The organism is Actinacidiphila epipremni, assembly GCF_012034175.1.
Lineage (GTDB): Bacteria > Actinomycetota > Actinomycetes > Streptomycetales > Streptomycetaceae > Actinacidiphila > Actinacidiphila epipremni.
This window is the reverse complement of sequence record NZ_JAATEJ010000015.1, coordinates 1-57,671: the sequence shown is the minus strand read 5'-3', so window position 1 is coordinate 57,671 and position 57,671 is coordinate 1. Positions and strand designations below refer to the sequence as shown.

Annotated in this window: 42 protein-coding genes (1 of these 42 running past the window's edge); 26 read left to right on the top strand and 16 right to left on the bottom strand. The window is 73.7% G+C overall.

What is annotated here, in order from left to right:
• The 4 genes from HCN08_RS18815 to HCN08_RS18800 all read right to left on the bottom strand — a co-directional run.
• On the bottom strand, window positions 1-551 hold the 5' portion of the coding sequence (locus tag HCN08_RS18815) for a SagB family peptide dehydrogenase (RefSeq protein ID WP_167984299.1). It extends 1,033 nt beyond the left edge of the window; only the first 551 of its 1,584 coding nucleotides appear in the window; its start codon is at window positions 549-551; its stop codon lies off the left edge, out of view.
• Between the two features lie 102 nt (window positions 552-653).
• Complete coding sequence (locus tag HCN08_RS18810; protein WP_167984298.1) at window positions 654-2,699, bottom strand: TOMM precursor leader peptide-binding protein; 2,046 nt, start codon at window positions 2,697-2,699, stop codon at window positions 654-656.
• Entirely contained in the window at window positions 2,696-4,954 is a 2,259-nt protein-coding gene (locus tag HCN08_RS18805; protein ID WP_167984410.1) for a TOMM precursor leader peptide-binding protein, read from the bottom strand. Before HCN08_RS18805 ends, HCN08_RS18810 begins: the two co-directional genes overlap by 4 nt.
• Window position 4,955: 1 nt before the next feature.
• Window positions 4,956-6,071 (bottom strand): AfsR/SARP family transcriptional regulator, encoded by a 1,116-nt coding sequence (locus tag HCN08_RS18800; protein WP_167984297.1) that lies wholly within the window; start codon window positions 6,069-6,071, stop codon window positions 4,956-4,958.
• A gap of 624 nt (window positions 6,072-6,695) precedes the next feature.
• On the opposite strand from HCN08_RS18800, the gene HCN08_RS18795 reads away from it, so the two are divergent.
• Complete coding sequence (locus HCN08_RS18795; protein ID WP_240970220.1) at window positions 6,696-7,496, top strand: hypothetical protein; 801 nt, start codon at window positions 6,696-6,698, stop codon at window positions 7,494-7,496.
• Here the strand turns inward: HCN08_RS18795 and HCN08_RS18790 are convergent.
• Both HCN08_RS18790 and HCN08_RS18785 read right to left on the bottom strand, forming a co-directional pair.
• Window positions 7,402-9,099 carry an AMP-binding protein gene (locus HCN08_RS18790; RefSeq protein WP_167984296.1) on the bottom strand — a complete coding sequence of 566 codons (1,698 nt, stop codon included), beginning with the start codon at window positions 9,097-9,099 and terminating at the stop codon, window positions 7,402-7,404. The two genes, HCN08_RS18795 and HCN08_RS18790, sit on opposite strands and share 95 nt — an antisense overlap.
• Entirely contained in the window at window positions 9,096-10,769 is a 1,674-nt protein-coding gene (locus HCN08_RS18785; RefSeq protein ID WP_167984295.1) for an AMP-binding protein, read from the bottom strand. The genes HCN08_RS18790 and HCN08_RS18785 overlap by 4 nt, the downstream gene beginning before the upstream one ends.
• A gap of 140 nt (window positions 10,770-10,909) precedes the next feature.
• Here HCN08_RS18785 and HCN08_RS18780 point away from each other — a divergent pair, with 140 nt between their 5' ends.
• The 4 genes from HCN08_RS18780 (at window position 10,910) to HCN08_RS18765 (ending at window position 14,733) form a co-directional block, all read left to right on the top strand.
• Complete coding sequence (locus HCN08_RS18780) at window positions 10,910-11,704, top strand: helix-turn-helix transcriptional regulator (RefSeq protein WP_167984409.1); 795 nt, start codon at window positions 10,910-10,912, stop codon at window positions 11,702-11,704.
• A gap of 148 nt (window positions 11,705-11,852) precedes the next feature.
• Entirely contained in the window at window positions 11,853-12,476 is a 624-nt protein-coding gene (locus tag HCN08_RS18775; RefSeq protein WP_167984408.1) for a LysE family translocator, read from the top strand.
• 204 nt (window positions 12,477-12,680) lie between these two features.
• A complete protein-coding gene (locus HCN08_RS18770; protein WP_167984294.1) occupies window positions 12,681-14,204 on the top strand; it encodes an MFS transporter in 1,524 nt (507 codons plus the stop codon).
• A gap of 235 nt (window positions 14,205-14,439) precedes the next feature.
• Window positions 14,440-14,733, top strand: a complete 294-nt coding sequence (locus tag HCN08_RS18765; protein WP_167984293.1) for an SAV_915 family protein — start codon at window positions 14,440-14,442, stop codon at window positions 14,731-14,733.
• Window positions 14,734-14,739: 6 nt separating this feature from the next.
• On the opposite strand, the gene HCN08_RS18760 is transcribed toward HCN08_RS18765, so the two are convergent.
• Window positions 14,740-15,588, bottom strand: coding sequence for a GntR family transcriptional regulator (locus HCN08_RS18760; protein ID WP_167984292.1), 849 nt, complete (start codon window positions 15,586-15,588; stop codon window positions 14,740-14,742).
• A 251-nt stretch (window positions 15,589-15,839) separates the two neighbouring features.
• On the opposite strand from HCN08_RS18760, the gene HCN08_RS18755 reads away from it, so the two are divergent.
• The 6 genes from HCN08_RS18755 to HCN08_RS18730 all read left to right on the top strand — a co-directional run bounded on the left by HCN08_RS18755 (window position 15,840) and on the right by HCN08_RS18730 (window position 24,717).
• Window positions 15,840-17,129, top strand: coding sequence for an extracellular solute-binding protein (locus HCN08_RS18755; RefSeq protein WP_322974541.1), 1,290 nt, complete (start codon window positions 15,840-15,842; stop codon window positions 17,127-17,129).
• Between the two features lie 53 nt (window positions 17,130-17,182).
• Complete coding sequence (locus HCN08_RS18750; protein ID WP_407648839.1) at window positions 17,183-18,151, top strand: carbohydrate ABC transporter permease; 969 nt, start codon at window positions 17,183-17,185, stop codon at window positions 18,149-18,151.
• A complete protein-coding gene (locus tag HCN08_RS18745; RefSeq protein ID WP_407648838.1) occupies window positions 18,148-19,029 on the top strand; it encodes a carbohydrate ABC transporter permease in 882 nt (293 codons plus the stop codon). The genes HCN08_RS18750 and HCN08_RS18745 overlap by 4 nt, the downstream gene beginning before the upstream one ends.
• Window positions 19,030-19,252: 223 nt before the next feature.
• Entirely contained in the window at window positions 19,253-20,764 is a 1,512-nt protein-coding gene (locus HCN08_RS18740; protein ID WP_167984290.1) for a beta-N-acetylhexosaminidase, read from the top strand.
• Window positions 20,765-21,066: 302 nt separating this feature from the next.
• Entirely contained in the window at window positions 21,067-22,482 is a 1,416-nt protein-coding gene (locus HCN08_RS18735; protein WP_167984405.1) for a cellulose binding domain-containing protein, read from the top strand.
• A gap of 186 nt (window positions 22,483-22,668) precedes the next feature.
• On the top strand, window positions 22,669-24,717 hold the full coding sequence (locus tag HCN08_RS18730) for a sigma-70 family RNA polymerase sigma factor (RefSeq protein WP_167984289.1): 2,049 nt from the start codon (window positions 22,669-22,671) through the stop codon (window positions 24,715-24,717).
• Window positions 24,718-24,730: 13 nt separating this feature from the next.
• Here HCN08_RS18730 and HCN08_RS18725 read toward each other — a convergent pair whose 3' ends face one another.
• Complete coding sequence (locus tag HCN08_RS18725; RefSeq protein ID WP_167984288.1) at window positions 24,731-25,969, bottom strand: winged helix DNA-binding domain-containing protein; 1,239 nt, start codon at window positions 25,967-25,969, stop codon at window positions 24,731-24,733.
• Window positions 25,970-26,577: 608 nt separating this feature from the next.
• On the opposite strand from HCN08_RS18725, the gene HCN08_RS18720 reads away from it, so the two are divergent.
• Together HCN08_RS18720 and HCN08_RS18715 are read left to right on the top strand one after the other, a co-directional pair.
• Complete coding sequence (locus HCN08_RS18720; protein WP_167984287.1) at window positions 26,578-28,539, top strand: PucR family transcriptional regulator; 1,962 nt, start codon at window positions 26,578-26,580, stop codon at window positions 28,537-28,539.
• Between the two features lie 286 nt (window positions 28,540-28,825).
• Complete coding sequence (locus tag HCN08_RS18715; protein WP_167984286.1) at window positions 28,826-29,572, top strand: hypothetical protein; 747 nt, start codon at window positions 28,826-28,828, stop codon at window positions 29,570-29,572.
• Between the two features lie 63 nt (window positions 29,573-29,635).
• On the opposite strand, the gene HCN08_RS18710 is transcribed toward HCN08_RS18715, so the two are convergent.
• On the bottom strand, window positions 29,636-30,307 hold the full coding sequence (locus HCN08_RS18710; protein WP_322974540.1) for a GntR family transcriptional regulator: 672 nt from the start codon (window positions 30,305-30,307) through the stop codon (window positions 29,636-29,638).
• A gap of 211 nt (window positions 30,308-30,518) precedes the next feature.
• Here HCN08_RS18710 and HCN08_RS18705 point away from each other — a divergent pair, with 211 nt between their 5' ends.
• Both HCN08_RS18705 and HCN08_RS18700 read left to right on the top strand, forming a co-directional pair.
• Window positions 30,519-31,364: a (2Fe-2S)-binding protein gene (locus HCN08_RS18705; protein WP_167984284.1), complete on the top strand. Its 846-nt coding sequence runs from the start codon at window positions 30,519-30,521 to the stop codon at window positions 31,362-31,364.
• Between the two features lie 178 nt (window positions 31,365-31,542).
• The gene (locus HCN08_RS18700; RefSeq protein ID WP_167984283.1) at window positions 31,543-32,616 is read left to right on the top strand and encodes a DUF2637 domain-containing protein; all 1,074 of its coding nucleotides are present in this window, start codon (window positions 31,543-31,545) and stop codon (window positions 32,614-32,616) included.
• 132 nt (window positions 32,617-32,748) lie between these two features.
• On the opposite strand, the gene HCN08_RS18695 is transcribed toward HCN08_RS18700, so the two are convergent.
• Window positions 32,749-33,144 carry an ATP-binding protein gene (locus HCN08_RS18695; RefSeq protein ID WP_240970219.1) on the bottom strand — a complete coding sequence of 132 codons (396 nt, stop codon included), beginning with the start codon at window positions 33,142-33,144 and terminating at the stop codon, window positions 32,749-32,751.
• A 372-nt stretch (window positions 33,145-33,516) separates the two neighbouring features.
• On the opposite strand from HCN08_RS18695, the gene HCN08_RS18690 reads away from it, so the two are divergent.
• Window positions 33,517-36,330 carry a fascin domain-containing protein gene (locus HCN08_RS18690; RefSeq protein WP_167984282.1) on the top strand — a complete coding sequence of 938 codons (2,814 nt, stop codon included), beginning with the start codon at window positions 33,517-33,519 and terminating at the stop codon, window positions 36,328-36,330.
• A gap of 41 nt (window positions 36,331-36,371) precedes the next feature.
• Here the strand turns inward: HCN08_RS18690 and HCN08_RS18685 are convergent, their stop codons facing one another.
• Window positions 36,372-38,114 carry a pyruvate dehydrogenase gene (locus HCN08_RS18685; protein ID WP_167984281.1) on the bottom strand — a complete coding sequence of 581 codons (1,743 nt, stop codon included), beginning with the start codon at window positions 38,112-38,114 and terminating at the stop codon, window positions 36,372-36,374.
• Between the two features lie 61 nt (window positions 38,115-38,175).
• A complete protein-coding gene (locus HCN08_RS18680) occupies window positions 38,176-40,071 on the bottom strand; it encodes a protein phosphatase 2C domain-containing protein (protein WP_167984280.1) in 1,896 nt (631 codons plus the stop codon).
• A gap of 134 nt (window positions 40,072-40,205) precedes the next feature.
• Here HCN08_RS18680 and HCN08_RS18675 point away from each other — a divergent pair, with 134 nt between their 5' ends.
• From HCN08_RS18675 to HCN08_RS36235, 4 genes are all read left to right on the top strand, one after another.
• Window positions 40,206-40,691: a DUF456 domain-containing protein gene (locus HCN08_RS18675; RefSeq protein ID WP_167984279.1), complete on the top strand. Its 486-nt coding sequence runs from the start codon at window positions 40,206-40,208 to the stop codon at window positions 40,689-40,691.
• Window positions 40,692-41,211: 520 nt separating this feature from the next.
• On the top strand, window positions 41,212-41,595 hold the full coding sequence (locus HCN08_RS18670; RefSeq protein ID WP_167984278.1) for a PPOX class F420-dependent oxidoreductase: 384 nt from the start codon (window positions 41,212-41,214) through the stop codon (window positions 41,593-41,595).
• Between the two features lie 166 nt (window positions 41,596-41,761).
• Window positions 41,762-42,805, top strand: coding sequence for a LacI family DNA-binding transcriptional regulator (locus HCN08_RS18665; RefSeq protein WP_167984277.1), 1,044 nt, complete (start codon window positions 41,762-41,764; stop codon window positions 42,803-42,805).
• Between the two features lie 164 nt (window positions 42,806-42,969).
• Window positions 42,970-43,101 (top strand): hypothetical protein, encoded by a 132-nt coding sequence (locus HCN08_RS36235; RefSeq protein ID WP_265738237.1) that lies wholly within the window; start codon window positions 42,970-42,972, stop codon window positions 43,099-43,101.
• A gap of 47 nt (window positions 43,102-43,148) precedes the next feature.
• Here the strand turns inward: HCN08_RS36235 and rsgA are convergent, their stop codons facing one another.
• Window positions 43,149-44,258, bottom strand: a complete 1,110-nt coding sequence (gene rsgA / locus HCN08_RS18660) for a ribosome small subunit-dependent GTPase A (RefSeq protein ID WP_206318948.1) — start codon at window positions 44,256-44,258, stop codon at window positions 43,149-43,151.
• 301 nt (window positions 44,259-44,559) lie between these two features.
• Between rsgA and HCN08_RS36230 the strand changes: the two genes are divergently transcribed.
• Both HCN08_RS36230 and HCN08_RS18655 read left to right on the top strand, forming a co-directional pair.
• Entirely contained in the window at window positions 44,560-44,691 is a 132-nt protein-coding gene (locus HCN08_RS36230) for a hypothetical protein (RefSeq protein WP_265738236.1), read from the top strand.
• Entirely contained in the window at window positions 44,688-45,290 is a 603-nt protein-coding gene (locus HCN08_RS18655; protein ID WP_167984276.1) for a 3'-5' exonuclease, read from the top strand. Before HCN08_RS36230 ends, HCN08_RS18655 begins: the two co-directional genes overlap by 4 nt.
• Before the next feature lie 109 nt (window positions 45,291-45,399).
• Here the strand turns inward: HCN08_RS18655 and HCN08_RS18650 are convergent, their stop codons facing one another.
• The 3 genes from HCN08_RS18650 to HCN08_RS18640 form a co-directional block, all read right to left on the bottom strand.
• The gene (locus HCN08_RS18650; RefSeq protein WP_167984275.1) at window positions 45,400-46,290 is read right to left on the bottom strand and encodes a hypothetical protein; all 891 of its coding nucleotides are present in this window, start codon (window positions 46,288-46,290) and stop codon (window positions 45,400-45,402) included.
• A 103-nt stretch (window positions 46,291-46,393) separates the two neighbouring features.
• Complete coding sequence (locus tag HCN08_RS18645) at window positions 46,394-46,840, bottom strand: VOC family protein (protein WP_167984274.1); 447 nt, start codon at window positions 46,838-46,840, stop codon at window positions 46,394-46,396.
• 204 nt (window positions 46,841-47,044) lie between these two features.
• Entirely contained in the window at window positions 47,045-50,401 is a 3,357-nt protein-coding gene (locus HCN08_RS18640) for a GH92 family glycosyl hydrolase (protein WP_322974538.1), read from the bottom strand.
• Between the two features lie 337 nt (window positions 50,402-50,738).
• On the opposite strand from HCN08_RS18640, the gene HCN08_RS36625 reads away from it, so the two are divergent.
• The 4 genes from HCN08_RS36625 (at window position 50,739) to HCN08_RS18620 (ending at window position 57,335) form a co-directional block, all read left to right on the top strand.
• Entirely contained in the window at window positions 50,739-54,221 is a 3,483-nt protein-coding gene (locus tag HCN08_RS36625; protein ID WP_167984272.1) for a discoidin domain-containing protein, read from the top strand.
• A 266-nt stretch (window positions 54,222-54,487) separates the two neighbouring features.
• Window positions 54,488-55,333, top strand: a complete 846-nt coding sequence (modA, locus tag HCN08_RS18630; RefSeq protein ID WP_322974536.1) for a molybdate ABC transporter substrate-binding protein — start codon at window positions 54,488-54,490, stop codon at window positions 55,331-55,333.
• Window positions 55,330-56,238, top strand: a complete 909-nt coding sequence (locus tag HCN08_RS18625; RefSeq protein ID WP_407648836.1) for an ABC transporter permease — start codon at window positions 55,330-55,332, stop codon at window positions 56,236-56,238. The genes modA and HCN08_RS18625 overlap by 4 nt, the downstream gene beginning before the upstream one ends.
• Entirely contained in the window at window positions 56,235-57,335 is a 1,101-nt protein-coding gene (locus HCN08_RS18620) for an ABC transporter ATP-binding protein (RefSeq protein WP_322974535.1), read from the top strand. Before HCN08_RS18625 ends, HCN08_RS18620 begins: the two co-directional genes overlap by 4 nt.
• Window positions 57,336-57,671: the final 336 nt, after the last annotated feature.

Here is a 57,671-nt window from a genome sequence, read left to right as displayed (position 1 = left end):
TGCCAAAAGCGCACCCCGAGGACCAGGAACTGGTCGCAGGTCCCCCACTCCCCCGCGCCGAGGGCCGCCCGCACCTCGTGCGTGGCGTCGCCGGCGAGCAGGCGGCGCAGGGCGTGGTGCGGGGTGTCGTAGTAGTAGACGCCGGGTGTCAGCGGGCCGGAGGGGCCGGCGATCCAGTGCACGCCGACCGGGTAGAGGCCGCCGCCGGAGGCCGTGCCGCGCGACCAGTTGGCCTGCGTGTACATCGGCAGCGTGCCGAGGTCGGAGTTGGCCTGGACGGCGAGCCTGCGGCCGACCAGGCCGTAGGACTCCTGGAGCATCCCGGCGAGCAGCGGCAGCGTGAAGGCGCCCGCCTGCTCGGGCCCGAACAGGCCGCGCTGGACGGTCGCCCCGGGCGCGGGCACGGCCGGGGGCAGCGGGAAGGCCGCGGCGCCGGGGAAGTGCTTGCCCTTGCGCGGCCGGTCGGCCCAGTCCGGGACGAAGTCGGCGGGCTCCATGGGGTATCGGCCCCGCCGGACGATGGCGGTCGCGTACTCATGGGCGAATCCCACGGTGGGTCCTCTCTGCGCGGTACGGGGCGGGGCGGGGCAGTGCGGCCGGTGTCAACGGCGGGCGGCGGTACGGGAGTCGGGCGGGCGAGGCTTCGGAGTGCGTCAAGGGAACGGGTGCGGCGCGGGGTTGAGGTCGGCGGCGGTCAGGTCCCGCTCGTGCAGGCCGGCTTCGCGCAGCGCGGTGCGGGTGCGGGGCAGGTGGCGGGCGCGCTGCCGGCGCCAGCCGAAGTCGATGGGCAGCAGTCCCGGCACGATCACGCCCGCGGTGTGGAAGCCGAGTTGCCGCTGCTCGGGCATGGTCTGGTCGACGGTGATGACGTCGAAGCCGGCCTTCGCGACCGCCGCGACGCACGCCGCCACGTCCTCGCGCAGGTCCTCGGCGGGCGGCAGAGCGCCGGGGCCGGTGGCGGCGATGTCCGCGAGGGCGACGCGCGGCCGGCCGGCGCCGCCGCGCAGCAGGAAGTCGGCGTGGTGGGCCATCTCGGGCAGGCCGTAGAGCAGCGGGTGGTCGTGCAGCACCTGCACGCGGTCGAAGTCGGCGGCCAGCGCCCGCAGTCGGGGCTCGTCGCGGGCGGTCCTGCGGCGCAGGTTGACCGCGTCGGTGGCGATCTCGCACAGCCCGGCGGCGAGTGCCGCCTCCGGGTCCAGCCCGGCGCCGGCGCCGAAGCACAGCCGGCCCAGGCCCCCGTCGACGCGTTCGGCGACGGCGGTGACGACGGGGATCGGGAAGGTGACGCGGGTGTCGAAGAAGCGCGCGCGGTAGCCGTACATCGCGAGCCGGTCGATCATCGCGCGGGTCTCGGGGCGGCGGGAGGCGGACGCGTCGATCTCGGGCAGCGGCGCGCGGCCGTACCAGGCGAGCAGGAACGCGTCGCGCTCCACGACCTCCATCAGGCCGTGGTAGACGGCCTCGGCCAACGACCCGCCGGAGGCGCAGCCGTTGGAGCTCTCCTGCACGAAGCGGTGCTCCAGGCCGCCCGGCGCGTGGTAGTAGGCGATGATCTCCGGTACGAGCAGGGGCCGCGCGTCGCGCAGCGACCAGCCCCACACCCACGGGATGGGGCGGGCGGGGTCGAAGGGCCGCACGCCGGGTTCGGCGTCGTGGAACTCCGGCGCGTACAGGCCGCATGCGCGCGGGTCCAACACGGCCCCGTCGGCGGCGAGTTCGTCGTACGCGGCGACGACGGCGGTGCGCTTGCCGCGCGGGCGCATGCCGGCGAAGCGCTCCAGCCCTTCGAGCAGGCCGACGCGTTCGCTGGAGCGGTAGGACGGGGTGTGGCCGCCCCAGAAGCACTCGCGCAGGTAGTCGCCCGAGCGCAGCAGGAACGAGCCGACGGTGGAGGACGTCGAGGCGGAGATCAGGTCCGGCACGACGGACGGGCCGAGCATGCCGGCCGCGGGGTTGACGAACGCGGTGAACGGCACGTCGTAGTCGTCGGCGGAGCGGGCCCGGAAGACGTCCGGCGCGGGCTTGGGCGCGGGCGCCGGCTCGATCCTGGCGCCCTCGGCGGTGTCGGCAGGCCGCACCCCGCAGCGCGGGCACTCGGCGTCCGGCACGAAGCGGAAGCGCGTCACCCGCAGCGTCTCGGTGTCCACGAGGAAGGCGTACGGGTGCCGGTCGGCGCCGCTGCCGGGCCGCTCGTGGTGCGCGGCGACGAGCGCGGCGACGGTGTCCACGCCGAAGGCCGTGCCGGCCGGCCCGCCGCCGGCCGCCCTGGTCTCCCGCCCGGTCTCCAGCGCCTCGCGCAGCGCCCGGGCCCGCACTCCCTGCCAGCGCCGGGCCAGGCAGCGCGGGCAGCCGGCTCCCCCGCCGGGCGCGAACGGCCCGACGACGGCGAGGTGCCCGTAGCGCAGCACGTGCACGGCCGCGGGCGGCGCGGGGTCCTCGGCGCCGGCCGCCAGCTCGTCGCGCACGCCGAGCGCCCCGACGGCCACCTCGGGCCCGTGCCCGCCGGTGAGGGCGGCCAGGCCCGCGGTGAGGCGGGCGGCGAGGGCGGCGCAGAAGTCGCCGAGCGGGCCGCCGGTCGTGGTGCGGGACGGCAGGTCGGTGCCACTGCCGCCCCGCACGTCGCGGGGTCCCGCGGGTGCCGGGCGCACGCCGGGTTCCGGCTCCCGCAGGGGCGGGGCGCAGGAGTCGGCGCGGGTCATGCGCGGGGCTCGGGGGTGGTGAGCAGGACGCGGGCGGTGCGGATGCGGGCGGAGGCCAGGTCGGGGGTGTCGGTGGGGGTCGTCAGGGCGTCGCGGCCGGCCGCGCGCAGGGCGGCGGCGACCTCGGGCCAGGTGGTGCCGCGGTCGGGGCCTGCCGTACCGGTGGCGGTCAGGGCGGCGGGGTCGAGGTCGGCCAGCAGCGGGTCGCCGAGGTCGGGCGCGCCGCCGGTCTGGACGGCGCCGAGGACGTCGGCCATGGCGGCGAGCAGCGCGTCCCGGCGGCGCAGGTCCGCCGCAACGGCCCAGCGGGGCACGCCGGTTGCCGGGTCGGCGGTACGGGCGAGCACCACCGGGAGGAGCCGGTCGCCGCCGCCGAGGTCGAGGAGCTCCAGCTCGACGCCGAGGCCGGCGGCGGAGCGCAGCAGGAAGGTGATCTCGGCGTCGTCCGCGGCGAGGCCGCCGGGCGCGATCCGGGCGGCGCCGAGGGTGCCGCGCAGCGCCCGGCGCAGGGCGTCGTGCGCGAGGGCGGTGCGCAGGGCGCGGGCCGCGGCGCCGGCGGGCGTCGGGCCCGCGCCGGTGCCGGCGGCGGTCGGCTCGACGAGGCGGGCCCGGTTGTCGGGGCCGAAGGGCCGCAGCGCGGCGGCGGGCACGAGCAGGGTCTCGCCGGTGAGCATGGAGGTGACCGGGCACCAGCGCGCGACCGGCTCCGCGGGCGCGCCGAGCCCGGAGGCGATGGCCAGCCGCTCGGCCGCGACCGTCCGCCACTTGCCGCGGGCGGCCTCGAACTCGGCGCCGGCCAGCACCTGTTGTGCGGGCACGACATGCTCGCCGTACACCTCCGCCGCCCGCATCAGGGCCCGCAGCCGCGCACCGGCGACGTGGTGGACGTCGTAGGCGGTGATCTCCCGCCGGACGCGGTGCCCGAGTCCCAGCGTCACGGCGCTGACCTTGAGCGGGGTCTGCGTGCGGTCCTCGTCGGCGTAGGCGGTGAAGACGCCGGCGAGCGGCTGGACGAGCGCGGCCCGGCCGGAGATCTCGGCGAGCGCGGCCTGCGCGGCGTCCTCCTCCTCGGCGCCGCTCCCGACCGGCCCGCCGAGCGGCGAGACGGCCCCGGAGGGCAAAGGGCCCTGCTCGTCCGGCAGTTCGGCCAGCAGCAGCGGGGCCCCGGCCGGCTCCTGCGCCAGGGGCGCGCAGTGCGGGCAGGCCGGATGGGGCAGCAGCGGCTCCGCGGCGGTGTCGAGGGAGTCGGTGTGCTGGATGAGGAGTTGGTTCTCGGTCTCGGCGGGCAGCACGCCCGTGGTGCGGCGGAAGACCTCGTAGGCCAGCAGGTTGCCGACCATCGCCGCGAGCGGTCCGGTGAGCCCGGGGTCGTACGGGGCGGCGGTGGCGACCGCGCTCCACAGGTCGGCCGCGGCGCCGGGCTCGCCGCCGGCGCCCAGGCGCAGGGCCGCGCAGGTCCAGCAGCCGGTGCCGGCGTGGGACATGAAGGGGCCGATGACGACGCGGTCGCCGTAGGGCCAGGCGGGCAGCAGGGTGCGGCCGGCGGGGATGCCCGCGTCGAGGAGGGCGGAGAGCCGGCGGGGGCCGTGCGGTCCGGTGACCAGGACGGTGTCGTAGCCGTCGAGGTCGTCCCAGCCGTATCCGGCCGGGTCCGGGCCCGGCGCCGGTTCCAGCAGCGCGACCTGCGCGGCGCAGCCCTCCTCGCGCAGGGCGGCGGCTTCGGCCAGGACCTCGGCGAGGCCGCTGCCGGGGCGGTCGAGCCCGGCGGGGACGGCGAGGGCGGCGCAGCCGTTGCGGACGAGGCCGAGTGCGGCCCAGCGGGCGACCTGGTCGTCGCCGAGGACGGCGACCCGTGTCCCGCGGAAGCGCGCGAAGCGCTCGGCGGCGCCGTCCACGTAGTGGTCGACGTAGTCGACCTGGGCGGCGAACCGCTCGGCGACGGCGGGCCCGAGGGTGTCGGCGGCGTCCTCGGCGGGCGCGGCGTCCCGGGCGAAGCCACGCGCGTAGAGCGTGCCGACGAGCTGGACCACCATGTCGCGCTGCTTGTCGCCGAGGCCGTTGCACAGCGCGGCCACGGTGTGGTCGCCGGTCAGGTGCGGGACCATGACGCCGGCGAAGCGGTAGGCGGAGGGCATGACGACGCTGAATCCGCCGCGGGCGTTGTGGAAGTGCACGCCGGTCGGCGTCTGCGTGTAGAGGACGTCCCGGCGGATGCGCGGCCGGGTGCCGGCGAGCTCGTCGTAGGTGGACACCATGTCAGTCACGCCTCCGTGGGGTGCAGTCCTGCGGCGTCCGGCCGCTGCGGTTGTGGGGTGGGGTGGGGTGTCCGTTGCGGACGGCCGGCGGGCCGGGCGGCGCGGGTGCCGCGCCCTCGGCGGAGCCGGGCGCGGGGGCGGGCGGTTCGGGGCCGGGGGCGTGGGCGGTGCCGGCGGCGGCGCGGGCGAAGACCCGCAGCAGTTCGTGGACGCGGTACTGCCCGCGCGGGCCTTCTTCGAGCAGGCCCGCGCCGACCAGTCCCTCCAGCACCCTTTCGCCGTCGACGGGTTCGCCGGCCGGCGCCGGTCCGGTGAGTGCCGGTCCGGCGAGTCCCGGTCCTGGCGTGCCGGCCGAATGCGCCGGCGGGAGCGCCGGACGGCGGGCGGGGCCGGCGTCCTCGGCACTCTCCCCGCGTAGAATGGCCAGTTCGCGCCGTTGCAGGCCCGCCCCGGGATCGACGCCGAGCGCATGCGCGAGATGCGACTTGAGCCGCCGGTATTCGGCAAGTGCCTCCGCCCGGCGGCCCGCCCGGTCCAGTGCGACCATCAACTGCTCGGTGAAGCGCTCGTGCAGCGGATGCGCCCGGGCGGCGCTGCGGATCTCCGCAAGGGCCTCCCGGTGCCTGCCGCACTCCAGTTCGAGGTCGAAGACCCGCTCGATGGCCCGCAGCCATTCCTCTTGGAGCCGCGGCAGCTCGTCGCGGTGCAGCAGGTCGGACGGGACGTTGCCGAGCAGCGGCTGCTGCCACAGCGCCACCGCGGCCCGCAGCAGCCGCAGTTCATCCTCGGGCCCGGCGGCGTGGTAGGCGGCGCCGAGCAGTTCGCGGAAGCGCACGAGGTCGAGCGTCTCGGCGTCCGCGGTGAGCCGGTAACCGCCGGGGACGGCCTCGATCATCGTCGCCGCGATGCCGTATTTGGCGAACAGCCGGCGCAGCCGCAGAACGCAGGAGTGCAGTGCCGACTTGCCCTGGGCGGGGGTTTCCCCGCCCCAGATGACGCGTTGCAGGAATTCCACGGAGACCACTGAATTCGCATTCAGCAGCAATGCCGCGAGGAGTGCCGCAGGCCGGGACGGCTGAAGCACCACGGATTCACTGCCGTCGGTGACCGCCAGCATTCCGAGAACCGTGAAACGCGTGTGGTCAGCCGCCCGCTGCGGCTCTCCCGCATTTCCCGGTGGTATTTCTGCACTGTTTTCCAGAGCGTTGGACCAGACCACCACACCACCATCCCCGTAGCCCCGTGCGACCACGGCCGCCGCCTCCGTCGGTGTACCCGGAAGCGGGGCGGAACGACCCGGCCGATCAGACCGGATCGCGGTCAACGAGGACAGTACGGCAGAGTTCTTTACCTTGTCCAGTAATTCCGGCCAATGCGCTGCCACGAATCTGCGGCACCCCGTACAGCCGACCGCAAAGCCGAATCGGGGCGCACAACCGGGACACACCGGACTGCTTCGGTCCGGTACGGAAGCGAGCAATCGGACATATCCTGCGGAAATTACGGCAATGTAATTCGGAGGTGAACTAGGATCCTTCATGCCCGGGCTTTACCTTCGACATCCGCGGGTCGGCAGCAATTCAGGAGAAGTACCGTTCGCGGTCGTTTGCTAGCACCTGTGTGCGGGCACCGGCGGACCTGCGGATTCCGGTCGTCCCGGTCACGGACCGTCCGCCGGCGGTGACCGCGGGCGGGGCCGTCCTGCACTATGGGGTCACGACACCGACCGGGAGTGGTGACCATGGCTGAGAGCATGCCGGTGCGCTGTCCGGCCTGCCGCCGTGACCATACGTACACCGCGCCGACCTACCCGTGCGCGTGCGGGGCGCCGTTGTGCCTGCCGGTGCTGCGCGGCGGGCACCCGGTGGAGGTCAGGCACCGCTCGTGGGAGGACTCCTGGGTCCGGCTGCGGTGCGCCGGCTGCGGGCGCACCGACCAGTGGCCGCGGCCCGAACTGGGCTGCCCGTGCGGCGCGTTGATCCGGCTGCCGGTGGACGACGAGGCCGCCGGCATCCCCGGCCCGCTGCCGTATCCGGGCGGCGCCGCGCCCGCGCCGACCGGGGACGTGCCGCCGCCGACCACGGCCAGGCCGCCCTTCCGGCCGGTGACGATCCGCACCGGGCGGGACGCGCTGACGGCGGCGGCGCAGTATCTGAAGTGGCTCGGCTTCGCCGACGTACGGCTGGCCGGCGACCGCACGGCCAACGGCATCGACCTGCGCGGGCGCGGCCTGGTCGCCCAGGTCGACCCCAGCACGCAGCCCACCGCCGTACGCGAGGTCGAGTGCCTGTGGCTCAACTGCGCGAACGAGGACGCGGTCGGCGCGTTCTTCTCACTGGCCGGCTACGGGCACGAAGCGCGGCTGCGGGCCGACCGGTTGGGCGTGCCGCTGTTCGTGATGGACCTCACGGGAACCCCGCAGCCGGTGAACCCGGCCGCCGAGGAGCTCATCGCCTCGGGCCCGCCCCCGACCCCGCCGCAGGCTCGGCCGCAGGACCCGCCGCCGCGGGACCCGCCGCAGGACCCGCCGCCCGCCGGGTGAACTCCGCGCGCAGCTCCACCTTGCGGACCTTCCCGCTCACCGTCATCGGGAAGGCGTCCATCACCCGCAGATGCCGCGGCACCTTGAAGTGCGCGAGCCGGCCGCGGCAGTGCTCGGCGATCTCCTCCAGCGTCGGCGGGTCGGCCGGGTCGCGCGGGATGACGCAGGCCAGCACCTCCTCGCCGTACGTCGGGTCGGGCACCCCGACCACCTGCACGTCGGAGACCTTGGGGTGGCCGTACAGGAACTCCTCGACCTCGCGCGGGTAGACGTTCTCGCCGCCCCTGATGATCATGTCCTTGATGCGGCCGACGACCGCGACATAGCCGTCCTCGCGCATCACCGCGAGGTCCCCGGTGTGCATCCAGCGCGCCGTGTCGACCGCCTCGGCGGTGCGGTCCGGCTCGTCCCAGTAGCCGAGCATCACCGAGTAGCCGCGGGTGCACAGTTCACCGGGCGTGCCGCGCGGCACCGTCACGCCCGTGGCCGGGTCCACCACCTTGACCTCCACGTGCGGCAGCGCCCGGCCGACGGTGCCGGTGCGGTGCTCGACGGGGTCGTCGCGCCGGGTCTGGGTGGAGACCGGCGAGGTCTCCGTCATGCCGTAGCAGATGGACACCTCCGGCATGTGCATCTCGGTCATCACGCGCTTCATCACCTCGACCGGGCACGGCGATCCGGCCATGATCCCGGTGCGCAGCGAACTCAGGTCGTACGAGGCGAAGTCCGGCAGCGCCAGCTCGGCTATGAACATCGTGGGGACGCCGTAGAGCGCGGTGCAGCGCTCCTGCTGCACCGCGCGCAGCGTCGCGGCCGGGTCGAAGGACGCGGCGGGGATGACGATGCAGGCGCCGTGCGAGGTGGCGCCGAGGTTTCCCATCACCATCCCGAAGCAGTGGTAGAACGGGACCGGCAGGCAGATCCGGTCCTGCTCGCTGTAGCCCACCGTGTCGCCCACGAAGAAGCCGTTGTTGAGGATGTTGTGGTGCGAGAGCGTGGCGCCCTTGGGGAAGCCGGTCGTGCCCGAGGTGTACTGGATGTTGACCGGCTCGTCGCAGCTCAACGTCGCCTCGACGGCGGCCGGATGGCCCGCGTCCACATCTTCGCCCGCGGCCAGCAGCGCGTCCCACGACGGGTCGCCGATGTGCACCGTCTCGCGCAGGTCCGGGCAGTCGGCGCGCACCCGCGCGGCCATCTCCCGGTAGTCGCTGCCGCGGTGCTCGGCGCTGGCGATGAGCAGGCCGACCCCCGACTGCCGCAGCGCGAAGGCCAGTTCGTGCAGCCGGTAGGCCGGGTTGACGTTCACCATGATCGCGCCGAGCCGCGCGGTCGCGTACTGCACCAGCACCCACTCGGGGCAGTTGACCGCCCAGATGCCGACCCGGTCGCCCTTGCGCACCCCGCGCCCGGCGAGCCCCCGGGCCACCTCGTCGACCGCGCGGCCGAACTGCGCGTACGTCCAGCGGCGTCCGCTCGGCACGTCCACCAGCGCCTCGCGGTCGCCGAAGGCGGCGACCGCCCGGTCCAGGTTGCGGCCGACGGTGTCGCCGAGCAGCGGGGTGCCGCCGGTGCCGTGCGCGTACGACGGCTCGGCGGCGCTCACCGGTGGTCCTCCTCGCGGAATTCGGCGCTGCCGTCGTGCATCGTGGCCTCCCGCAGCTCGATGCGGCGGATCTTGCCCGAGACGGTCTTCGGCAGCGGCGCGAACTCCAGCCGCCGCACGCGTTTGTACGGTGCGAGCACCGACCGCGAGTGGGCGAAGATCGCGGCGGCCGTCTCGCCGTCCGGCTTCCAGCCCTCGGCGAGCACGACGTACGCCTTGGGGATCGCCAGCCGCAGCTCGTCGGGCGCGGGCACCACGGCGGCCTCGGCGACCGCCTCGTGCTCCAGCAGCGCGCTCTCCAGCTCGAACGGGCTGATCTTGTAGTCGCTGGACTTGAAGACGTCGTCGGACCGCCCGATGTACGTGATGTAACCGTCCGCGTCCCGGCGGCCGATGTCGCCGGTGCGGTAGTAACCGCCGCCCATGGCCTCCTCGGTGCGCTCGGGGTCGCCCGCGTAGCCGGTCATCAGGCCGACCGGGCGCTCGGTGAGGTCCAGGCAGATCTCGCCCTCGTCGCCCGGCTCGCCGGTGACCGGGTCGACCAGCGCGACGGTGTAGCCGGGCGTCGGGCGGCCCATGGAGCCGGCCTTGACCAACTGGCCCGGGGTGTTGGCGACTTGCACGGCGGTCTCGGTCTGCCCGAAGCCGTCCCGGATCAGCACGCCCCACAACCGCCGTACGTGCTCGATCACTTCGGGGTTGAGCGGTTCACCGGCCGCGACCGCCTCGCGCGGCGGGGTGGCGAGCGCGCCGAGGTCGGCCTGGATGAGCATCCGCCACACGGTGGGCGGCGCGCAGAAGCTCGTCACCCCGCAGCGGTCCATCTCGGCCATCAGCCGCGCCGCGTCGAAGCGCGTGTAGTTGTGCACGAAGACCGTCGCCTCGGCGTTCCACGGCGCGAACAGGCTGGACCAGGCGTGCTTGGCCCAGCCCGGCGAGGAGATGTTCAGGTGCACATCGCCCGGGCGCAGCCCGATCCAGTACATCGTGGCGAGGTGGCCGGCCGGATACGAGACGTGGGTGTGCTCGACGAGCTTGGGCCGGGCGGTGGTTCCGGAGGTGAAGTACAGCAGCAGCGGGTCGGAGCCGGCCGTCGGCCCGTCGGGCTCGAAGCCGGGCGGGACGGCGTACGCCTCCTCGTAGGCGAGCCACGGCGAGGTCGCGCCGCCGACCGCGATCCGGGTGTAGTCGCCGGGGACGTCGTCGAACTTCGGGGTGTCCGCGGCCCGTACGACCGCGTGCCGGGCGCCGCCGCGGCCGATCCGGTCGCGCAGGTCGGCGGGGCCGAGCAGCGGTGTGCAGGGGATCATCACCGCGCGCAGCTTCATCAGCGCCAGCGCGCACTCCCACTGCTCGACCTGGTTGCCGAGCATCAGCAGCACCCGGTCGCCGGCGCGCACCCCGCGGGCGCGCAGCCAGGTCGCGACGCGGTCGGAGCGGTCGGACATCTCCCGGAAGGAGATCATCGCCTCGCCGCCGTCCTCCTCCACGATCCACAGGGCGGGGCGGTCGTTGCCCGCGGCGATCACGTCGAACCAGTCCAACGCCCAGTTGAACCGCGGCAGTTCGGGCCAGCGGAAGGCGTCCCGGGCCGCCTGGTAGTCCTCGCGGTGCCGCAGCAGCACGTCCCGGGCGGCCCGGAATGCCCCGGTCGCCTCCGATACCGCCATGTGTCCTCCTCGTGCAGGTGCTCTCGATAGCATCGTCGGGTAGTGACGTGGGTCTCACTACCCCCGGACGGGGGTGAGGAGGTGGCGCGGTGGACGGCAGTGCCGCAGACGCCGTGGAGGTACGGGCCGCTCTGCTGCGGATGCGCAGGTCCGGGCTGCTCCCGGTGGCCTTCGGCGGGCTGCTGCCGGCGGCCGGCGCGCCGCAGTTCCGGATCACCGAGCTCGCCGGCACCGGCACGGACTCGCTGCGGGGCCTGGCCGTACGCACCGGCAACGGGCTCGGCGGCAAGACGCTGGCGCTGCGCCGCCCGTACGCGGTCACCGACTACGGCACGTCCCGCGCGATCAGCCACGAGTACGACGCCGCCGTCGCCGGCGAGGGGCTGCGGTCGGTGCTGGCGGTGCCGATCGTGGTGCACCGGCAGGTGCGGGGGGTGCTCTACGGAGCGCTGCGGCAGCCGTACGCCATCGGCGACCGGCCGCTGGCCGCGGCGATGGACGCGGCGCGCGACCTGGAGCAGGCGCTGGCCGTACGGGACGAGGCGCGGCGGCTGCTGGCCTGCGTGCAGGCGCCGGCCGCGGCGGACCCGCGGGCGTGGGAGGAGGTGCGCGCCGCGCACTGCGACCTGCGGGCGCTGGCGGTACGCATCGCCGACGCGCAGTTGCGCCGCGAGGTCATGGCGGCGTGCGCGCGGCTGGCCGCCGCGGCGGTGCCCTCCGGGGCCGGGCGGGCCCCCCTGGCGGCGCTCACGCCGCGCGAGCTGGACGTCCTCGCGGCGGTCGCCTGCGGCGCGACCAACGCGGTGGCCGCGGGGCGGCTGCGGTTGCGGCCGGAGACCGTCAAGTCGTATCTGCGCTCGGCCATGCGCAAGCTCGGCGCCCACACCCGCCTCGAAGCGGTGACCTCCGCCCGCCGGGCGGGCCTCCTGCCGTAGCCGTGTGCCGCCCGGGCTACCACCACCGGCGGGAGGTCAGGGAACGGACAGGACGGGGCAGGACCGGCGGAAAAAGGGGGCGCGCCCCCGGCGGGGGCGGCGGTAGCGTGCGACGGTGAGCCTTGAGCGGATAGGCGGCTTCGCCGCCATGTCGGTGGTCCTCGTGCTGATCCCCGGCCCGAGCGTGCTGTTCGTGCTCGGCAGAGCCCTCGCCCACGGGCGCCGCACGGCGCTCGGCAGCGTCGTCGGCAACGCGGCGGGCGCCTACGTGCTCAGCGCGGCCGTCGCGGTCGGCCTGGGCGAGATCGTCTCGCGCTCCGTCGCGCTGTTCTCCGCGCTGAAGCTGATCGGCGCGGTCTACCTGGTCTACCTGGGCCTCAAGGCGTGGCGCCGGCGCGGTGTGCTGGCCGAGGCCGTGCGCGGGGACGCGGCGGAGGGGGTACCGGCGGCGCCGCGCAGCGATGTGCGTACGCTGTGGGAAGGCTTTGTCGTCGGCGTCACCAACCCCAAGACGATGGTCTTCTTCGCCGCCGTGCTCCCGCAGTTCGTGGATCGCGGCGCGGGCCGTGTGCACGAGCAGATGCTGCTGCTCGGCCTGGTGTTCACGGTCATCGCGCTGCTCTTCGACAGCATGTGGGCACTGACCGCGTCGGCCGCGCGCACATGGTTCGCGCGCTCGCCGCGGCGCATGGCGGCGGTGGGCGGGACGGGTGGCCTGGCGATGATCGGCCTGGGCGTCGCGGTCGCCGTCACGGGCCGCGCCGACTCCTAGGTTCCAGGTCGCGGGGGGTGTGACCAGGCGCACACGCCCGGCACGATCGAAACGTTTGCGTTTCGATATGGCACGACGTACCGTCATTCGAGTACGAAACCGTTTCGTTCCTTCGTTCTTTCGTGCGTCGTCCACACGGCGTTCGTACGTCTTTCGTCCTCTCCGCGGTACAGCCCTACCGTCCCACTTCAGGAGCATCGCCTGATGTCTTCCCAGTCCGCGGCCGACGTCCCCGTCGACCGGCTCACGAAGTCCGTACCGGACGCCCCCGGCGGGGACCCCGCCGAGCGGGCGAACCACCGCTGGTGGGTGCTGGCGGTGATCGCCATCGCCCAGCTGATGGTGGTCCTGGACGCCACCGTGGTGACCATCGCCCTGCCCTCCGCGCAGGCCGACCTCGGCTTCTCCGACGGCAACCGCCAGTGGATCGTCACCGCCTACTCCCTGTCCTTCGGCTCGCTGCTGCTGGTCGGCGGCCGGCTGGCGGACCTCATCGGCCGCAGAATCGTCTTCCTCGTCGGCGTCCTCGGCTTCGCCGGCGCCTCCGCGCTGGCCGGCGCGGCGCAGAACTTCGAGGTGCTGGTCACCGGCCGCGCCCTCCAGGGCCTGTTCGGCGCGCTGCTGGCGCCCGCCGCGCTGTCGCTGCTCAACACCACCTTCACCGACCTCAAGGAACGCGCGAAGGCGTTCGGCATCTACGGCGCCATCGCCGGCGCCGGCGGCGGTGTCGGCCTGCTGCTCGGCGGTGTGCTGACCAAGAACCTCGACTGGCGCTGGACGCTGTACGTCAACCTGGTCTTCGCCGTGGTCGCCTTCGTCGGCGGACTGGTGCTGCTGCGCAAGGGCGCGCCCGCCGACCGCCAGCGGCTGGACGTGCCCGGCACCCTGCTGGTCACCGCGGGCCTGTTCGGCATCGTCTACGGCTTCTCCAACGCCGAGTCGCACGACTGGGGCTCCCCGCTGACCTGGGGCTTCCTCGGCGGCGGTGTGCTGCTGGTGGCGATCTTCAGCTGGTGGCAGACCCGGGTGCACCACCCGCTGCTGCCGATGCGCGTGCTGCTGGACCGCAACCGCGGCGCGTCGTTCACCGCGCTGGCGATCTCCGGCGCCGGCATGTTCGGCGTGTTCCTCTTCCTGACCTACTACCTCCAGCAGTCGCTGCACTACGACGCGGTCAAGACCGGTCTGGCCTTCCTGCCGATGATCGGCGCCCTGATGGTGGCGGCCCAGCTGACCACCAACAACCTGCTGCCCAAGCTCGGCCCGCGCTGGATCGTCACCGGCGGCATGGCGCTGTCGGCGGTCGGCATGGCGTGGCTGACCGTGCTGGACCTCAACAGCACCTACGCGGCCAATGTGCTGCCGCCGCTGCTGGTGACCGGCTTCGGTGTCGGCCTGGTGATGCCCGCCGCGATGAGCGTGGCCACCGAGCGGGTCGGCGAGCAGGACGCGGGCGTGGCCTCGGCCGCGGTCAACACCATGCAGCAGGTGGGCGGTTCGATCGGCACCGCGCTGCTGAACACCCTCGCGGCGAGCGCGGGCAGCGCCTACCTCGCCCACCACACCGGCAAGCTGGTCCAGGCCCAGGCGGCGCTGCACAGCTACTCGACCGCCTACTGGTGGTCGGCCGGGTTCTTCGCGGTCGGCGCGCTGCTCGCCGCGTTCATGTACCGGGGCGGCCGTCCCGCGCCGGCCGGCCCGAACGCGCCCGCGGCGATCCACATGTAGCCGCAGGGCCCCCGAGCACCCGGTGCCGACTGAGCGGACGGCACCGGGCCCGGGGGCCGGTCGCCGGGTCATCGTGGGGACGGGACACCCGGCCGCACCGGCCCCCCAACACACACCGCCCCGCCGGTCCCGCGTCCCCCGTGCGCACCGGCGGGGCGGTCCCGCGTCCGGGCCCGGGCGGGGCCCGCGCCACCGGTCCGGTTGCCGTCCGTGGCGGCGCGGTTACGGTGGACGTATGGACGTCACGACACGGCCGGACCCGGTGACCGCCGGGCTCCGGCCGCTGTACGTACCGGTACGCAGCGGGCCCGCCGGGCTCGTGATCCGCCTGTGGCGCACGCCGTCCGGGGCGCGTACGGCGGTCGCCTTCACCACCGACCAGCGGCTTCGCGCGGCGCTGGGGCCCTGCCAGCCGTGGATCCGGCTGTCGCCGACCGCGCTGCGCCGGCTCGCCGAGCCGCTGGGCGCGACCGGGCTCACCGTCGACCCGCTGCTCTTCTCCCGCCCCACGGGCGCCGGGGTGCCCTGAGGGGCCTCACGTCCCCGGCTGGACGTCCCCGGTGGTCGTCGCCGGGACCCCGCGGCGGGCGGCCAGGTCGCCCGGCGGGATGCCGGGGTGGTGCTGGGAGGCGGACAGCGGCGGGCCGGGGGCGGCCGGGGTGTCGCCGAGGGCGAGCCGGGAGACGATACGGTAGCGGTCGCCGCGGTAGACCGAGTGCACGTACTCCACCGGGCGGCCGGTGTCGTCCTTGGTCAGCCGCTCGAAGAGCAGCGCGGGCGACAGCACCGGCACCCCGATCAGCCGGGCCTCCTCCTCGTTGGTGACGGTCGGCTCGATGGACTGCACCGCCTCGTGCACCCGCACCCCGTGCCGCTCGCGCAGGAAGTCGTAGAAGTCCCCCGACTCCATGTCCTGCGGGCTCAGGCCCGGCACGATCGCGGCCGGCACGTGCAGGTACTCGATCGCCATCGGCTCGTCGTCGACCAGCCGCAGCCGGGCGATGTACGTGATCTCGGCGGCCGGCGAGATGTGCAGCCGGCGGCCGACCCGGGCGCCGGCCTGCACGGTGGTGAACTCCAGGACCCGGCTCGCCCAGGTGCCGGACGCCTGCGGCAGGCGGTACGCGTCGCGTGCCGGGGCCAGTTCCTGGGTGATCTTGGCGCGGGCGACGAACATGCCGCGGCCGTGCTCGCGCACCAGCAGCCCGGTGGTGACCAGTTCGTCCACCGCCGAGCGCAACGTCGGCCGGGAGACGCCCAGTTGCTCGCACAGCGTGCGCTCGGACGGGATCGGGTCGCCGGGGGCGCAGGACTCGACGAGTTCCATCAGGTAGTCGCGGACCCGTTCGCGTTTCACCGCGGATCGCGACGGCTCGCTGACCATGTGGGTGTCCTTTCGTGTCCCGGTACCACCGGTGGCTTGTCCAGCAGGTTATCCAGATGTTGACCAGCGCGCCAGCAGGCCGCGCGCGGCAGGCGGGCGGTCGCACCGCAGGACACGACGGTATACGACCGGATTCCGGGTTCCGCGCAGAGCCTTGACGTGACCAGTGGTCTATGCCACCTTCGGCGCACAGCACCAGACCAGTTGAACAAGTGGTCAATTCCGCCCCGCGCTTCCGAGGTGACATCACCGTGAGATCCAGACTCGTCCCCGCCGCCGCCGCGTTCGCCCTGGCGGCCACCCTCGGCCTGACCGCCTGCGGCGGCTCGTCCTCCGACGACGACTCGAAGGGCTCCGGCGGCGGGGGCACCCCCGCGCCGGCGAAGCTCACCGTGTGGATCATGCAGGACAGCATGTCCGACGGCGTCATCAGCCGCTTCAAGACGAGCTTCGAGGCCGCGCACAAGGGCACCACCCTGGACATCCAGATCCAGCAGTGGGACGGCATCGGCCAGAAGATCACCAGCGCGCTGGCCAGCAAGGACGCCCCGGACGTCATCGAGGTCGGCAACACCCAGGTCGCGCAGTACGCCGCCAGCGGCGGTGTGGTGGACCTGACCGACAAGGTCGCCGACCTCCAGGGCTCGGACTGGATCCCGGGCCTGGGCGACCCCGGCAAGATCGACGGCAAGCAGTACGGCGTCCCGTGGTACGCGGCCAACCGCGTGGTGATCTACAACAAGGACCTGTTCGCGAAGGCCGGCATCACCACCCCGCCCAAGACCCGCGACGAGTGGATCGCCGACACCACCAAGCTCAACTCCGGCGGCAACGACGGCATCTACCTGCCGGGCCAGACCTGGTACGCGCTCGCGGGCTTCGTGTGGGACGAGGGCGGCGACCTCGCGGTCAAGGACGGCGACCGCTGGAAGGGCGCCCTGGACACCCCGCAGGCGCAGGCCGGCATGGCCTTCTACAAGCAGCTCCAGGCGCTCGGCAAGGGCCCCAAGGACTCCGACGAGGCCAAGCCGCTGCAGGCCGACGTCTTCGCCAAGGGCAAGACCGCGCAGATCATCTCGGTGCCCGGCGGCGCCTCGGTCATCACCAAGGCCAACCCGGCGATGCAGGACAAGATCGGCTTCTTCCCGATCCCCGGCAAGACCGCCGACAAGCCCGGCGCGGTCTTCACCGGCGGCTCCGACCTGGTGATCCCGGAGGCCTCGCAGCACAAGGAACTGGCCTACCAGGTGGTCAAGGCGCTGGCCGGCACGGCCTTCCAGACCGACATGGCCAAGGAGATGAGCTACGTGCCCAACCGCACCTCGCTCGCCTCGGTCCTGGACGGCAACCCCGGTGCCTCGGTGATGGCGGTCGGTGCGGCCAACGGCCACGCGACGCCCAACTCGCCCAACTGGGCGGCGGTCGAGGCCAACAACCCGATCAAGCAGTACATGACGCAGGTGCTGACCGGCGCGGACCCGGCAGCCGCCGCGAAGACCGCCTCGGACGCGATCACCAAGGCCCTCAACACCGCGTCCTGACACCGCGGTTGCGCCCCTACGCCCGTCACCGCCGACCCCCGAGGGAGAACCCCGTGCTCACCGCCCGCTCCGCCGCGCCCCCGCCGGCCGTCACGGACCCGCCGCCGGCTCCGCCGCGGGCGCGGCGGCGGGTGCGGGTCGGTGCGCTGTGGCCGTATCTGCTGGTCGCCCCCACCGTGGTGGGCGCCGCGTTCCTGCTGGTGTACCCGCTGGTCAGGAACACGATGATGTCCTTCCAGCACTTCGGCCTCGGCGAGCTCATCCGCGGCGGGGCGACCTGGGTCGGCTTCGCCAACTACCGCACGGTGCTGGACGATCCGGAGTTCTGGACGGTCGTGCGGCGCACCCTGTGGTGGACCGCGCTGAACGTCGCGCTGATCATGGTGCTGGGCACGCTGGTGGCGCTCATGCTGGTCCGGCTCGGCAAAAGGATGCGGCTGGCGGTGATGAGCGGGCTGGTCCTGACCTGGGCGACCCCGGTCATCGCCGCCACCACCATCTTCCAGTGGCTGTTCCAGTCCCGTTTCGGAGTGGTCAACTGGGCACTGGTCAAGCTGGGCTTCGACTCCTACCGCGACTACTCGTGGTTCGCGCACGGCGGCTCGACCTTCGCGATCCTGGTGGCGCTGGTGGTGTGGCAGTCCGTGCCGTTCGCCGCGCTGACCCTCTACGGGGGCCTGACCACGATCCCCGCCGAGCTGTACGAGTCGGCCAGGATCGACGGCGCCGGCGCCTGGCAGTCCTTCCGGCTGGTGACCTTCCCCATGCTGCGCCCGCTGTTCGCGCTGATCACCTCGCTCGAAGTGATCTGGTGCTTCAAGGCGTTCACCCAGATCTGGGTCATCAGCGAGGGCGGCCCGAACGGCGCGACGACGACGCTGCCGATCTACGCCTTCCAGATCGCCCAGAGCCTGCACAAGTACGACCTGGGCGCGGCCGTCTCCACGTTGACCGTGCTGATCCTGCTCGTCGCGCTGGTGTTCAACCTGCGCCGGATGTTCCGCCAGGAGGGCGCGCTGTGACCGCATGGACCACTGGTAAGGCCGCGGGTCCCGCGCTGCGGCGCCCACACCGGCTGCGCGCGGGCCGGCTGCCGCTGAACCTGGCGGCGCTGCTGACGCTCGCGGTGTCGGTCTTCCCCGTCTACTGGATGGTGGTGACCGCGTTCAAGCCCGCCGCCGACATCCAGTCCGACACCCCGTCCTTCCTGCCGCTGCACCCCACGCTCGCGCACTTCGGCACCGCCGTGCACTCCCCCGGCTTCGGCACGTTCTGGCGCAACAGCCTCACCGTGACGCTCGGCGCAGTGCTGCTGTCGCTGGTCGTGGCGCTGCTCGCGGCCTTCGCGGTCGGGCGGATGCGCTGGCGCGGGCGGCGGGCGTTCCTGCTCATGGTGTTCGTCGCGCAGATGGCGCCGTGGGAGGCGCTGCTGATCCCGATGTACGTCATCGCGCGCGACACCGACATGCTGGACCGGCTGTCGATGCTGACGCTGGTCTACTTCATGACGACGCTGCCCTTCACCATCGTCACGCTGCGCGGCTTCCTCGCCGCGATCCCGGTGGAGCTGGAGGAGGCCGCGCAGGTCGACGGCTGCACGCGGCCGGCCGCCTTCCGCCGGGTGACCTTCCCGCTGCTGGCGCCGGGGCTGCTGTCGACGTCGCTGTTCGGCTTCATCACGGCGTGGAACGAATTCGCCTTCGCCAACACGCTGATCATCAAGAACCAGGACGCCCGGACGCTGCCGGTGTGGCTGTCGTCGTTCAGCAACGTCTTCGGTACGGACTGGGGCGCGACGATGGCCGCCTCGTCGCTGTTCATGCTGCCGGTGCTCGTGGTCTTCCTGCTGCTGCAGAACCGGGTGACCTCGGGCATGACCGCGGGAGCCGTCAAGGGCTGACCGCACCCCGCCCGGCACGTCCACCCGGCACGTCCACCCGGCACGTCCACGACGCCCGGCGCCCGCACCCCGAACCCGCGTCCGTACCGCCCGTACCGCGCCCCTCCGCCGGGCGCGTGCCCCGCCCTGCCCTGCCGCCCCCACCGACGCCCCGCCGCCCTGCCCTGCCGCCGCCCGCCGCTGCCGCCCGACGGTGGCCGGGGAGACCTGGAGAGCCGCTGCCGTGATCATTCCGCACCCCACCCAGTTCGCCCGTATCCCGGGCCACTTCACCTTCGACGAGACCACCGCCGTCCGCGCCGCCGGCGAGGCGGCCGGCGCGGCCCGGCTGCTGCGCACGCTGCTCGCGCCCGCCACCGGGCTGCCGCTGCGGTCCTCCGCCGCCGGCACCGTCGTGCTCGTCGTCGACGACATGCTCGGCGGGCTCGGCGAGGAGGGCTACGGCCTCACCGTCGGCCCGGACGCGGTGCTGCTGCGCGCGGCCCGCCCGGCCGGGCTGCTGCGCGGAGTGCAGACGCTGCGCCAACTGCTGCCGCCCGAGGCGCTGTCGGCGCAGCCCGTGACCGGGGTGCCGTGGCGGGTCCCGGGCGTGCAGATCACCGACGTACCGCGCTACCCGTGGCGGGGCGCGATGCTGGACGTCGCCCGGCACTTCCTGCCGGTGTCGTTCCTGCGCCGCTTCACCGACCTGCTGGCCTTCCACAAGCTCAACGTGCTGCACCTGCACCTGACCGACGACCAGGGCTGGCGCATGCCGGTCGCCGCCTTCCCGCGGCTCACCGAGGTCGGCGGGCGCCGCGGCGGCGCCCGGCCGCACCAGGGCGCCTACACCGCCGCGGAGCTGCGCGCCCTGGTCGCGTACGCCGCCGAGCGCGGGGTCACGGTGGTGCCGGAGATCGAGATGCCCGGCCACACCCGCGCGGCGCTCGCGGCGTATCCGCACCTGGGCAATGTGCCGGGCCGGCCGCTGGAGGTGTGGACCGAGTGGGGCGTGTGCGACACCGTCCTCGGCGTCCACGACGAGGTGCTGGACTTCTGCCGCACGGTGCTCGGCGAGGTGCTGGACGTCTTCCCGTCGCGGTACGTGCACGTCGGCGGCGACGAGTGCCCCGTCACCGAGTGGGAGACCAGCCCGGCGGCGCGGGCCCGGGCGGCGGCGCTCGGACTGGAGTCGCCCAAGGCGCTGCACGGCTGGTTCCTCGGCCAGGTCGGCGACTTCCTGCTCGCGCAGGGGCGGCTGCCGGTGTGCTGGGCGGAGGACTCCGGGGCGCCGCCCGCGGACTTCACCGTCATGCCGTGGCGGGACGGCGCGCACGGGCTCGCCGCCGCCCGCCGCGGCCACGACGTCGTCATGACGCCGTACCGCTCGACGTACCTGGACTACCCGCAGTCCGCGGGCCCCGACGAGCCGCCGGGACAGGCCGGCGGCGTCGTCGACCTGCGGGCGGTGCACGCCGCCGAGGCCGCGCCCGCCGACTGGGAGCCGGCCGCCGCCGCGCGGGTGCTGGGCACGCAGGCGCAGCTGTGGACGGAGTACGTCAGCACCGCCGCGCACGCCGAATACCTCGCCTTCCCGCGGCTGGCCGCACTCGCCGACCGGGCCTGGAACCCGGCGAGCGACTGGGCGGCCGACTTCCGCCCGGCGCTGCGCCGGCACGGGGCCCGGCTGGACGCGCTGCGGGTCCACCACCGCCGCGAGCCGGACGGTACGCCCACGGCCTCGTCCCCACACTGACCCGCGCGGCAACGGGCGGTCCCTCGCCCGCCGCCGCGCCCCCGACTCCCGGCGGACCGCGCCGGGCGCACCACCACTCCTCCCTGCACAGGCACAACCCCCCACCCCACTGGAAAGGGATCACCGTGTCAGGTAAGACCGCACGAAAGTTGGCCCGCACCCTCGCACGCAGCGGCGCGGCGCGCGACGCCGCACGTACCGGGGCGTCACGCGAGACGGCGGACGCCCTGCCCGCCACCGCCACCACCGCAGCCGCCGAAGCCGTCCGGCCGCGGCGGCTGTCGGTCCGTACCCGGGCCGCGATGGCGCTGTGCGCGGTGGCCGGCCTCGGCTGCGCCGCGCTCACCGCGCTGCCCGCCTCCGCCGCGCAGGACTCGCTCACCGTGCAGTACCGCACGAGCGCGACCGGCGCGACGGCCGACCAGTCCGAGCCGTGGCTGGAGGTCACCAACACCGGCAGCACCGCGGTGCCGCTCAGCCGGGTCACCCTGCGCTACTACTTCACGTCCGACGGCCCCTCGGTGAGTTACCGCTTCGCCTGCTCATGGGCGGTGAAGGGCTGCGGCAACATCACCGGCACCTTCGGCACCCTCGCCAACCCCACGGCCACCGCCGACCGCTACCTGGAGATCGGCTTCACCGCCGGCGCCGGCTCGCTCGCGCCGGGCCAGAACACCGGTGACATGCAGCTGCGTTTCTACCGCGCCGACTGGCAGACGCTGCGGCAGTCCGACGACTACTCCTTCAACGGCGCGCAGACGGCGTACGCGAACTGGCCGAAGATCACCCTGCAGGACGGCGGCAGCGTCGTCTACGGCACCGCGCCGGCCGGCAACGACCCGACGTCGCCGCCCACCACGCCCCCGACCACCCCGCCGACCTCCCCCGGCGGCGGCGGTGACGACGGCAACGCGCCCGCGCTCTTCGACGACTTCTCCTACACCTCCAGCTCCGACACCGCCCTCCAGCAGCACGGCTGGACGGTCAAGTCCGGCCAGGGCGGCCCCGGTGTGGCCGGCGCGACCTGGGCGCCGCAGGACGTGACCTTCGTCGCCGACGGCTCCAACAAGGTCATGAACCTCAAACTCACCACGGACGGCACCGCGTCCGGCACGCACGAGACCGAACTCCAGACCACGGCACGGAAGTTCAAGAACGGCACCTACGCCGCCCGGGTCCGCTTCGACGACACCCCGACCGGCGGCCCGGACGGCGACCACATCGTCCAGACGTTCTTCAACTTCACGCCCCTGAACGCCCCGATGGACCCCGACTACAGCGAGCAGGACTTCGAGTACCTGCCCAACGGCGGCTGGGGCGAGACGCAGAACATCATGTACGAGACGTCGTGGGAGACGTACAACCCGGACCCGTGGAACGCGGTCAACACCCACGGGCAGCAGTACGGCAGCCTCGACGGCTGGCACGACCTGCAGATCACCATCGACGGCACCAGCATCACGTACTACATCGACGGCCAGGTCGTCGCGACGCACGGGGAGCCGTACCTGCCCGAGACGCCGCAGTGGATCGACTTCAACCACTGGCTGATCGACCTCGCGGGCCAGACCGGCAGCACCTCGCGCTCCTACGACGAGCAGGTCGACTACGTCGTCTTCGTCAAGGACAAGGTGCTCACCCCGGCGCAGGTGAGCGCCCGGGTGGCCGGCTACCGATCGGCGGGCACGGCCTTCACCGACACGGTGCCGAACCCGTAAGGCGGGCGCCCGATGCCCTGAAGCCGCGCGTCCGGTTCGTAGGCTGTACGCCGTGCCCGGCGGGTTTCCGTTATCCGCCGGGCATGGCACCGTCTCCTGTCCGAGGGCCTGTGTGACGGCAGGCCCTCGCAGCCACGGGACCGCGGACCTTGGACCGCGGGCCTTGGACCATCGGATCGGAGCAGCATGCGCGCAGGCGACCGTGTCGGACCCGACCCCGCGCTGGTGGCAGCGGCGTGCGCGGGCGACCAGCAGGCGCTGGACCAGCTGGTCGCCCAGTGCCTGCCGCTGCTGTACAACATCGTCGGCCGCGCGCTGGACGGCCACGACGACGTCGACGACGTGGTGCAGGAGACGCTGCTGCGGGTCGTACGGGGCCTGGCGGACCTGCGCGACCCGGCGGCCTTCCGCTCCTGGCTGGTCGCCATCGCCGTACGGCAGGTGCGCGACCGCGAGCAGGCCCGCAAGGCGTCCTGGCACCACCAGACCGCCCTGGACGCCGCGGAGTTGATACCCGACCCGGCCTCGGACTTCGCGGCGCTCACCATCCTGCGGCTCGGCCTGACCGACCAGCGCCGGGAGATCGCCGAGGCCACCCGCTGGCTCGACGGCGACGACCGTACCCTGCTGGCGCTGTGGTGGCTGGAGGAGACCGGCGACCTCGGCCGCGCCGAACTGGCCGAGGCGCTGGGCCTGACCCGGCAGCACGCGGCGGTCAAGGTGCAGCGGATGAAGGAGCAGCTGGACATCTCGCGGGCCGTGGTGCGGGCGCTGGGCGCCGCGCAGGCGTGCGAGGGGCTGCGGCACCTGACGGGGGGCTGGGACGGCGTCCCGAGCCCGCTGTGGCGCAAGCGGTTCGCCCGGCATGTGCGGGGGTGCGCGGACTGCACCGGGCGGGCCGGGAACCTGCTGCCGATGGACCGGCTGCTCAGCGGGCTGCCGCTGCTGCCGGTGCCGGTCGGCTTCGGGGGCTCCTTCGCGGCGCACACGTTCTCCGGCTCGGCTTTCGGCCCGGCTTCCGGCTCCGCCGGGGCGCCGGGCGCGGGGCCGGGCGGTCCTGCTTCTGCCGCGCCGGGTCACGGTGCCTCCGCCGTGCCCGGCCACCCTGCGCCCCCCACCCCGGCCGCACCCCCTGCGGCGGCCCCGCGCACCGCTTCGGCCCATCCCCCACGCCGGAGCGGTGCGCGGCACGGACGGCGGGCCGGGCGCCGGCTGCTGCACGGCCCCGCCGGGGTGACCGGTGCCGCGGTCGGTACGGTCGCCGCCGTCGCGGCCGGCGCGCTGCTGGCCGTCCACCTCACGGCGGGCGGCGACGGGGCGCCCGCCGCGGACGCCACCCCGACCCCGCCGGCGGTGTCGAGCGCTCTCACCGCACCGCCGGCGGCCACCCCCACCGCCACGACCCCCGGCCCGTCGCCGGCCACCACCACGCCGAGCGCCACGCCCAGCAGCCGGCCGCCCACGCACGCCCCGGCCAAGGCCGCGCCGCCGGCCGTCAAGACCGCGTCCTCCGCGCGCAAGGGCGTCGGCGTCTGGACGTTCGACGGCGTCAACTCAGCGCTCGGCAAGTCCGGTGCGAGCTGGTACTACACGTGGTCGACCGGCCACAGCGGGGTCAGCGGACCCGGCTTCGTTCCCATGGTGTGGGGCAGCGCCAGTACGGACGCCTCGTCGCTGGCGGCGGCGAAGAAGGCCGGCCCGTATCTGCTGGGCTTCAACGAGCCCGACATGTCGGCCCAGTCGAACATGAGCGTGGACCAAGCGCTGTCGCTGTGGCCGAAGTTGATGTCCGCCGGCAGTGTGCTCGGCAGCCCGGCGGTCGCCTACGGCGGTGACACGGCGGGCGGTTGGCTGGACCGCTTCATGTCGGGCGCGAAGGCGAAGGGCTACCGCGTCGACTTCATCGCCCTGCACTGGTACGGCGGCGACTTCCGTACGCCGCAGGCGGTGGACCAGCTCAAGTCGTACCTCCAGGCGGTCTACGACCGCTACCACAAGCCCATCTGGCTCACCGAGTTCGCCCTCATCGACTTCTCCGACGGCACGCGCTTCCCGACCGACCAGCAGCAGGCGGCGTTCGTGACGGCGGCGACGAAGATGCTCGACGGGCTGCCGTACCTCCAGCGTTACGCGTGGTTCGGGCTCGGGGCGGACGATGCGAAGCCCAGCAGCGGGCTCTTCCGCAGTGGGGCGGTGGAGACGCCCGCGGGGCGGGCGTTCGAGGCCGCCAAGTAGCCCTTGGGGCTTGTCAGTTCGCGGCCGCGAAGGTCACGTCGTGCGCGGCCTGCGGGTACGCGGCGGCGAGCAGCCGCAGGCCCTCGGCGGTGAGTGCGTCGCGGTCGGCCGCGGCGAGCGGGGCGAAGGGCGTGACGGCGACGGTCGCCGCGCCTTTCGGCTGCGCCTTTGCTTTCGCTTTCGCCGTCGCCTGCGCCTGCGACTTCTCCTTTGCCCTCGCCTGCGCCTGCGCCTGCGCCTGCGCCTGCGCCCTCGCCGTCGCGAAGCGCCAGGTGCCGGCGACGAAGCCGTCGACCAGGATCGTGCCGTGGACAAGGCCGTTGGCCGTCATGACGCGTGAGCGGTACGCCTCCGGCACGATGCGGGTGCGGTCGGCGTGCGAGAGGAGGAGGTTGTCGAAGTCGGCGACGTAGCGGGCGGACACGGGCGTGTCCGGGTCGGTGAGCTGCGCCTCCGGCAGGTCGTACAGCGGCCGGCCGTCCCGTGCGGTGTACGTGCGCAGGTCCTGGGCGGTGAAGTGCGGCTTGAGGCCGGTGAGGCCGCACCACTTCTGCATGTCGGCGACGGAGGCCGGGCCGAAGGCCGCGAGGTAGCGGCGCACCAGCTCCGCGGGGTCCGGTCCGGGGTCCGGCGTGGTGTGCGGTGTGGCGTGCGGTGTGGCGTGCGGTCCCTCGCCGAGCCAGTCGTCGAGCAGCGCGTAGACCGTGCCGCCCGGCTCCCCCCACACACCGCGCGGCGGCACCTGCACCAGCGGCACCCAGGAGCGCAGCGCGTTCACCAGCGCCGCCGGGTCCGCGGCCGGGAAGCGCTCCGCGAACGCCGCTCTCAGCTCCGCCGGGCTGCGGGGGTGTTCGCGCAGCAGCGCGCTCCCGTACGCGACGACCTCCGCCCTGTCCGCGGGCGCGGCGCCCCGGGCGGCGGTCGAGCTCCGGAACGTCCGGTCCAGATACGGCGCGAGCCACTGCCGCAACCGCGGCGCGTCCTGCGCCGTCACCAGATGCACGGTGCTCCGCATCAACGCCAGCCGCACCACCTTCCGCTCCACCAGCAGCCGCCCCACCTCCCCGAACCCGAACTCCCCGATCCGGCTCCACAGCCCGGGGTACGGCGAGCTTGGCGTCTGCGACTGCAACCCGAGCAGCCACTTGGTGACGTCGTACGCGCTCCTGCCGGTGCGGTGCAGGAGCAACTGCCGCTCCAGGAGGGTCCGGTTGAGGGTGCGGTCGCTGAGGGCCTGCTGCGTGGTGGGCATGCGCCCACGGTAAGGGGCGTTGCGGACGGGTTCTGTCCGCGAGGATGGTGCGGTCAGAGCTGCACCACCGTGCCGCTCGTGTGAACGGTCGGCCATTGCGGGGAGCTCTTGGCGGGGGCGCGGTCGGTTCGGGGCGTGGGGTGGTCGGGGGCGCTCCGGGGGGTACCTCCTCGGACTGCGCACATCGACCTCGCTGCGTTTCCGGTGGCCTCTTGTCGTGCGCAGTCCTGCGGGGGCACCCCCCGGATCACCCCCTCCCGCACGTCCGTCGGCGGCTTTCCGTTCGTCGGGGCTGGGGCGCGCGCCTGTGTTTGTCGAGCGTCTGAACCGCTGGTTGGGGCTTGGGTGGGTCCCTCTTTTCTTGCCGGGTGTCTGATCGCCGGTGGGGGCTTGGGCGGGACGCTTCGGGCCCTGCCCCGCTTGCCGGGTGTCTGATCGCCGGTGGGGGCTTTCCGTCCCGGGGAAAACCGCAAGCGTTTGGCTGGCCATGCCCGGGGTCTTGTAGATTCCTCTGAAAGGGGCCGGCGGGGAATCCGTGGTTCCCGGCGGGTGTGCCGGGGAGGGGGCGGGGCGGCTCGGGACGATACGACAAAGGCAAGGCGACCACGATGCGGCTGCGCACGCTCCTCGACACCGACGCGCTGGGCCTTCGGCTGCTGGGCGGGGAGGCGGAGCTGGATCGGAACGTGCGGGGGGTGATGACCACCGACCTGCGGGATCCGAGCCGGTACCTCGCGGGTGGGGAGCTGGTGCTCACCGGGCTGGCGTGGCGGCGGAGTGCTGCCGACAGTGAGGGGTTCGTACGGCTGCTGGTCGCGGCCGGGGTGGTCGCGCTCGCCGTCGGGGAGGCGGAGTTGCGGGCCGTGCCGGACGACCTGGTCGCCGCGTGCGCCCGGCACCGGTTGCCGCTGCTGGCCGTCGACGAGCGGGTCGCTTTCGCGACCATCACCGAGCACATCGCCCGGCAGGTCTCCGGTGAGCGGGCCGGCGACCTCGCGGCGGTCGTCGAGCGGCACCGGCGGCTGATGTCGTCGGGGCCCGCGGGCGGCGGGCCCGAGGCCGTACTGGATCTGCTCGGCAGTGACCTGGACCTGCGGGCGTGGGTGCTGTCGGCGACCGGGCGGGAGGTCGCCGGGTCGGGCCAGCCGCTGCCGCCCCATGTGCGGGCCGAACTGGCGGGGGCCCAGCAGGCCGCGGCCCGGGGCGGGCGGCGGGGGCCGTACCGGATGGCCGTGCAGGGGCGGACGTACTCGCTCTTCCCTGTACGCGCCGGGGCCGTGGAGAGCGATCCGCGGGCGCGGGTGCTGACCGACTGGTTCCTGGTCGTGGAGGCCGACGCCGGCGAGTGGGCCGAGGAGCGGCTGGACCTGCTGCGCGGGGTGACGCAGCTGATCGCCGTGGAGCGCGAGCGGCGCGACGGGGTGCGGGCGGTCGGGCGGCGGCTGGCCGAGGAGATCGTCGAGCTGGTGGTGGGCGGTGCGGCGCCTGCCGAGATCGGGGCCCGGCTGCGGGCGGCCGGGCAGGTGCTCGTGCCGGGCATTCCGAATGCGCCGGGCGAGATGTCCTGGCAGGTCGTGGTGGGCGCCGTGGAGTGGGCGGGCGGCGGGCCGGCCGCCGGGCCCGCGGCCCAGGCGCTGCTGGAGGAGGCGCTGGCCGATCCGGCGGGCGGCGGCGCGCAGGCGTCCGTGCAAGGCCCCGTCGGTGTCGGGGTCGGGGTTGGTGTTGGTGTTGGTGTTGGTGTTGAGGGTGCTGTTGGTGTCGGGGGTGGGGGCGCAGTCGGTGTCGCGGTTGCTGTCGCGGACGGGGAGGCCGTGGCCCTCGTACCCCTGGCGCCCGCGCCGCCGGGGGGGCGTACGACTTCTGCCGGGGGTGGGGTGGCTTCTGCCGGGGGTGGGGTGGCTTCCTCCGGAGGGGGTGGGGGGGCTTCCTCCGGAGGGGGTGGGGGGGCTTCTGCCGTGGGTGGTGGTGCGTCGTCTGTGGTGGGGGGCGGGACTTCGTCCGCCGCTGGGGGTGGGGCCGTCCATTCCCGGGCCGCTTCCGCCGGTGGTGCGTACGGCTCAGGGCGGGGCGCCAGGGGGCTCAGTGGTGAGGGGGTGCTCGCCCTGTTGCGGGGGCCGCTGGCGCGGGGGCTTGGGGAGGACGGGCGGTTGACGGTGGGGGTCAGCGCTGCTGTGCATGCGCCGGACGGGCTGCGGGGGGCGCTGGAGGAGGCGCGGCATGCGCGGCGGGTCGCCGCGGCGCGGCCGGGGGCGGTGTCCGTGGCCGGGCATGAGGAGCTGGCCTCGCATGTGCTGCTGCTGCCCTTCGTGCCGGACGACGTCCGCCGGGCCTTCACCGCCCGGCTGCTGGACCCGCTGCGGGCGTACGACCGGCGGCACCGCTCGGAGCTGATCACGACGCTGGAGGCGTTCCTGGACTGCGACGGCTCCTGGACCCGGTGTGCCACCCGGCTGCATCTGCACGTCAACACGCTGCGGTACCGGATCACCCGGATCGAGCAGCTGACCGGGCGCGACCTGTCCCGGCTTGAGGACAAGCTGGACTTCTTCCTCGCCCTGCGGATGAGCTGACCGGCGCCCGCGGACGGGTCGGCACGTGCCCGGATCCGGGTACGTGAAAGTGATCCCGTTCACAAGATGTGATCTCCGACCCCTTGGCGGGAGGCCCCGCCGCGTGCTGAACTTCCGCCACTGGCAGGCACCCGGACAACTGCCGGACACGTATGCCCGGTAGCCGCGCGGGGCCCGTCAGCGTGCCCACGCCGTGTCCACGCCTGCCTACGGGAGCACGTAGCAGCGCACAGCACGCACGACTGGCACCTCGCACTGGCTCGACGACGCGCTTGGGGGAGAAGCTGTGGCGGAGACCGCCCTGCCGGAATCTGTGGTCGGAACGCCGGACGTCTGGCGGCTGCGGGCCCGCGGCTGCTGGGCGGAGGCCGCGGCGCTGCTCGCGCCGTACTGTGCCGACGACCCCGGCGCCGCGCGGCAGCGGGCGGAGATCCTGATCGAGGGCTGCTTCTACCACCTGGACGGCTGGGCCGAGGCGGAGGACGCGCTGCGGCTCGCCGAGGCGGTGGCCGGTACGGACGAGGAGCGGGGCGCGGCGGCCTCCGAGCGGGGCTACCTCGCCTACGGGGCGACGCTGCATTCGGTGCGGGACCGCGCCGACGAGGCGAGCGCCGCCTACGGGCGCAGCGCCGCGCTGCTGTCGCCTAGCTCGCCGGGACGGCCGCTGCTGGACTTCCGGCGCGGGCTCGTCGCGCAGAACCTCGCCGGGAACCCGGCCGCCGCGCGGGCGGCCTTCCGCCGGGCGCACGCCGGGGCCGTCGCGCACGGGGACACCTTCCTGACGTCGTTCACCTGGCGGCACCTGGCCGGGCTCGCGGCGGCGGACGGCGACATGGCGGAGGCGCGGCACGGCTTCGCCGAGTCGCTGCGGCTGCGGGTGGCACTCGGGCACCTGGTCGGCACGCCGGCCGCGCTGCTGTCGCTGGCGGAGGTCTCCGCCGACGAGGAGGCGGCGGCGCTGCGGGCCGAGGCGCTGCGGCTGTTTACGCTGCTGGGGTCGATCCCGGTGTGGCTGGGGCCCTCGCTGGCCTGACGCCGGGGGCTGGGCCCGGGTCGCCGGGCTCCGCGGCCGGGTCCGCGCCGGGTGCCGTACGGCTCAGGGGCAGGCCGCCAGGTGGGCCCGCAGCAGCGGCTCGGGGTCGGTGCCCTCGGCGAGGGCGGTGAGCAGCTCCGCGTGGTGCGCGGCGTGCGCGGTCAGGGCGGGGCGCGGGCCGGGGCAGGGCCACTGGGCGCGGCGGTGGAGGTCGTCGGCGACGCCGAGGAGGCGGGCGTTGCCGTGGTGGCGCAGGAGGGCGCGGTGGAAGGCGCGGTCCGCCTCGGCGTAACCGGCGCGGTCGCCGGCCCGGGCCGCGGCCTCTGCGGCGTCGGCGAGCGGGTGCAGCTGCGCCCAGCGGGCGGCCGGGAGGGTGCGGGCCAGCGCCAGCACCACCGGGATCTCCACCAGCATCCGCACCTCGGCGATCTGCGCGAGGTCGGCGGGGGTGTGCGGGACGACGCGGAAGCCGCGGTTGGGCAGCACCTCGACCGCGCCCTCCTGTGCCAGCAGCTGCATGGCCTCGCGTACGGGGGTGGCGGACACGCCGTAGCGGGCGGCGAGCGCGGGGGCGGAGTGCACGGAGCCCGGCGGCAGCTCGCCGGCGAGCAGGGCGGCGCGCAGCTCGCCGTGGACCTGGCCGCGGACGGAGTGCCGCTCGGGCAGCCGGCGGGGCGCGGGCAGCGGGATCCGGGCGCCGTGCGCGGGCGCCGGGAGGTCGTGCGGCTGCTGCACCCTCTCACCTTCGTTGCGGGGGTTGGTTGCGGAGTCTGTTGCGGGGGTTGTTATGGGGGTTGGTTGCGGGGTCCGGTGGGCGGACCCGGGGGGGGTGGCATCCCCGGGAAGGGTGTCACCCGGATGACGTACAGCTGTGAGCATAAACGCCGCCCGTGCGCGATAAGGTAAGGCTTACCTCTGGTGATCTCTCCCCGGGACGGTTCTGCGCATGTCCGTGACCACCCCCGCGTACGCCCGCCTCACCGCGGCCTTCCCCGGGCTGCGGGTCGCCGAGGGCACCCCGCGCTCCGGTGACGGCTGGGTCGGCGCGTGGGAGCTGGCGCAGGGCGGCGCGGCGCTCGCGGCGTTCACCGGGCTGGACACCGAGGAGCTGGCCCGGGAGTACGGCCGTCCGCCGCGTCCGCATGTCGCCGCCACGCTGGCGCTGCACCGGTATGCGTGGGCGGCGTGCCTGCTCTTTACCGTGCCGTGGTTCCTGCACCGCCGGGTGCCCCGGCTGCCGGTCGCGGACGTGGCGTTCCACCGGGCGTCGGGCCGGATCACCGTGCGCACCCGGGAGTTCGGCTGCCTGCCGGGCGATCCGGCGGCGGCGCTGCCCGGCGCGCGGGTGCTGGCGGACGAGGCGGCGCTGCGCGAGGAGCTGCGGGCCGCGCTCGCCGAGCATCTGGCCCCGCTCTTCGCGGTGTTCGGGCCGCGGATGCGGCGCGGGCCGCATGCGCTGTGGGCGATGGCGACCGACGAGATCGCCGAAGGGCTGTGGTACGTGGCCCGGTTGACGGGTCGTGAGGAGGAGGCGGTGGCCGAGCTGACGGCGCTGCTGCCGGGCGGCACTCCCCCGTACGCCGGCGGCGCGGACTTCCGCCGCATCGCGCACGGGGCGAACTCCCCCGGCGCGGCGGGCGGTTCGGCCGGTCCGCCGCAGGCCGGCGGCGGGTGTGCGCGCGACCGGCTCACCTGCTGCCTCTTCTACACCATCAGCCCCGAGCAGACGTGCGCTTCCTGCCCGCGCGGGACCGAATCCGACCGAATCAGGCGCCGCGCGACGGCGGCGTGACGAGCCGCGCTACGATCTCGCTCAACTCAGCTGTTCTGGCACGAGAGTTCGACCAAGGTCCCTCTTGACGGGGCTCTTGCGCCATAACGTCTGCACTCACCCGCGCTCTTCGCAAAGATGTCGGTCTGGTAGCCGTCCCGCGGCCCGAGCGCGACGGAAGCGACTCTAGGAAACGCACATGAGAGACATATCGCTGGACTGGGTGCTCTCGGGCATCGCCGGCCTGGTCATGCTCGCGGCATGCGCTGTCGCGTTCCGCAGCCGCCGTACCCGCAGTGCCGAGGGCGGCGCGCCCGCCGACTCGTGGGAGCGCAGCGAGGAGCGACGGCGCCGCAAGGAGGCGCTCTACGGCAGCGCGTCGTACGTGCTGCTCTTCTGCTGCGCGGCCGTCGCCGCGGCGCTGTCCTTCCACGGCCTGGTCGGTTTCGGCCAGGAGAACCTGAACCTGACCGGCGGCTGGGAGTACCTGGTGCCGTTCGGCCTGGACGGCGCGGCCATGTTCTGCTCCGTGCTGGCGGTGCGGGAGGCCAGCCACGGTGACGCGGCGCTCGGCTCGCGCATGCTGGTGTGGCTGTTCGCGGGTGCGGCGGCGTGGTTCAACTGGGTGCACGCGCCGCGCGGGTTCGGGCACGCCGGCGCGCCGCAGTTCTTCGCCGGCATGTCGCTGTCGGCCGCGGTGCTCTTCGACCGGGCGCTGAAGCAGACCCGCCGGGCCGCGCTGCGCGAACAGGGCCTGGTGCCGCGCCCGTTGCCGCAGATCCGGATGGTGCGCTGGCTGCGTGCGCCGCGTGAGACGTTCGCCGCGTGGTCGCTCATGCTGCTGGAGGGCGTGCGGTCGCTGGACGAGGCCGTCGAGGAGGTCCGCGAGGACAAGCGGCAGCGGGAGAACAACCAGTTGCGCCGCCGTGAGCACGACCGCATGGAGCGCGCCAAGATCAAGGCGCTCAACCGCCAGCACCGCACGTGGCCGCGCGGCGGCGGGGGTGGCCGCCAGGTCCCCGTGGAGCTCCCCGCGGGCTCCGGCGAGGTCGCTACGGAGCCTGCCATAAGCGCTCCCGAGCGCACGTCGGCCGAGCTTCCGGTCCGCTCCCGCCCGGCGCTCCAGCCGGTCCGCGAGGAGTCCGAGCAGCCGGCGACGGCGAGCGCCCAGTCCTTCGCCATCGACCTGACGGCCGAGGACGACACCATGACGCTTCCCCGCCTGGACTCCCTGGAGCGCAAACTGGAGGAGATGGAGCGGCAGTTCGGCTGACCGCCACCCCAAGGACCACCCGGGACCGCGTACCGGCGCCAGCCGCCGGTACGCGGTCCTTCGCGTTGCGGCACCGGGAGGGCGTGCGTGTCGCCGTACGCGAGAGCCGGGCGCGACCGATGCCCGTAGGCGTCATGCCGCGGTCGCGGCGATCTCGAACCAGACGACCTTGCCCGCCCCGCGTGCCTGGACGCCCCAGGTGTCGGCGAGGGCTTCGACGAGCATCAGGCCGCGGCCGGAGGTCGCCTCGTCGGAGGGGCGGGCGCCGCCCGGGGGGCGGGGCTGGGGGCGGCGGCCGGCGGAGTCGTGGACCTCGACGCGCAGCCGGCGGGCCGGGCCGCCGGAGAGGGTCGCGGTCAGCACCGCGCCGCCGCCGGTGTGCTGGAGCGCGTTGGTGACGATCTCCGTGGCGAGCAGTTCCGCGGTGTCGGTGAGCGCCGGTACGCCCCACTGCCGGAGTTGGTCCCGCAGCCTTCTGCGGGTGTCCGCGACGGCGCGCAGGTCCGCGCGCCTGACCGCGTAACGCAAGCGATTCCCGGTGCCGTCCGTGAGCCTCCCCCGTTCTGGTCCGGACCTGATTCCCCCTGCGCTAAAGGCATGCCCCGCCACCGCCCGGTCCAGTCATGCAACCGCGATGCTCCGTACACCTCCGGTCACCGGGAGCAGTCGCGGCGGCCGGTGCGTTGAACTGCCCTGCGGCCCGGGCGGCTTGATAGGTCGGATGTATAGCGGGTCGAAGTCTTGACATGGCCCGCACCTGCCGCCACTGTGTGGCCCATTCATCCCCGGTGTTTCGTGGATGTTGCGCCTGTGCCACCCGTCCTGTTGCCTCAGGAGGAACCGCTCGTGAACCGGAAGCCCCACACTTTCGGCCGACGCCGAATGATCCGACCACCAGCCATGGCCGCGACCGCGCTGCTCGCGGCCGGTCTGCTGGTGCCCGCCGTCTCCCCCACACCCGCCACGGCCGCGACCGCCACCACCGCGTGGCAGAACGGCAGTTACCACGTGGACACCCCCAACGTGGTACGCCGCTCCGACATCGTGCTGGGCGCGCCCAACGCGCAGGCCGCGCAGTCGCTGCCGCTCGGCAACGGCTCGCTCGGCGTCGCCGCCTGGGCCGCCGGCGGCTTCACCGCGCAGCTGAACCGGGCCGACACGCTGCCGGGCCGCAAGTCGCCCGGTCAGGTGCAGATCCCGGGCCTGTCCAAGCTCACCGGCGCCTCGGACTTCAAGGGCACCCTCGACCTCTACACCGGGGTGCTCACCGAGACCGGCGGCGGCATGACCCTCAAGGCGTGGGTGTCGGCCACCAAGGACGAGCTGGTCGTCGACGTCACCGGCGCCGATCCCAACGCCGCCCAGTCCGCCACCGTCAGCCTGTGGTCGGGCCGCAGCCCCCAGGCCGCGGCGTCCGGCGCGATCGGCACCCTCGCCGAGACCTGGGTGGACAACCAGGAGGCCGGCCACTCCGGCCGCACCTTCGGCTCGCTCGCCGCACTGTCGGCCGGTGGCCGCAACGTCTCGGCCCAGGTGGTCAACAGCACCCAGGTGAAGGTCAACTTCACGCCGAACACCGACGGTTCGTACCGCGTCATCGTCGGCTCCCCCACCTGGACCGGCGGCAACGCCGGCAGCACCGCCTCGAACCTGCTCGGCTCCGACGCGACCGCCGCCGAGTCGTCGCTGCTGGGCTCGCAGCAGTCCTGGTGGGCCAACTACTGGGCCAACACCGGCATCCTGGAGGCCAACTCCTCCGACGGGCAGGCGCAGTACATGGAGTCGCTGCGCACCATCTACCTGTTCATGGAGGCCGCCTCGATGCGCGGCACCATCCCGGGCAGCCAGGCCGGCGTCGCCGACATGTTCAACTTCGGCCAGGACCACCAGAACTGGACGCCCTCGGCGACCTGGCTGTGGAACCTGCGCACGCAGATCTCGGCGAACATGTCGTCGGGCAACTTCGCCCTCAACATCCCGATCTTCAACCTCTACCAGAACAGCCTGTCCGGCATCGAGGCGTGGACCAAGCAGCAGATGGGCGGCCTGCCCGGCGCCTGTGTGCCCGAGGTCATGCGCTTCAACGGCAACGGCGGCGACCCGGGCGCCGGCGCCAACGCGGCGTGCAGCATCCCCGGCAGCCCCAACTGGAACGCCCTGAACGTCACCTCGGGCGCCGAGATCAGCCTCTACGTCTGGCAGCAGTACCAGGACACCGGTGACCTCAACTTCCTGCGGACGTACTACCCGTTGATGAAGGACTCCGCGGTCTTCCTGCTCGCCTACCAGAAGGTCGGCTCGGACGGGAAGCTGCACGCGGTCGCCAACGCGCACGAGACGCAGTGGGCGGTGCAGGACCCGACCACCGACCTCGCGGCGGACGCGGCGCTCTTCCCGGCGGTGATCAAGGCGGCCCAGCTGCTCAACACCGGCGACACCTCGCTGATCAACCAACTCACCACCGCGCAGGGCCAGATACCGGACTGGGCGCGTACGGACTACGGCCGCACGCAGGTGCTGCCGCCGTCCGCCGACGCGCAGGGCAATGACATGATCGCGGACTCCTACCAGCCCACCGCGCAGATCAGGAACAGCGAGAACATCGGCCTGGAGCCGGTGTGGCCGTACAACCTCATCACCGACGAGCCGGGCGCGCTGCACGACCTGGGCGTGCGCACCTACAACCACCGGCCGGTGACCGGCGGCAACGACTGGAGCATGGACGCGATCGACGCGGCCCGGCTGGGCCTGGCCGACCAGGTCGCGCAGAAGCTGGTGTCCATCACGCAGGGCCACCAGGTCTACATCAACGGCCTTGCGGACCTGGGCAACACGGTCGGCACGGAAGCGTACATCGAGCAGATGTCGGGCGTCGCGACCGCGCTGAACGAGGCGCTGGTGCAGGACTACGACGGCCTGCTGCGGATCGCGCCCGCGTGGCCGGCCGGCTGGGACGTCAGCGGCACGGTGTCGGTGCAGGGCAACACCAAGGTCGATGTGCAGGTGCAGGGCGGCACCCCGGTCACGGTCGCCATCCAGGCCGGGTCGTCGCAGACCATGCGCGTACGCAACCCCTGGCCCGGCCAGGCGATCCGGGTCGTGAACGGCTCGTCCGGCGCGGTCGTGGTGGCCTCCACCACGGCGGGCACCGTCAACGTACCCGTCTCCTCGGGCCAGTCGTACCTCGTCGAGCGCACCGCCACCCCGACCAGTTCGCTGCCGTACGCGCAGGTCGGCGGCTCCCCCGCCACCTCCGCCAAGCACCTGGGCAACGTCCAGATCGGACTTGACGGCAACGGCGGCTCCAACCCCGGTACGGGCAGCGTCATCAGCCTGCGGGCGCACGCCAACGGCGACTACGTCACCGCCGAGGACGCCGGCGCCTCACCGCTGATCGCCAACCGCACCGCGATCGGGCAGTGGGAGCAGTTCGACCAGATCGACGCGGGCGGCGGCTACATCGCGCTGCGCGCCCACGCCAACAACAAGTACGTCACCGCCGACAACGCCGGCGCCGCACCGCTGCTCGCCAAGGTGGACGCGGTCGGCACATGGGAGCAGTTCCAGCTCATCCACAACGGCGACGGCAGCGTCAGCCTCAAGGCACGCGTCAACGGCGACTACGTGACCGCCGAGTCCGCGGGCGCGCAGGCGCTCATCGCCAACCGCACGGCGATCGGCCCCTGGGAGGAGTTCGACCTGATCAACGACTGACCGCCCCTCCCGACGGCAACGTGCCGCGCCCGGCTCCTGCGCTACGGGCGCGGCACGTTGCGCAGGTTCGAGCGGGCCATCTGCACCATCTTGCCGACACCGCCGTCCAGCACCACCTTGCCGACCGACAGCGCGAAGCCGCCGATCTGCTCGCCGGTGATCTTCGGCGGCAGCGACAGCGCATGCGGATCGGTGACCACGTCCACCAGCGCCGGGCCCTTGTGCTTGAAGGCGTCCCGCAGCGCCGAGCGCAGCTCCTTGGGCTTCTCCACCCGCACGCCGTACGCGCCCGCCGCCCGCGCCACCGCCGCGAAGTCCGGGTTGCGGTTGGTGGTGCCGTACGCCGGCAGGCCCTCGACCATCATCTCCAACTCCACCATGCCCAGGGAGGAGTTGTTGAACAGCACGATCTTCACCGGCAGGTCGTACTGCACGAGGGTCAGGAAGTCGCCCATCAGCATGCTGAACCCGCCGTCGCCGGACATCGACACCACCTGGCGGCGCCGGTCCAGGAACTGCGCGCCGATCGCCTGCGGCAGCGCGTTGGCCATCGAGCCGTGCGAGAACGAACCGATCACCCGGCGGCGGCCGTTGGGCGTCAGATAGCGCGCCGCCCACACATTGCACATGCCCGTGTCGACGGTGAAGACCGCGTCGTCGTCGGCCTCCTCGTCCAGCACCGAGGCCACATACTCCGGGTGGATCGGCACATGCCGGTCGACCTTGCGGGTGTACGCCTTGACGACGCCCTCCAGCGCGTCGGCGTGCTTCTTGAGCATCTTGTCCAGGAACCGCCGGTCGGTCTTCTCCCGCACCTTCGGCGTCAGGCAGCGCAGCGTCTCGCCGACGTCGCCCCACACCGCGAGGTCCAGCTTGGAGCGACGCCCCAGGTTCTCCGGCCGCACGTCCACCTGCACGATGGCCACGTCGTCGGGCAGGAAGGCGTTGTACGGGAAGTCGGTGCCCAGCAGCACCAGCAGGTCGCACTCGTGCATCGCCTCGTACGCCGCCCCGTAGCCGAGCAGGCCGCTCATGCCGACGTCGAACCTGTTGTCGAACTGGATCCACTCCTTGCCGCGCAGTGCGTGCCCCACCGGGGACTTGACGCGTTCGGCGAACGCCATCACCTCGTCGTGCGCGCCCGCCGTACCGCTGCCGCAGAACAGCGTGACCCGGCGGGCGCCGTCCACCAGCCGGGCCAGCGCGTCGATCTCGGCGTCGCTCGGGCGGACCGTGGGGCGCCGGGTGACCAGGGCGTGCTCGATGCTGCGCTGCGGCGCCGGATGGGCGGCGATGTCGCCGGGCAGGGTGATCACGGCGACACCGCCGCGGCCCACCGCGTGCTGGATCGCGGTCTGGAGCACGCGCGGCATCTGGGCGGCGCTGGAGATCAGCTCGCTGTAGTGGCTGCACTCCGCGAACAGCCGGTCGGGGTGCGTCTCCTGGAAGTAGCTGGTGCCGATCTCGCTGCTGGGGATGTGCGAGGCGAGCGCCAGCACCGGCGCCATGGAGCGGTGGGCGTCGAACAGCCCGTTGATCAGGTGCAGATTGCCCGGGCCGCACGACCCGGCGCACGCGGCGAGCCGGCCGGTCAGCTGCGCCTCGGCGCCGGCGGCGAAGGCGGCGGTCTCCTCGTGCCGCACGTGCACCCATTCGAGGGCGCGGGTGCGGCGCACGGCGTCCACGACCGGGTTGAGGCTGTCGCCCACCACGCCGTAGAGCCGCTGCACGCCCGCGCGCACGAGGATGTCGACGAACTGCTCCGCCACGTTCTGCTTGGCCATGCACCCATCTCCGCACGGCCGCCGCGCGTACGCATCCGGAGCGGCCGGCCGCGGGCGCGGGTCAGGCGTCCCAGACGGTCACCGCCGTACGGTCGTCGGCGTAGCCCTTGACGCGGGTCTGGACGTCGGCGAGATACGCCGCCAGGCCCGGCACCCGGCCCTCGCTCCAGCGCTCCGCCAGCCGCCCGGCCAGCTGCGGCTCGCCGCGCAGCGGCTCGGCCAGGCCCGCGCTGCACATCAGCAGGGCGTCACCCGGCTGGGCGACCGTCGCCCGGAAGCGGAACGGGGACCCCGGGTCGTCGGGCGCGAGGTCCAGATCCTGCCAGGCGCCCTCCCGGACCCGGAACAGGCCGCCGTCGCCCAGCCCGAAGAAGAGCCGTATCCGGCATCCGGGGTCCGCCGGCAGCAGCAGGCAGCGCAGCGACGCGGTGTACGCGCCGTCCTCCAGGCCCAGGTCCTCGCCACGGGCCCGCAGCCGCCCGTAGCAGCGGTCGGTCAGCCGGTGCAGGCCCGACTTCAGCGAGCCGCGCCGCTCGGCCCGCAGATCCTCCGCGAGCCGCTCCCTGCTGCGCCCGACCGCGCCGGCGATCCACCGCACCGCGTCCTGCGCGGCCCGGTGCGCGTCGTCCGCCGCGCGGGCGCCGCTGGCCATCGCGACCAGCAGCAGCGCGTCGTCGCCCGCGCCGAAGCGGGCGGTGAGCAGCGCGTCCCTGCGGGGCTGGCCGCGGTAGCGCGCGGAGTCCCCGCGCACGCTCACCGTCCGCAGGGTGAGCACGCCGTATTGGGCGCCGTCGAGCACGGTGTCCGGCACGAGGCCGTCCAGCCCCTCCGGATCCGCCTCCGGCAAGGCGGTCGGCTCCGCCGCGTACGTCGGCGGCCCGCCGCCGACCACGACCGCCGCCGGCTCCCCCTCTTCCGCCGCGACCCACCCGGGCGGCAGCTCCGGCGCCCACCGCACACCGCCCTCCGCGAACCCGGTCGGCTCCGCCGGCTGCCCGGGCGGCTCCGCCGGCTCCTCCTCGGCGGGCGCGCCGGGGGTGACGTAGCGGCGGTACGGGTTCGCGTCGGTCGGTACGGGCGAGGTGGCCGGCGGCGCGTACGGGCCGCGCTCGGGCGGCGGTGACGACCAGGGCTCGGCGGGCCGCAGCGTGACGTCCGCCCCGGCGAGCGGCGCACTCTCCTGCCGCTCACCCCCACGCGGCACCGGCCACCCCGCCGCCGGCTCCGGCGCCCACGGCTCCGCGGCGGCGGGCGGCGCGTCGGCCCACCCCCGCGAGCCCAGCTCCTCCGGAGGGCTTCCGGGGTCGGGGTCGGGCTCGGAGCGGGGCTCGGGGGCTGGCCCACGGTGGGGCTCGGGGCCGGGGTCGGGCTCCACGGCGGGCTCCGCCGGCTCCTCCGCGACGGGCTCTTCCGCGGCGGCCTCTTCCGCCGCCGGGGCCTCCTCCGCGCGGGCCTGCGCGACGCCGGGCCGCGGCGACCACACCGGCCAGGAGCGCGGCACCTCGTCGCCGGCCTCCTCCGTACCGTCCGCACGGTCCTCGTCGCCGTCGTCGTCATCGTCGTCCCCCGAGGGGAACATCGGCCGCGCGGCCCACACGTCCCACGGCGCGAGCGCCTCCGGCGCGGGTTCCGCCGCGTCGGGCTCTTCGGCGGCGGGCTCCTCCGCGGCGGGCTCCTCCGGCGCCGGCTCCTCCTCCGGGAGGACGGGCTCCACCGGCACCCGGGTCGGGCGCGGCCAGGAGGGCGGGGGCGGCGGGGGGCTCGGCCGGCGCAGCCGCAGGGTGTCGGCGGCCGAGGGCGCCGGGGGCGGCGGGGACATCGCCGTCAGGGCCGAGTCGAAGTGCGCGTCGATCGAGTCGGGCGGCGCGGACGAGGCAGCGGCGCCGGCGTCGTCGTCGTACAACTGCCGCCACCAGTCGTCCTCTTGGCGCTCGTGCGGGTCCCCCTGCTGGCTCATGCCCTTATTGTCCACCGCCCGGACCGCCGGGAAACGTGGAAACGCCGCGCCACCTCCCGCCCCACCCGCACCACTCCGCGCCCGGGCGGACCGCGTGAGCGGCGGGAACGCGGCGTATCCGGCAGGGTAGGGGCATGGGGACCGCACAGACGGGGCTGATCGGCCTGGTGCTACTGCTCGGCCTGGTGTGCGTACCCGTCCCCGGCGTGCCCGGGACCCTGCTGTGCTGGGCGGCGGTGCTGTGGTGGGCCACGTCCGAGCACACGACCCTGACGTGGGGCGTGCTGGCCGGCGCGACCGCCCTCCTGGCGTGCGTGCAGGTCGTGCTGCGGCTGCTCCCCAACCGCCGGATCCGCGACAGCGGCGTCACCTGGCGCACGGTCGTCGACGCCGGCGCGACCGCGATCGCCGGCTTCTTCCTCCTCCCCGTCCTCGGCGCGATCCTCGGCTTCGTGGGCTTCCTCTACGTCACGGAGCGCATCCGCCTCGGCGGCGGCCACCGCACCGCCTGGACGGCCACCCGTACGGCCATGCGCGCGGTCGGCAACTCCGTCCTGACCGAGCTCCTCGCCTGCCTCCTCGTCGCCGGCACCTGGCTCTCCGCGGTCCTCGCGTCCTAGCGGCGGGGGGCGCGTTCCGCCGGTGGGTGGGGTGGTCGGGGGCACTCCGGGGGGTACCTCCTCGGACTGCGCACCATGACCTGCATCCGCATCCGGTACCGCCTTGTCGTGCGCAGTCCTGCGGGGGCACCCCCCGGATCACCCCCTCCCGTACGTCCGCCGGCGGCTTTCCCCATCGCCTGGTTCCGGTCCGGCCGCCCTGCGACCAGCAAGGGCGGACCGGTCACGGCGGGCTGGTCTGCCCACCTCAACCGGCGACGAACGGGGAGCCGCCGGCGGACAGGAGGGCGGGGACGATCCGGGGGTGCCCCCGCAGGACTGCGCACGACAGGGCGGTACCGGATGCGGATGCAGGTCAATGTGCGCAGTCCGAGGAGGTACCCCCGGAGTGGCGCCGCCCGGCACCCCACCGCACAGCCCGCGCCCCCGCCAGGACGGCACCCGGCTCCGCCGCAAGACGTACGCCCCCTGAGCCCAAGGCCCGATGCGAGCGTGACGGCGGGGTGGCACGCTGAGGATCATGACCTCATCCGCACGCACCACGCTCAATGACGACGAGCTCGGCTACCTGCGCACCCAGCGCCTCGGCCGGCTCGCGACGGTCGACGCCAAGGGCCGGCCGCAGGCCAACCCCGTCGGGTTCTTCCTGCGGCCCGACAGCACCGTCGAGATCGGCGGCTACGCCCTGGCCACCACCAAGAAGTGGCGCAACATCGCCGCCAACCCGTACGTCTCGCTCGTCGTCGACGACATCGCGAGCCTCAAGCCCTGGAAAGTGCGCGGCGTGGAGATCCGCGGCACCGCCGAGCAGATCGTCGGCCCGCACGACCACGGCCCGCAGATGAGCCCGGAGCTCATCCGCATCACGCCGTACGCCATCATCAGCTGGGGCCTGGACGCCTGACGGCGTCACCCCGCCCGCGCCGCCGGGCGACCCGTCCTGGCCAGGACAAAGCTCACGCTGTGAAATAAGAGAGCGCTCTCACACACGCCGGGTGACCCGTTACGCTGTCGGTGTCCGTACCTGATCCCGGGATTTTGTGTTATCCGCGTTCGAAGGAGCCCTCCCCGTGTCCGACCCGACGTTCGCCCGCCCGACTCTCGAGGAAGTCGCGGCACGGGCCGGGGTCTCGCGGGCCACCGTCTCGCGGGTGGTCAACGGCAGTGAGGGCGTCCGGGCGCCGCTGGCCGAGCGGGTGCGGGCGGCTGTCGACGAGCTGGGGTATGTGCCGAACCAGGCCGCCCGCACGCTGGTGACCCGGCGCAACGGCGCGGTCGCCGTGGTGGTCGCCGAGCCGGAGACCCGCTTCTTCGCCGACCCCTTCTTCGCCCAGCAGGTCCGCGGTATCAGCAAGGAACTCACCGCCCACGACAACCAGTTGGTGCTGCTGCTCACCGAAGGCACCGCGGACTACGAGCGGGTGGGCCGGTATCTGGCCGGCGGCCATGTGGACGGCGCGCTGATCTTCTCGCTGCACGACGACAACTCCCTGCCGGAGATGGCCCGCAAGGCGGGGGTCGCGACGGTGATCGGCGGCCGGCCCGGCTGGTCGGACAGCGAGACGGGTCCGACAACGTTGTACGTGGACTGCGACAACCGGGGCGGCGCGCGGGACGCGGTGCGGCACCTGCTGGGGCTGGGGCGGCGGCGGATCGCGCACATCGCCGGCCCGCTGGACCAGACCGCCTCGATCGACCGGCTCGACGGCTTCCGGGACGTGCTGCCCGGCACGGACCCGGCGCTGATCGCGGAGGGCGACTTCACGCCCGAGGGCGGCGCCCGGGCGATGACCGTGCTGCTGGAGCGGGTGCCCGACCTGGACGCGGTCTTCGCGGCGTCCGACGTGATGGCGTCGGGGGCGTTGCGGGTGCTGCGGCGGCGGGGTCTGCGGGTGCCGGAGGACGTGGCGCTGGTCGGGTTCGACGACATCGTCTCGGTCGCGGAGTGGACGGACCCGCCGCTGACCACGATCCGGCAGGACATCGAGGAGATGGGGCGGATGATGGCGCGGCTGCTGCTGCGCGCCCTGGAGCCGGCCGGCCGGCCGGAGGCCCCGGTGGTGCTCGCGCCGATCGTCACGCCGACGCATCTCGTGGTGCGCGCTTCTGCCTGACGCCGGGTCATCTGACCTCGCACATACGTCCGTTGGGCTCCGGGGACCAGAACACCGTTTGCCCGTGCCGTGGGTTGGGAACGCCGGGCAACGGGAAGGTCACGGTGAGGCAGCGAAACGTGAGGGTGCGGTGAAGACCGCCCCGTGAGGCGAGGAGGACTGCCATGGCCTACTCCGTGATCCTCGGAGTCGTGATCGTCGTCCTGGTGGTGGGGGTCGTCATCGGCTCCTTCTGGAGCTCGGGCAGCCCCATCGCGGTGCGCCGCCGCCACGGGCGGGACGGCGGCGCCGGCTGAGCGGGGGGCGCCCGGCTGTGCGCAGCCAGGCGCCAAGTCCCGGGCCGTCAGGCGCGTTTGCGGTGGCCGCCACCTCCGCCGCGCTTGCGCTCGTACATCTCGCGGCCCGCGGCCGAGCGCTGCTTCCACTCGCGCCGCATCTCCGCGCGCAGCCGCTGGTCGGTGCGTGAGGCGATCCACGCGTTCTCGCGCAGCAGCTTGCGGTAGCTGTCGAGGCGGCGGTGGGTGAGCCGGCCGTCGTCGAGGGCTTCGAGGACCGCGCAGCCGGGTTCCGACTGGTGGCCGCAGTCCTGGAAGCGGCAGTCCGCGGCGAGTTGCTCGATCTCGGCGAAGACCTGGCCGACGCCGGCCTGCGCGTCCCACAGCCCGACGCCGCGCAGCCCCGGGGTGTCGACGATGACGCCGCCGCCGGGCAGCGGCAGCATGTCGCGGGTCGTGGTGGTGTGCCGGCCCTTGCCGTCGGCGTCCCGGGTGGCCTGGACGAGTTGGACCTCGCTGCCGACCAGGGCGTTGCTGAGGGTGGATTTGCCGGCGCCGGACTGCCCGAGCAACACGGCGGTGCCGCCCGCGAGTTCGGCGGCGAGCGCGTCGAGCCCGTCCCCGGTGGCCGCGCTGACCACCAGCACGGGCACACCGGGCGCCGCGGCCTCGGTGTCGGCCCGCAGGTGGGTCCAGTCCGGCACGGTGTCGGCCTTGGTCAGTACGACCAGGGGCCGCGCCCCGCTCTCCCAGGCCAGCGACAAGAAGCGCTCCAGCCGCCCGAGGTCGAGGTCGGCGGCGAGCGAGACGCAGACGACGGCGTGGTCGACGTTGACGGCCAGCACCTGGCCCTCGGAGCGCTTGGAGGACGTGGAGCGTACGAAGGCGGTGCGGCGCGGCAGCAGGGCCCGTACCAGCCGGGGGTCGCCGGCGGCGTCCACGGCGGCCCAGTCGCCGGTGCACACCACCTTCATGGGGTCGTGCGGCATGACCAGCGCGGTGTCGGCCCGGACAGGACCCTCCGCGGTGACCAGGTCGCACAGCGCCCGGTCCACCCGCACGACCCGCCCGGGCACGAGCCCTTGCGCGGCGTACGGGGCGAAGTCCGCCTCCCACACGTCGTCCCAGCCGTAGGGCACGAGGGCGTGCGAGGAAGCGTCACGAAAAGAGAAAGACAAGGGGAACCCTTCGGAAGGGTGGCCCCGGCGGCACGCGCCGAACGCGCGGCGGAAGAAGGAAGGTCAGCCGGAGACCACGGAAGTGCGGGGCACGATCTGCTGAAGCCGGGCAGCGCCCGTCACAAAGACAGCCATCGGTCCACACCTCCTCGTCCACATCCGGCCGACACGGGACCCCGCGGACAGGGGCCCGTACGAACACCAGGGACCGTACCTTCTTCCGTCGGCGAGCACCAGCGAATTAACGAGCCCCAGGCCGGGCCGTCCCGCTCTCACCGCCCTGGCTCACGCCCACGCCACCGTGTTCACCGGCCTGCTCTTCTGCCGGGAGGTCGCCGACCACTACACCGCCCACGGTCTGCCGCTGCCCTACCGCCGCCACGGCCGCGCCGGCATCGGCTGGCCCACGAACGACGGCACACTCGCACCGTGAACTTCTCCACCTGGCCGCCCCTGATCGTCGTCGACGTCGAAGGCAACGGCACCCATCCGCCGGACCTCGTGGAAGTCGCCATACTCCCCGTGCGCGACGGCCGGCCCGACCTCACCACCGCGCGCTCCTGGCTCGTACGGCCGCCCCGCCCCGTCACCGCCCGCGCCAGCCGCGTCCACGGCCTGACTAATGAGCGACTGGCCCGCTGCCCGCCCTGGCACGACATCGCAGGCCAAGCCCGCACCGCCCTCGGCCACGCATGGATCGCCGCCCACAACGCCCACGTCGACTACCGCGCCCTGACCGCCCACCTCCCCGGCTGGCAACCCGCCGGCGTCATCGACACCCTCCGCCTCGCCCGCGCCACTCTCCCCCACCTGCCCTCCCACACCCTCGACGCCCTCATCGACCACCTCGACCCCGACCTCACCCAAGCCACCGACCACCGGCACCGCGCCCGCTACGACACCCACGCCACCGCCCTCGTCCTCCTGACGCTGGCCCAGCACTACCCGAGCTGGGACCACCTCACCAAGACCGCCGTCCCACCCGGCCTCCCCGGCGCAGCCGAACCCGACGAAGCACCCACCTTGTGGTGAGGGGGACCCAGCAGCCGGGAACGCCATTGGGAAAGCCAGTACCGCCGGTTCAGGCATCGCTCACCGAGCGCGACCACCGCCGTCGGTGCAACCGGATCACCAGCAGTCCCTACTGGTAGGCGCGGGCAGCGCCTTCCTGGGAGGAGGGTGTCGGTGGCTTCCAGCCGAGGACCTTGGCGAAGTCGAGGGTGAGCACGAGCCCGTTGGCCTCGGCGCCGGTGCCCAGGACCTTGACGGACAGGCCCGGGAGCTGCACGCCCCGTACGGAGTCGGGTACGGGGACGGGGATGTCCTTGCCGAAGATCAGCGGGTTGACCGTACGGCGCGCGTCGGGACTGCTCTCGATTCCGCCGATGGTGCCGGCCGCGATCATCACGCTCACGGGGATGAAGACCGACAGGGCGAGGGGGTCGTGGACCAGGGTCTTCCAGTCGGTCAGGGCCAGTTGCTTGACCTGCCCGAGCCCCAGCTTGAGCTGGGGGAAGACCTGGGGCAGCGTGAGGACGGCCTTGAGCCCGTCGCCCGCGGTGCCCGGCTTGGTCTGCTTCGGGTCGGGGCCGGTGCCGGCCGGCGGGTCGCGCTGGAGGGACAGCGCCTGGGCGGTGGGCACCGCGTCCTGGTCGCCCGCCGTACGGGGCGGGTCCGGGACCAGGTCGGCCGCTCCCAGGTCGGAGTCGCCGGCGGAGGCGACCGCCTGGGCGAGGGTGTCGGGGTCGAACATCCACTGGAAGGTGTCCGGCGTCATCCCCTCGTCGGCGGGCGCCTGTTCGGCTGTGCCGGGGGCGGTGCCGGCGTCGTCGCGCTGCACGACACGGTCGTCGGCGCCCCGGCCGCCGGCCGAGAGCCATCGCGCCACGGCGGCGTTGCCGACCGTGCGCTGCAAGGACAGTGCCGTGTCCGCGCCGGCCCGCGGCCGGCCCGCGTGCTCCTGCGCCGAGGGGTCGGGAACGCGCTCTCCCGTACGGGCCCGCTCCGGCCCGGCCTGCTCGTGCTCCCACACGTCGCCCTCCCCGTCACGGCCGGCTCCCCGCCTGCGCCACTCCAGCTTGCCGTACCGGAGGGCCGCCGGGGACGGTACGGGCGAGAACGGGGCGGTCGGCGGGTCAGCCCGCGGGGCGGTCCGTGCGGGCGAAGATGCCGCGCAGCATGCCGGTGGCCTGGCCGACCTCAATCAGGTAGCCGTCCGGGTCTCGCATGTAGCAGCGGATCTCGGCCTCGCGGTCGATCGGCGGGGTGAGGAATTCCGCGCCCTTGGCGGTCCACTCGGCGTAGCTGGCGTCGATGTCGGCGACCCGCAGGTTCATGAAGGCGGAGGCGGTGCGCGGGTCGTCCGGCGCGACCAGCGTCACGTCGGGCTTGTCGGGCGTCGGTCCGCCGCCGGGGTTCATGATGATCCAGCTGTTGCCGAGCTTGACGGTGCAGGGGTTCTCCTCCAGCACCACCTCGCCGCCCAGCACCTCGCTGTAGAACCGCCGCGACCGGGCCACGTCCCGCACCGTCAGGAACAACGCGACCAGCGCCCCCTCCTGCGGTGCCGGAAAGCCGTTCATATGTACGCCGCCCTCTCCGCCGGAACACCACTGCCCGCGCATCCTCGCCGCCGGCGGTGGCCGCCGCCGGCGCACCACACCGCCCCCGGCCCGCGCCCCACCCGTCCGGCGCAGTCGTCGGCCCGGCGCCGGTCATGGGCACGCCGCCCCGGGCCGAGGGACGGGCCGGGGCGGCGTGGGACGGGCGGCAGGGAGCGGTAGGGGTCAGGCCGTGGCGATGGCGAAGATGTGCATGTCGCCGCCCTGGACCGTGGCCGGGAGGGTCACGGAGGCGAGCTGCTTGCCCTCCTGCAAGGTGATCGGGGCCGTGGCGAAGACGTCCGTGCCGACCGGGTCCGTCGAGCCGCCCATCACGTCGCGGTACGGCGTGTGGACGGCGATGACGTTGCCGAAGGACGGGGTGCTTCCGCCGCCGCCGAGGGTCCAGTCGCTGAAGCCGATCTGGGCCTGCTCGGTGGTGCCGTCGGTGTAGGCGAGGGTGAGCGTGCCGGTGGTGTCGCCGAAGGCGGCGCTGCCGAGCAGGCTCAGCTTCGTCGCGCCGGCGGAGGTCTTCGACACGTCGAGGACCTGGTCGCCGCCGCCGACCACGATGTTGTCGGGGGCGCCCGGCGCGACGTCGGGCCAGGTGAAGGCGAAGCCGCCGGCCGAGATCGTGCCGCCCGGGGTGGCGCCCGCGGCGGCCAGCGCCTTCGCGGAGTAACTCCAGCCGCCGCCGTCGAAGTTGGCGGTCGGGTTGGCGTCGTCCGCGGAGATGCCGTTGCTGTTGACGTACCAGGTGACCGAGCCGTTGACGCCGACGGTGACGCTCAGCCACACCTTCGGGGCGGCGGCCCCGTGCTTGCCGGTGAGGGTGAAGGGCACACGGTAGACACCGGACTTGGTGTCGGCGGCGACGGCGACCTTCAGCGGTGCGCTCGTGGCGCCGCTCCTGGGCACGGTCACCGTGCCGTGCGCGGGCGAGACGGTGATGCCCGCCGGGGCGGACGCGCTCCAGGACACCGCGGTCCTGTCGTCCTGGATGCTGGTGAGCTTCAGTGCGGTCGTCGCCGTGCCGCCGGGCTCGACCTTCACCGCCGCGGGCGAGGCGGACGCGAAGAAGGGTGCCTCACCGTCGCGGAAGGACGGCGGCGCGTCCTTCGTGGCGCTGCCCCAGCGGGTGTTGGGGGTCGCGCCGAGGGTGTAGTCGAGGGTGCCGCCGTGCGTGGTGAAGGAGGCCGGCACCCACGGCTTGTCCGTGGCGCGGCCGTTGACCCGCAGGCCCTGGATGTAGATGTTATTCGCCGACGCCTTGGGGGCGTTGACGGTGATGGTGCGGCCGGTGCCGGTGCGGATCACGGCCTTGGGGAAGACCGGCGTGCTGAGCACCAGGTCGGCGCGGCTGGGCACCTGCGGGTAGAGGCCGAGCGCGGAGAAGACGTACCAGGAGGACATGGTGCCGGCGTCGTCGTTGCCGGGGATGCCGCCGGGGGTGTTGGTCCACAGCTGGTCGGTCTCGGCGCGGACGGTCTCCTGCGTCTTGTAGGGCGCGCCGAAGTAGTCGTAGAGGTAGGGCGCGTTGATGTCCGGCTCGTTGGTCGGGTCGTAGCGCGTCTGGTCCTTGGCCGAGAAGTCGAAGCTGCCGTCGGGGGCGCGGAAGAAGCCGTCGAGCCGCTGGATCGCGGTGGCGTTGCCGCCCATGGCCTGGGCGAGCCCGGCGACGTCGGAGTAGACCATCCAGCTGTAGCGGGCGCTGCTGCCCTCGACGAAGCCGTTGCCGGTGCTGGGGCTGAAGGTGGCGCCGGCCCAGGAGCCGTCGGAGTTGCGGTCGCGCATGTAGCCGCCCTGCGCGGTCGCCTCGGGGTCGAAGACGTTCGTCCAGTTGCCGCTGCGCTCGGCGAAGAGCTTCTGCGCCGACTTGTTGCCGACCGCGCCCGCGAGTTCGGACAGGCCGAAGTCGGCCGCCGCGTCCTCCAGGGTCTCGGCGGCGCCGCCCCAGCAGTGGCAGTTGTCGGACGGGACGTAGCCGAGCTTCAGGTACTGGTCCAACGCGGGCCGCTGGCCGACGCATTCGACGTTGCAGCCGGCGCTGTCGGAGTCGTTGGCCGTGGGTACGGTCGCGGCCTTGGCAAGTGAGGCGAGGGCGCCCTTGACGTCGAAGTCCCGGCCGCCGAAGGCGTAGATGCCGGCGAGCGCGGCGTCCGAGGGGTCGCCGGACATGATGCTGGTCTTGCCGTTCTCCAGCAGCCAGCGGTCCCATTCGCCGCCGCGCTGGGTGGCGTAGTTGAACAGGGACTGGGCGTAGTCGCTGCCGACCCGCGGCTGGAGCAGTGTCAGCAGCTGCACCTGGGCGCGGTATTGGTCCCAGCCGGAGAAGGTGCCGTACTGCGCGTGCTGGCCCCTGGCGAGCTTGTGGATCGCGCGGTCGCCGCCGAGGTAGCGCCCGTCGACGTCGCTGGTGAGGGTGGGCTCCAGCATCGAGTGGTAGAGGGCGGTGTAGAAGGTGCTGGACTGGTCGGCGGTGCCGCCGGACACCGCGATACGGCGCAGCGCCGTGTTCCAGTCGGCCTTCGCCGCCGAGCGCACGGAGTTGAAGGAGCGCCGCGGCGGGTTCTCGCTGCGCAGGTTGGCCTCGGCGCCGGCGGCGCTCACATAGGAGATGGCGACCTTGACCTGCACGTTGCGGGTGCCGGCCGGGAAGGTGACGTAGGCGCCGGAGCCCTTGCCGGAGGTGGGGTTGCCGCTGCTGTTGTAGCCGGTGCCGCCGCTCGCGGTGGTGGCGCCGGGGGCCAGTGTGCCGTCGGTCCAGGTGCCGACCGAGGCGAAGGGCTGGTCGAAGTGGGCGGTGAAGTGCAGGGTGTAGACGTCGTGCCGGTTGTTGGCGCTCTGCGGGCCGCAGAAGTTGCCGGCGTCGACCGAGCCGGTCACCGTGCGGGTGGCGGCGTCGACGTGCACGGTGGCCGCGCTGCTGCCGCTCTCGGAGTTGGACGTGCGCAGCAGCATGCTGGCCGGCTTGCCGGCCGGGAAGCCGAACTCGCCGGTGCCGGTGCGGGCGGTGGTGGTGAGCTCGGCGGTGGCGCCGCTGTCGAGGCCGACCTTGTAGTAGCCGGCCTGCGCGGTCTCGTTGGCGTGCGAGAAGGTGCTCGCGTAGACCGCGTCGCGGGTGTCGGAGCTCGGCGAGGACGTCACGTCGCCGACGTACGGCATGATCGGGATGTCGCCGTTGGCTCCCGAACAGCCCACGCCGTTGAGGTGGGTGAGGCTGAAGCCGCGGATCCTGGTGGCGTCGTAGCGGTAGCCGCCGGGGGCGGGGGTGGAGAACTGGTTGCCCGTCGAGGTCTGCGGGCTCCAGGCGAGCATGCCGAACGGGACGACGGCGCCGGGGTAGGTGTTGCCGGCGTTCGAGCTGCCGATCAGCGGGTTGACGTACGAGGCCGGGTCGGCCGGCGCGGATCCGGGGGAGGTCGCGGCGGCGGTCTGGGCGCCGAGGCCGAGGCCGACAGTGGCGACCGCCGCGGTCGCGGCGACGACGGCCCGGTGCCGAAGACGGGTTCTTCCGCCGGGTGAGGAGGATCTGACTGACACTTTCCTGCCCTTCGGACGTTCGGGGAGGAGCGGCGCCCCGGCAGGAGGGGCCGGAGCACCCGCCGGGATGGACAACGTTGTCATCCCAACGCCAAGCGATGCTCCTCCGCGCGTTACAACGTTGTCAAGACCTGGTCATGACCCCCGGTGCGGCTGAGGGGGGTTCATGTCCCGGCGCCGTCACGCCCATTGACAGCTCACAGGCGGTGCGTGAGACTCCCCCGGGAGAGCGCTCTCCAAGCTTCTTTGCGAAGCCCAACCCCCCATGGAGATGCATATGAGCCTCCTGTCCCCCTTCCGGCGGGGCGTCCGACGCAAAAGACCTTTACTGACCGCCATGGTGGCGGCCGTGGTCGCGGTGGCCGGGGCGCTGACCGCGACCACCGGCACCGCGCACGCCGCGCCCACCCTCCTGTCGCAGGGCAAGACCGCGACCGCCTCCTCCACCGAGAACGCCGGCACCCCGGCCTCCGCGGCGGTCGACGGCAACACCGGCACGCGCTGGTCCAGCGCGGCCAGTGACCCGCAGTGGCTCCAGGTCGACCTCGGCACGAGCGCGACCCTCAGCTCCGTCTCGCTCAACTGGGAGACGGCGTACGCCACGGCGTTCAAGATCCAGGTCTCCGACAACGGCACGTCGTGGACCGACGCCTACTCCACCACCACCGCCACCGGCGGCGTCCAGACGGTCCCCGTAAACGCTTCCGGCCGGTACGTGCGGATGTACGGCACCGCGCGCGCCACCGGATACGGCTACTCCCTGTGGGAGTTCCAGGTCTACGGCACCACCGGCGGCACCAGCCCCGGCGCGTGCGGCACGGCCAACGCGGCGCAGGGCAGGACCGCGACGGCGTCCTCGGTCGAGGGCGCCGGCACCCCGGCGTCCGCGGCCGTCGACGGCGACAACGGCACGCGCTGGTCCAGCGCGGCGAGCGACCCGCAGTGGCTCCAGGTCGACCTCGGCGCGAGCGCCACAATCTGCCAGGTGGTGCTCAACTGGGAGACGGCGTACGGCTCCGCCTTCAAGATCCAGGTCTCGGACAACGCGAGCGCCTGGACCGACGTCTACTCCACCACCACCGGCACGGGCGGCAACCAGACGCTCAACGTCAACGGCACCGGCCGCTACGTGCGGATGTACGGCACCGCGCGCGGCACCGGATACGGCTACTCCCTCTGGGAGTTCCAGGTCCACACCACCGGCGGCGGCGGTACGACGACCCCGCCGCCGACCGACCCCGGCGGCGGTGACTTCTCCGGCACCGTGATCTCCGCCTTCAAGCAGGTCACCGCGTCCTCCTACGAGGGCGGCAACGCCCCGGCCGCCGCCCTCGACGGCCGGACCACCACCCGCTGGTCGAGCCTGGCCACCGACGACCAGTGGCTGCAGATCGACCTCGGCGGCACCGGCACCATCAGCGGCCTGGTGCTCAACTGGGAGGCGGCGTACGGCACCGGCTACCGCATCGAGGTCTCCGACAACGCCACCTCCTGGACGCAGATCTACGCGACCACGACCGGCAAGGGCGGCATCGAGAAGCTGCCCGTGACCGGCAAGGGCCGCTACGTCCGCTTCACCGGCACCGCCCGCGCCACCGGATACGGCTACTCCCTGTGGGAGTTCCAGGTCTACGGCACGGTCGACACCTCCACCGCGACCCCGCCGCTGCTGTCGGGCCCGACCAAGGCCCCCGCCACGACCGGCCAGTTCCAGCTGGCCGCGCCCGCGGACAAGGCGATGGTCACCACCACCCGCCGCCCGCAGCTGAGTTGGAACGCGGTCTCCGGCACCGCCCACTACGAGGTGTGGCTCAACATCAGCCGCACCGACTACGACTGGACGGCGTCCGGCAACCTGCTGGACCTGTACACCAAGGTCGCCGAGCCCACCGGCACGACGTACACGCCCAGTTGGGACATCACCGACCGCTGGACGTACAAGTGGTTCGTGGTGGCGGTCTCCGGTTCGGGGGCCAAGACCACTTCCAACATCCGGCAGTTCAGCGTCTACCTGCCGGACGTGGAGCAGGTGGCGGACGGCGTCAACGTCATCAACGGCGCCCGCGACCTGAACAAGGACGGCCAGATCGAGCCGTACGAGGACTGGCGGCAGCCGGTCGCCACCCGGGTCAACGACCTTCTCAGCCGCATGACGCTGGAGGAGAAGGCGTACCAGATGTTCTACAACGTGCAGTCGTACCCGATGTCGGGCTGGCACTTCGGGCCCGCGCAGCCCGGGGACCTGGACACCGTACTGAAGTCGACCGCCGCCACCAGGCTCGGCATCCCGCCGGTCTCGGCGGGCGACACCACGGCCGGCTACCAGACGACGTATCCGCTGCAGAGCACGCTGTCGGCGGGCAAGGACTACCCGCTGGACTACAAGCTCGGCGACATGCAGCGCAAGGAGGAGCTGGAGGTCGGGGCGCGCGGCACCCTGTCGCCGCTCGCCGAGGTGGGCACCAAGGTGCTCTACCCGCGCATCCAGGAGGGCGGCGGCGAGAACGCCGACGTCGCGGCGGCGCAGCTCAAGGCGCTGGTCGCGGGGCTGCAGGGCGGTCCCGAGCTCAACCCGTCGTCGGTGCTGGCCACGGTCAAGCACTGGCCCGGCGAGGGCGCGGGCGGTGAGGCCGGCATCGTCTACGACGCGACGACGATCAAGTACCACATGATCCCGTTCCGGGCGGCGATGGAGGCCGGCGCGGTCAACATCATGCCGGGCTACGCGGGCAGTTCGTACCTCGACCCGGGCGGTCCTGGCGCGGGCGACAGCGCGAAGATCCTCACCTACCTGCGGCAGAACATGGGTTACACCGGTCTGATCACCACCGACTGGCTGCCGTCGGGTTCGTGGATCAACGCGGCGAACGCCGGCTCGGACGTGATGGGCGGCGCCGACCCGGGCGCCGTGGGCTTCACGATGGCGAGCTTCGAGCAGAGCGTGCCGCTGGCGCGGATCAACGACGCGGTCGCGCGGATCCTCACGCTCAAGTTCGAGCTGGGCATCTTCGAGCACCCGTACGGCGACCCGGTCAACGGACCGTTCCGCTTCCACCAGCCGTCGTACGTGCAGCTGGCCAACCAGGCCTCGCGCGAGTCCAACACCGTGCTGAAGAACGACGGCGTGCTGCCGCTGAAGCTCAACTCCGGCGACAACATCGTGGTGGCCGGCGACCGGGCGACCGACGGGGCGGCGTGCTGCATCTGGTCCAGCTACTTCCACCCGGACTACGGGTCGCTGGACCAGCTCGACGCCCTCAAGGCGAGAGCGGCGCAGAACGGGGTGAACGTCGCGCAGGGCACGGCGGCCAACCCGAAGGTCGCGGTGCTGTACGTCGGCGAGCCGTCGTACACCCACGCGACCGCCTGGCCGGACACCCAGCCGTACCTGCCGGCCGACCAACTGGCGCTGATCCAGCAGTACAAGAACCAGGGCCTGAAGGTGGTGGTCGTGCTGACGCTGCCGAGACCCATCGTGATCAGCGACTGGAACAACCTGGCCGACGCCATCGTGGTGACCTACCGCGGCGGTGAGGAGGTCGGTCCCGCGACGGCGAGCCTGCTGTTCGGCGACTACACCCCGCGCGGCCACCTGCCGTGGCAGCTGCCGCGCAGCCTCGACCAGGTGCTCAAGCCGGGCGGCGGCGACAACCAGGCCGACGCGAACGAGGCGTGGGACCTGCCGTACGACCTCGGCGCGACCGCCGCCGAGCGGGCTGACATCCGGGCGAAGATCGACGCCGGGCAGCCGGTGCCGACGACGTACGGCAATCCGCTCTACGCGTACGGCGCCGGGCTGACCAGCTGGGCGGCCGGCTGAGCCGGCCGTACCGGTCGGCTGACCGGGCCGGTCGGCCCTGACGGGCCGGCCGACTGACCGCCGGCTGTCGCTCCCGGGCTCGTCCCGGCCCTGGAGCGGCGGCCGGCCCCCGGCCCCCGAGGCGGGTGCGTGCCGATGGCACACGCCAGCCGCGGGGGCCGGATCATATGGTTTCTGCAATGTCCGGGCCGTCTTCCGCCTCGCAGCTGCGGGCCTATGATCGTGGTGTCCGCGATCCCTCCCCGCGGCTGAGAGGACGACACCCTGTGACCACCCGTTCCGCACGACGCCGCGCGCTGCCCCTCGCGGTGGGCGGCGCCGCGCTGCTGCTGGCACTCACCGCATGCTCCTCTTCCTCCGACGACGACTCCTCGTCGGCGCCCGCCGCCTCCCGGACGTCCGGAGCGGCCACCTCGGAGAGCGCTTCCCCGCAGGTCAGCGGCACCATCACGGTCTTCGCCGCGGCCTCGCTCAAGGAGACCTTCACCACGCTGGGCCAGCAGTTCGAGGCGGCCTACCCGGGGACGAAGGTCACCTTCAACTTCGGCGGCAGCGACACGCTCGCCGCCTCCATCACCTCCGGCGCGCCCGCCGACGTCTTCGCCGCCGCGAGCCCGGCCACGATGAAGACGGTCACCGACGCCGGCGACGGGCAGGGCGACCCGTCCACCTTCGTGCGCAACCAGCTGGAGATCGCAACGCTGCCGGGCAATCCCGAGCACATCGCGACGCTCAAGGACCTGACGAAGTCCGGCCTGAAGGTCGCGCTGTGCGCGAAGACCGTGCCGTGCGGCTCGGCCGTGCAGAAGGCGCTCACCGCCAGCAACCTCACGCTCACCCCGGTGTCGTACGAGCAGGACGTGAAGTCCGCGCTGACGAAGGTGGAGCTGAAGGAGGTCGACGCGTCGGTGGTCTACCAGACCGACGTCAAGGCGGCGGGCGGCAAGGTGGACGGCGTGCAGTTCCCCGAGTCGGCCGGCGCGATCAACGACTACCCGATCGTGGCCCTCAAGGACGCCCCCAACGCGGCGGGCGCGCAGGCCTTCATCGCGCTGGTGAAGTCCGCCGAGGGCCAGAAGGTGCTGAGCGACGCGGGCTTCCTCAACCCGTGAGGCCCGCACGCCCCTCCGCCGCCCCGGACCGCCTGGCGGTACCTCCGGGCGGCGGGGTGCGGCGGCTGCGCCCCGGGCGGCCGGGGCGCTCGGGTCGCGCCGGCCGGGCCCGCGGCCGGTCCGCCGGCCGGGCGCCGATCGCGCTCGCGGTGCCGGCGGTGCTGGCGCTGGCGTTCCTGCTGCTGCCGCTGGTGGCGCTGCTGATCAGGGCGCCGTGGCGGAGCATGCCGGACCAGCTGGGCAGCGCGGCCGTCTGGCAGGCGCTGCGGCTGTCGTTGCAGACCGCGACGCTGGCCACGGCGGCGTCGCTGGTCTTCGGGGTGCCGCTGGCCTGGCTGCTGGCCCGCACCACCTTCCCCGGCCGCCGGCTGGTGCGGGCGCTGGTGACGCTGCCGCTCGTGCTGCCGCCGGTCGTCGGCGGTGTGGCGCTGCTGCTGGCGCTGGGCCGCAACGGCGTGGTGGGCCGCTGGCTGGACTCCGCCTTCGGGGTGACGCTGCCCTTCACCACGTCGGGCGTCGTCGTCGCCGAGACGTTCGTGGCGATGCCCTTCCTCGTCATCACCGTCGAGGGCACGCTGCGCGCCGCCGACGCGCGCTACGAGGAGGCCGCGGCGACCCTCGGCGCCTCCCGGCTGACCGCCTTCCGCCGGGTGACGCTGCCGATGATCGCGCCGGGCGTGGCGGCCGGCGCGGTGCTCGCGTGGGCGCGGGCGCTCGGCGAGTTCGGCGCGACGATCACCTTCGCCGGCAGCTTCCCCGGCCGCACCCAGACCATGCCGCTCGCGGTCTACCTCGCCCTCCAGGACGACCCGGCCGCGGCGATCGCCCTCAGCCTGGTGCTGCTCGCGGTGTCGCTCGCGGTGCTGGTGGGCCTGCGCGAGCGGTGGACGGGGGCGGTCGCGTGACGTCCGCCGGCCCGGAGGGTACGAAGCGGGCGCCGGCGCGCGGGGAGGGGCTGGACGCGCGGCTCGTGGTCGAACGCGCCGGCTTCACCCTCGACGTGGAGCTGGCCGTACGGCCCGGGCAGGTGCTGGCGCTGCTCGGCCCGAACGGGGCGGGCAAGACCACCGCGCTGCGGGCGCTCGCCGGGCTCGCGCCGCTCACCGGGGGCCATCTGCGGCTGGACGGCGAGACGCTGGAGGAGCCCGCGCGGCGGGTGCGGGCGGCGCCGGAGCGGCGGCCGGTCGGGGTGGTCTTCCAGGACTACCTGCTCTTCCCGCATCTGAGCGCGCTGGAGAACGTCGCCTTCGGGCCGCGCTGCCACGGGGTGCCGCGGGCCGCGGCCCGTGCCCTCGCGGCGGACCTGCTGGCCCGGGTGGGCCTGGCCGAGCACGCGGGCGCGAAGCCGCGCCGGCTGTCCGGCGGCCAGGCCCAGCGGGTCGCGCTCGCCCGCGCGCTGGCCACGAGCCCGCGGCTGCTGCTCCTGGACGAGCCGCTCGCCGCGCTGGACGCGGGGGCCCGGCTCGACGTACGGGCCGAACTGCGGCGGCACCTCGCGGAGTTCGAGGCGGTCGCGGTGCTGGTCACGCATGATCCGCTGGACGCGATGGTCCTGGCGGACCGGCTCCTCGTCGTCGAGGCCGGCCGGCCCGTGCAGGAGGGCAGCCCGGCGGAGGTCGCCCGCCGGCCCCGCACGGATTACGTCGCCCGCCTGGTGGGCCTGAACCTCCTGCGCGGTACCGCCGAGGGCGGCACCCTGCACATGGCGGCGGGCCTGAGCCTGCCCGCCGCGGAGCACTTGGCGGGGCCGGCCTTCGCGGCGTTCCCGCCCAGCGCGGTGACGCTGCGCGCGGCCAGGCCGCCGGAGGAGCCGGCGTGGCCCGTGACGGTGACCGGCTTCGAGCCGCACGGCGACTCGATCCGCGTCACCCTCACCACGGAGCGCGGTGCTTTCACGGTGACCGCCGAACCGGCGACCCTGACGGTCGCCGAACTCGGCATCACCCCGAAGGCCCGCTTCTGGGCGTCCATCGCCCCGTCCCAGGTCCGCACATACCTGTAGCCCCCGGACGCCCGGGGCTGCCCCTTGCGGTGAGTTCCGCGACCTTCCCGCCGTCTCGGCTGGTCGCGCAGTTCCCCGCGCCCCTGATGAGCCGACCCGCAGCGCAACAGCAGCCCCCGCGCCCCTCAAGAGCCGGCCCTCACGCGTGAGGGCAACCCATCAGGGGCGCGGGGAACTGCGCGACCAGCCACAGCGGCGGGGAGGCCGCCGTGCGACCGCAAGCAGCAGCCCTTCAGGCGCCGCTAGGCGGAAGGCAGCGTCCAGCTCTGATTCGAGGCACCCGTGCACGACCAGATCTGCAACCGAGTCCCGTTCGCCGAACTCTGCCCCGTAGCA

Bases quoted from the DNA above. Each gene is read 5' to 3' on its own strand.
- HCN08_RS18795 (WP_240970220.1), top strand. From the start codon at position 6,696: ATGGCTGAGAGCATGCCGGTGCGCTGTCCGGCCTGCCGCCGTGACCAT.
- HCN08_RS36625 (WP_167984272.1), top strand. From the start codon at position 50,739: ATGGTGGCGGCCGTGGTCGCGGTGGCCGGGGCGCTGACCGCGACCACC.
- HCN08_RS18705 (WP_167984284.1), top strand. From the start codon at position 30,519: ATGTCCGTGACCACCCCCGCGTACGCCCGCCTCACCGCGGCCTTCCCC.
- HCN08_RS18685 (WP_167984281.1), bottom strand. From the start codon at position 38,114: ATGGCCAAGCAGAACGTGGCGGAGCAGTTCGTCGACATCCTCGTGCGC.
- HCN08_RS18720 (WP_167984287.1), top strand. From the start codon at position 26,578: ATGCGGCTGCGCACGCTCCTCGACACCGACGCGCTGGGCCTTCGGCTG.
- HCN08_RS18805 (WP_167984410.1), bottom strand. From the start codon at position 4,954: ATGGTGTCCACCTACGACGAGCTCGCCGGCACCCGGCCGCGCATCCGC.
- HCN08_RS18680 (WP_167984280.1), bottom strand. From the start codon at position 40,071: ATGAGCCAGCAGGGGGACCCGCACGAGCGCCAAGAGGACGACTGGTGG.
- HCN08_RS18700 (WP_167984283.1), top strand. From the start codon at position 31,543: ATGAGAGACATATCGCTGGACTGGGTGCTCTCGGGCATCGCCGGCCTG.
- HCN08_RS18810 (WP_167984298.1), bottom strand. From the start codon at position 2,699: ATGACCCGCGCCGACTCCTGCGCCCCGCCCCTGCGGGAGCCGGAACCC.
- HCN08_RS18735 (WP_167984405.1), top strand. From the start codon at position 21,067: ATGGCGCTGTGCGCGGTGGCCGGCCTCGGCTGCGCCGCGCTCACCGCG.
- HCN08_RS18645 (WP_167984274.1), bottom strand. From the start codon at position 46,840: ATGAACGGCTTTCCGGCACCGCAGGAGGGGGCGCTGGTCGCGTTGTTC.
- HCN08_RS18775 (WP_167984408.1), top strand. From the start codon at position 11,853: ATGTCGGTGGTCCTCGTGCTGATCCCCGGCCCGAGCGTGCTGTTCGTG.
- HCN08_RS36235 (WP_265738237.1), top strand. From the start codon at position 42,970: ATGGCCTACTCCGTGATCCTCGGAGTCGTGATCGTCGTCCTGGTGGTG.
- HCN08_RS18690 (WP_167984282.1), top strand. From the start codon at position 33,517: ATGGCCGCGACCGCGCTGCTCGCGGCCGGTCTGCTGGTGCCCGCCGTC.
- HCN08_RS18760 (WP_167984292.1), bottom strand. From the start codon at position 15,588: ATGGTCAGCGAGCCGTCGCGATCCGCGGTGAAACGCGAACGGGTCCGC.
- HCN08_RS18780 (WP_167984409.1), top strand. From the start codon at position 10,910: ATGCGCAGGTCCGGGCTGCTCCCGGTGGCCTTCGGCGGGCTGCTGCCG.
- HCN08_RS18670 (WP_167984278.1), top strand. From the start codon at position 41,212: ATGACCTCATCCGCACGCACCACGCTCAATGACGACGAGCTCGGCTAC.
- HCN08_RS18730 (WP_167984289.1), top strand. From the start codon at position 22,669: ATGCGCGCAGGCGACCGTGTCGGACCCGACCCCGCGCTGGTGGCAGCG.
- HCN08_RS18725 (WP_167984288.1), bottom strand. From the start codon at position 25,969: ATGCCCACCACGCAGCAGGCCCTCAGCGACCGCACCCTCAACCGGACC.
- HCN08_RS18785 (WP_167984295.1), bottom strand. From the start codon at position 10,769: ATGGCGGTATCGGAGGCGACCGGGGCATTCCGGGCCGCCCGGGACGTG.
- HCN08_RS18675 (WP_167984279.1), top strand. From the start codon at position 40,206: ATGGGGACCGCACAGACGGGGCTGATCGGCCTGGTGCTACTGCTCGGC.
- HCN08_RS18800 (WP_167984297.1), bottom strand. From the start codon at position 6,071: ATGCTGGCGGTCACCGACGGCAGTGAATCCGTGGTGCTTCAGCCGTCC.
- HCN08_RS18765 (WP_167984293.1), top strand. From the start codon at position 14,440: ATGGACGTCACGACACGGCCGGACCCGGTGACCGCCGGGCTCCGGCCG.
- HCN08_RS18770 (WP_167984294.1), top strand. From the start codon at position 12,681: ATGTCTTCCCAGTCCGCGGCCGACGTCCCCGTCGACCGGCTCACGAAG.